The organism is Spirillospora sp. NPDC048819, from assembly GCF_040650055.1.
Lineage (GTDB): Bacteria > Actinomycetota > Actinomycetes > Streptosporangiales > Streptosporangiaceae > Spirillospora.
This window is the reverse complement of sequence record NZ_JBEZGN010000015.1, coordinates 1-55,366: the sequence shown is the minus strand read 5'-3', so window position 1 is coordinate 55,366 and position 55,366 is coordinate 1. Positions and strand designations below refer to the sequence as shown.

The following is a 55,366-nucleotide window of genomic DNA, read 5'->3' as shown; positions in this document are numbered from 1 at the left end:
CGGACGTCGCGAGCGCCGCGTCGAGCGGGCCCTTCAGCGTCAGCGGCAGGATCGTCAGCAGCGCCACCGCGATCCCGCCGATCCACGCGAACGCCCGGACCGGACGCGCCGACGCCGCCAGCAGCAGATGCATCAGCGCGGTCGCCTGGATCGTCCCCGCCATCGCGCACAGCGCGTAACTCGCCGCGGCGGGCTCCGCGGGGGTGTGCTCGCCCGCGAACACCGGAACGTCCACACCGGCCATCGTGCGCAGGCCGAGGGCCGCGGCGAACGCCAGGGCACCGGCCGCCAGCGCGGCGAACCCGCCGGTCCACCACAGCGGACGCAGCGGCGGCCCGGATTTCGCGGAGATCTCCTCGTGCAGCGCGACGAAGTCCTCGTAGCGTTTCGGCGGGGCCTCCAGGGGGCGCCGGCGCGCCGTGGAGGGACACCGGAACGATCGTTCCCAGGGCCGTGGCGCAGGGCGGCCGACGTGCCTGCCGGGCAGGCCGCCGGAGTACCGCCCGAATGACGAATCGGGCATGTTCCCTCCCCCGGTGCGAACGTAGGTGTGCTACCCGGTGCGGAACGGTGGAACTCCCCCAAGCTCACATTTTGCCGATGTTTGGCCGGGTTGCCCCGGCCTGGCCGCCGGGGCGGCGGGGCCCGGTGATCGGGCGATCACGCCCGCCCGGGAGGGCCCGCGGCCGGAACGCGGAGATCCCCGGGGAGACGGGCTCCCCGGGGATCGTTGACCGGACGGACCGTCGCCGGCCGGTCCGGTCAGACCTGGCCGGCCTTCTCCAGCGCCGCGCAGCAGGTGCCCGTGATCAGGCGGGCCACCACATACGGGTCGATGTTGGCGTTCGGGCGGCGGTCCTCGATGTAGCCCTGCTTGTCGACCTCGACCTGCCACGGGATCCGCACCGACGCCCCGCGGTCGGACACGCCGTAGCTGAACTCGCTCCACGGCGCGGTCTCGTGCATGCCGGTCAGCCGCCGCTCGATGTCGGCGCCGTAGCCCGCCACGTGCTCCTGCGCCTTCTCGGCGAGCGCCTCGCATGCCGTGATGATCGCGTCGTACCCCTCGCGCATCGCCTTGGTCGAGAAGTTCGTGTGCGCCCCCGCGCCGTTCCAGTCGCCCTCGACGGGCTTCGGGTCGAGGGTCGCGGAGACGTCGTGGTCCTCGGCGATGCGGTAGAGCAGCCACCGCGCGACCCACATGTGGTCGCCGACCTCCAGCGGCCCCGCCGGGCCGATCTGGAACTCCCACTGGCCCGGCATGACCTCGGCGTTGATGCCCGAGAGCTTCAGCCCGGCGGCCAGGCACGCGTCCATGTGCGCCTCGACGATGTCGCGCCCGAACACCTCGTCGGCGCCCACGCCGCAGTAGTAGAAGCCCTGCGGGGCCGGGTAGCCGCGCTCGGGGAAGCCCAGCGGCCGGCCGTCCTTGAAGAACGTGTACTCCTGCTCGATCCCGTACCAGGAGTCCTGCGCCTCGTACTGCTCGGCGACCGGACGCAGCGTGGCCCGCATGTTGGTCTCGTGCGGCGTGCCGTCCACGAGGAACACCTCGCAGAGCACCAGCCTGTTGTCCCCGCCGCGGATGGGGTCGGGGCAGGAGAACACCGGCTTGAGCACACAGTCGGAACGGTCACCGGGCGCCTGGTTGGTGCTGGACCCGTCGAAGCTCCAGTCCGGGAGTTCGGCGCCGTCGGCCAGGATCCTCGTCTTCGACCGCAGCCGCGCGGTCGGCTCGGTGCCGTCGATCCAGATGTACTCGGCCTTGTAGCTCAAGGTGGGTCCCTTCGAGACGTATCTCAGCACGCTCAAACTGCCAATCGGGCATTTCGGACCTGTTGCCCGTTTGTGAACGCCGTGTAAACGCCCAGACCGGCGACGCGAACTCCCGTTGCGGTCCGGTCCGGCGGGCCGGTCAGCCCTGGCCGGATGCGGGCTGGTCGCCGAGGAGCTGCGCGCGGACGCCGGCGAAGAACGCGACGAGGACGTCCACGCACTCCTCGATGTCGGGATAGCGGCCGTCGAGGTGGCCGATCGCCATCGCCTCGGTCATCGACGTGACGCCGTCGGCGACCATCTCCAGCCGCAGCGCGCGCTCGGGCGTGTCCGCCGGGAGACCGGCGGCGACGAGATCCTCGACCAGGTGGGCGCGGGTGGCGGCGGCGCGGCGGCGGGCGGCCTCGCCGAGCGGGGTGGCGCGGTCGAACCTGGCGCGGACGCTCAGCCGGAAGAACTCAGGGTGCGCGCACATCTTCTCGAGCGGGACGCGGAACGCGGCACGGAGCCGCTCGGCGCTGCGGGGCTCGTCGCTGGACCGCTGCCGGGCCTCCCGGATCACCGGGCCGACCTGCCGCGCGGCCTCCTCGCCGAGCGCCTCGAGCAGGTCCTGCATGTTGCGGAAGTGCACGTAGAACGTGGACTGGGCGATGCCCGCACTGCGGCAGACGTTCCCCGTCGACAGCCCCGCCTCGCCCTCGGTGTCGAGGATGCGCAGCGCGGACCCGAGCAGCCGGCGCCGGGTGAGGTCCTTGGCCTCGCGCCGGCTCAGTGTCACATCGGGCATCGATCCCCCTGAACGGTCAATCCAACAATAGCCATACCGGCCACTGAATCCACCATGCCCCCTGTACAGGAGGCATGAATCGACTGACGCCAACCCATTGAAATCTTATTCGGTGATAGTACTATCGGCGAAAAGTCTGTGACCCCGGTCACGGAGAGGGGTTGTCGTGGGACTTGTGACGACACAGCGGCGGCACCGGCGGCGCGCGGCCGCGGCCGCGCTGGCACTCGCCGCGTGCGCCGCGCTGGCGACGGCGTGCTCGGGCGGCGGAACGTCCGGCACCGGCTCCGGCCCTGAGGGAACACCCGTACGGGGCGGAAACCTGGTCTACGGAATCGGCGCGGACGCCAACGGCTTCAACCCGATCACCGACTCGTTCGCCACGCAGACCTACGCGATGGCCGGCACGATCATCGAGACGCTCACCACCGTCGACGCCACCGGCGCATGGCGCCCGCTGCTGGCCGAGTCCGTCGAGCCGAGCAAGAACGCCGCCCAATGGACGATCAAGCTGCGCGAGGGCATCACGTTCTCCAACGAGCAGCCCCTCGACGCCGAGATCGTCAAGGCCAACCTGGACGCACAGAAGGCCTCACCGCTCACGGCGGCGGTCCTCGCCCCGGTCAGCGCCATCAAGCTCGTCGACGCCAGGACCGTCCAGATCGATCTCGTCAGCCCGTGGGTGAGCTTTCCCTACACGCTGGCCAGCCAGATCGGCATGATCGTCCCGCAACTGTCGCTCACCGACCCCGACCGGGCCAGCCGGCAGCCCATCGGCACCGGTCCGTTCATGTTCCAGAGCTACACCCCCGACAACCGCTTCATCGTGAAGAAGAACCCGAAGTACTGGCGCGAAGGGCTGCCCTACCTCGACCGCGTCGAGTTCCGGATCCTGCCGGACTTCCAGACCAGGGCCCAGACCCTGGAGTCGGGCGGCCTCACCGCCATGGCCACCCAGCGCGACAACGACATCGTCAAGTTCGGGAAGCTCGCCGAGCAGGGCGCGTACCGGCTGTACCGGGCCGCCGGCATGTCGGTCCCCGAGATGGCCTTCATGCTCAACACCGCCGCCGGGCCGACGAAGGACCTGCGGGTCCGGCAGGCCATGGCCCACGCCACCGACCGCGACGCGTTCATCAAGACGCTGCGCTCCGGCCTGACCAAGCCCGCCGACGGCCCCTGGTCACCGGACTCCGAGTGGTACGTCCCCGGCGGCTACCCCGCGTTCGACCTGAACAAGGCCAAGGCGCTGATCTCCGAGTACGAGCGGGAGAAGGGCCCCGTCCAGATCGAACTGCTGAGCATCCCCGACCAGTCGTCGATGCAGAACGCCGAACTCGTCCAGGACATGTGGAAGAAGGCCGGCATGGACGTCACCGTCCGCCAGGCCGACCAGGCCGACCTCATCCAGCGGGCCCTCATGGGGAACTACAGCGCGATCGTCTGGGAGCAGTTCAACCGGCCCGACCCCGACAGCTCGTACTCCTGGCTGCACTCCAGGTTCGCCCAGCCGGTCGGCTCCATCTCCATCAACATGAGCCGGATCGACGACGAGCAGCTGAGCGCCGCCCTGGACGCCGGGCGCGCCGGCTCCGACGAGGCGGCGCGCAAGAAGGCGTACGCGACCGTGCAGAAGCGCCTCCGGGCGGAGCTGCCGTTCATCTGGGTCGACCACCTCTCCACCAGCGCGGTGGTCACCAAGTCCAACGTGCACGGCCTGGCGCAGTACAAGCTGCCGGACGGGTCGACCGCCAAGCCGCTCATCGGCTCGCCGACGCACGCGTTCGGCCAGATCTGGATCGGAAGGTGAGCGCCGGTGGCCGCGATCCTGCTCCGGCGGGGCGCGCAGCTGCTGTTCGTCCTGCTCGTCGTGTCCCTGCTCGCCTTCTGGATGATCACCCTGCTGCCCGGCGACCCGGCCACGCAGATCCTCGGCTACTCCGGGGACCAGGCCGCGCTGGCCGCAGTACGGCACGACCTCGGCCTGGACGAGCCGTTCTGGCGGCGCTACCTCGCCTGGCTGGGCGGCGTGGTCACCGGTGACCTCGGCACCTCCTACATCACCAGCACCCCCGTGTCCGAATCCCTCGCCCAGCGGCTGCCGGTCACGCTGGAGCTGCTGGTCCTGTCCCAGGTGATCTCGCTGGGCCTCGCGGTTCCCGCCGGGGCGGCCGCCGCCCGCCGCGCCGGCGGCCTCCTCGACCGGACGCTCACCACGGTGAGCTTCGGGCTGCTGTCCACCCCCGTGTTCGTGTCCGGCGTCGTGCTGATCATGGTCTTCGCGGTGCGGTGGCCGCTGCTCCCGGCCACCGGGTACACGCCCTTCACCGCCGACCCGGCCGGGAACCTGCGGTCGATGCTGCTCCCGGCGGTGACGCTCGCCGCCGCGCAACTCGCCGTCTACGCCCGGCTCCTGCGCTCCGACCTGATCGCGACCCTGCGGGAGGACTACATCACCCTGGCCCGCGCCCGGGGCCTGTCGCCCCGGCGCATCCTGTGGCGGCACGCCCTGCGCCCGTCGGCGATCTCACTGGTCACCGTAGTCGGGCTCAACCTGGGAGCACTGATCGGAGGCGCGGTCATCATCGAGACCCTGTTCGGGCTGCCCGGCGTCGGCCGGCTCATCGTCGACTCGATCCTGTCCCGCGATTACCTGGTCGTCCAGGGCGGGGTGCTCGTCGTCGCGGTCGGCTACGTCCTGGTCAACTTCGGCATCGACCTGCTCTACGGAGCTCTCGACCCGAGGATCCGCCATGCATCCTGAAACCGTCCCGGGCGGCGCGGCCGAACCCGCCTCCCAGGCGAAGCGGCGCAGGCGGCTCGGCTGGGGCTTCCGGCTCGCCGCCCTGTGGATCATCCTCGTCGTCGCCGCGGCCCTCACCGCCGACCTGCTCCCCCTGCCGGACTACGACGCCACGCTCAGCGGCGACCCCCGGGCCGCGCCCGGCCCGGATCATCCGCTCGGCACCGACGGGCTCGGCCGCGACATGCTCAGCCGCGTCGTCCACGGCGCCCGGGTATCGCTCGGCGTCGGCGTCGGCGCCGTCGTCCTCGGACTGCTGATCGGCGGCCCGCTCGGCCTCCTCGCCGGCTACCGCCGCGGCCTGGCCGACCGGATCATCATGACGGGCAACGACATCCTGCTCGCCTTCCCTGCGCTGGTCCTCGCGCTGGCGGTGGTGGCCTTCGCCGGACCCAGCGTCCGCAACGTCCTGATCGTGCTCGGGCTGCTCGGAGTGCCCGCCTGGGTCCGGCTGATCCGCGGCGTGACGCTCTCGTTCGCCCGGCGCGAGTTCGTCACCGCCGCGCGGGCCCTGGGCGCCCGCGGCGCCACCGTGATGTGGCGGGAGATCGCCCCGAACGTCGTCCTGCCCGCCCTGTCCTACGCGTTCACCGTGATGGCCGTCGTCGTGATCGCCGAGGGCAGCCTGGCGTTCCTGGGGCTGTCGGTGCGCCCGCCGACGCCCACCTGGGGCGGCATGATCAACGAGGGCCGCAGCACGCTGGACACGGCCGTGCACATCGTCCTCGTGCCGTCCGCGGTGATGTTCCTGACCGTCCTCGCGTTCAACCTCGTCGGCGACCGGCTCCAGGAACTCACCGGCTACCGGGAGAGCGGCCTGGAACCCGCACGCGCCCGGCGCCGGACGACAGCGCCGTCCACCCCGCCCCCTCCCCGGCCGGACGGCCCGGTACCTCTGCTCGAAGTGGCCGGCCTGCACACCGCCTTCCCCACCCCGCGCGGAACGCTCCGGGCCGTCGACGGCGTGTCGTTCACCCTCGAACGCGGACGCACGCTCGCCATCGTCGGGGAGTCCGGCAGCGGGAAGTCCGTGCTCATCCGCACCGTCCTCGGGCTCCTCCCCGAGGCGGCCGAACGGTCCGGCCGGGTGCACCTCGGCGACCGGGACCTCACCGGCGCCGGACCGGACGGCATGCGCGACGTCCTCGGCACCCGCATGGCCACCGTCTTCCAGGACCCCATGACCGCGCTCAACCCCGTCCGCACCATCGGCACCCAGGTGACCGAACCCCTGCGCGTCCACCTGGGGATGACCCGACGGCAGGCGCGCGAGACCGCCGAGCGGCTGCTCGCCTCCGTCGGCATCCCGGAGCCGCGCCGCGTGCTGCGCGGCTACCCGCACCAGCTCTCCGGCGGCATGCGGCAGCGGGTCACGATCGCCATGGCGCTGTCGTGCGACCCCGAGGTGCTGTTCGCCGACGAGCCCACCACCGCGCTCGACGTCACCGTCCAGAAGCAGATCATGCGGCTGCTGCACCGGCAGCGCGACGAACGCGACATGGCGATGGTGCTGGTCAGCCACGACCTCACCGTGGTCGCCGAACACGCCGACGACGTGATCGTCATGTACGCGGGCAAGATCGTCGAACAGGGCCCCGCCGAGGCCGTGTTCACCGCCCCGCGCATGCGCTACACCGAGGCGCTCCTGCGCGCCGCCCCCGACCTCACCGCCCCGAGCCACACCCGGCTCACCGTCATCGACGGCCGCCCGCCCGACCTCGCCGCCCCGCCGACCGGCTGCCGGTTCCACCCCCGCTGCCCGTTCGCCCGGAAGCGCTGCACGACAGACGAACCGCCGCTGCTGCCCGGCGGGGACGGCCGGTCCCACGCCTGCTGGTACCCGGCGGACGGAGACGAGCCGCGGCCGGCCGCCGCGGAAAGGAGCGTGCGGCATGGCGGGTAACGGAACAGCCCACCTGCGCGACGACGCGATCCTGCGCGTCCAGGACCTCACGGTCACCTACCCCGCCGGGCGCCGCACCGTGCACGCCGTGTCGGGCGTGAGCTTCGACGTGGCCAAGGGCGAGACGCTCGGCATCGTCGGCGAATCCGGCTGCGGCAAGTCCTCCGCCGCCCGGGCGATCATGCAGTTGCCCCGCCCCGCCTCCGGATCGGTCCGCCTGGCCGGGCTGGAACTCACCGCCCTGCGCGGCGAGGCCCTGCGCCGCACCCGGCAGCGGCTCCAGATGATCTTCCAGGACCCGATCTCCTCCCTCAACCCCCGCCGCCGCGTACGCGACATCGTCGCCGAAGGCCCCCGCGTCTGGGGCACGCTGAACGGCGACGCGTCCCGGATCGACGAGGCCCTCGCAGCGGTCGGCCTCGACCCGGCCACCACCGCCGGCCGCCGCCCGCACGAGTTCTCCGGCGGGCAGTGCCAGCGCATCAGCATCGCCCGCGCCCTGGCCCTCGAACCCGAAGTGATCATCTGTGACGAGCCCGTCTCCGCCCTCGACGTCTCGGTGCAGGCGCAGATCCTCAACCTCCTCGAAGACCTCAAGGCCCGCTACGGGCTCACCCTCGTGTTCATCGCGCACGACCTCGCGGTGATCAAGAACGTCAGCGACCGCGTCCTGGTCATGTACCTCGGCAAGACCTGCGAACTGGCGACCGGCGCGGACCTCGTCGAACGTCCGGCCCACCCGTACACCCGCGCGCTCCTGGCGTCCGTCCCCCGCGGCCCGCTCCACCTCGCCCCGGACGAGGAGACCGGCGAACCCCCCTCGCCCATGGCGCCCCCCAGCGGCTGCCGCTTCCGCACCCGCTGCCCCCTCGCCGACGCCCGCTGCGCATCCGAGGAACCCCTCATGCGCCCGCTCGCCCCCGGCCACTGGGTCGCCTGCCACCACCCGCAAAAGGACCCCGCATACACACTGCAAAAGCACTGAATGGGTGCCGGCACCAATTCGGATCGGCGCGTCCATCGCCGAGAATGGAGCAAAGTCCACGGCAACGGAGACCCGCTGACTTGCAGATAACTCACTCGACCGTACCCGGCAACGGCACCTTGCACCACATCGTCACCCGAAGCGGCCACCGCTTCGCCGTTCTCGTCGACGCCGCGGAACGCCGCCATTTCTACGTCTACGAATCCGCCCACGACGACGAGCCGTCGGAACGCTTCGTCCTCGACCCCGACGAGGCCGACCGGCTCGCCGGCATCCTGCACCACCGCTCCACCGACGACCGCCTCACCGCCCTCGAAAAACGTCTCCAGAAACTGACCCAGCCGGCCTAGCGGCAATTTCACCCGGTCGTCACGACGTGGGAATGGGCACCTCGACGTCCGGCAGGTGGACCGGCTCGGGCTCACGCCAGGCGCCGGACAGCAGGACGCCCAGGGTGAGCAGGTTCCAGCTCTGCCCGGGACGCCGCGGCGGCACCTCGGCCAGCCGCCGCTCCACCGCACCGCGGTCGAGGATGGAGAACAGCTCGGACGGCCCGTCCAGGATGTGCTCGCGGAACACCCCGGCCAGCTCCGAGCCGTACGACTTGCGCCAGTTGAACCCGGCGGCGCCCGTACTCGGCGGCGTGGCCCGCCGCCGGCCCCGCCAGTGGCGCAGCGAGCGGTCCCGTTCGAACCGCCAGCGCCTTCCGTCGAACGGCACGTCGCGCAGCTGCGGCGCGAACGCCTCCATGACCAGCGCGACCGGCTCCTCGCTCAGCCGCCACTGCACGGGCAGCGCCAGCGCCTCGCGGACCACCCGATTGTCGAGGAACGGGTGATAGTAGGCCCAGTTCATGAGGGTCGCGGTGTGCGAGCCCGCCAGCCAGCGTCCGGTCTTGTAGAACATGTGCAGCTTGTCGAGCACGTCAATGCCGTCGCGCTCATAACGCGCGACCCACTCGTCGTAGTAGCGCTCGGCGTAGGCGTTCGCGTCCTCACTGAGAAACTCACGCTGAGCCAGGAAGATCGTCTTGAGCCGCCGATGGACGCCGTCGCGCGTCAGGTCGAGCTGATCGGTCAGGAAGCCGCCGCGCAGCCGCTCCCCGCCGGACCCGGAGCTGCGCGGCTCGGGATCGTAGTCCGCCCACCGGTTGACGCCCTCGTACGCCGAGTTCATGCCCTCGCACACGCGGACCAGGGCATGAGCGCGCCGCAGCGGATGCGCGACGACGACCGCACCGGACTTCTGCCTGTCGACCGTGACCCGGCACTCCACACCCAGCACCTCGGCCACGCGCTGCGCCAGCACCACGTCGGGGCTGTCGGCGAGGCCGTGGGTGGCGCCGAAGAACGGCACCCCCGCGGCGTGGCAGGCGGCGGCGATCAGGCGGCTGTCACGTCCACCGGACAGCGCCAGCCGCATCGGCCGAACGTGCCGCCTGAACGGCTCCACGGCGTCCAGCAGCGCCTCGGCCAGCGGCTCCACCCGCTCGCGGGCCTCCTTGCGCCTGCGCGGCACGGGCCCCTGCTCGGGCAGCGACCGCGCGACGACGGCGACGCCGCGGCCGCGCCGCGCGACGAGAGTGGCCGCGTTCGGGACCGCCCGCACACCCTCGAACGGCGTCTCGTCGGAGACGAAGAACCCGTGCCGCACCATCGACTGCAACGCCATCACGTCGTAGACGGGCGACGGACGGCCCGACCCGGTCGCCGCGGCCCGGGCGGCCAGATGCGCCAGCAGGGCGCGGGACGCGGCGAAACGCAGACCGCCCGCCTCAGCGTGGTAGACGGGGCAGGCACGCGTGATGGACGTGGCGGCCTCGAAACCGTCCGGCCCGGCGCGGAACACCGAGAAGCAGCCCCCCAGGTCGTCCACGTCGCCGCCGCCCAGCAACACGTCGGCGTCACCCTTGTCGCCCAGGTACCCGCAGTAGCTCAGGGCGCGGTCACCGGAGGTCAGGACCGGCTCCGGGAACGGCGCCTCGCAGGGCTCATTGGACCAGGCCAGCAACGCCGTACCGCCGTCAGGCGAGATCCACTCCGCGGTACGCCAGCGGTCGGCGGGCGCGGGCACCGCCTCCACGATGGCCCGCCGGGCCGCCGTCAGCACCGCGGGTGGGATCTGCTCTCTGGACTGCCGCACGGAGACGGCCAGGCAAACACGCATGCGCGGCACCCAACCACCGCCCGGCGAACACCCCATGAACACCGGACGGCATGAACGCGCGCCCAACACCGAACGACCGAATCCGGCCACTCCGCGGACCGCCGGTCTCGCGGCCCGATGAGTTTCGCGTCCGGCCATGGTCCATACGTTCGAACCACAATCCGCGAACTCTGGAGGAGCCCATGACCGCGCTACCACCCGTCGTCGACACCGAGACCTGGCAACGCCACCTCGACGAGCTGCGCGTCCGGGAGAAGGCCGCGACCCGCGAACTCGACGCGATCGCCGCCCAGCGCCGCCGAATGCCGATGGTCGAGATGCCCGAATACACCCTGGAAGGCGAGGAAGGGCCGGTCACACTGGCCGACGTCTTCGGCGGCAAGTCCCAGCTGATCGTCTACAACCACATGTGGTTCCCCGGCGAGGAGTGGCAGTGCCCGGGCTGCACCGGGTTCACCTCGCAGTTCACGCGCCTGGAGTTCCTGGAGGCCTACGACGCCAGGTTCGTCATCGTCACCCAGGGCCCGATCGACGAGGCACTCGCGTACAAACGCCGAGTCGGAAACAAAATGGCCTGGTACTCCACCGCGAACAGCTCGTTCGGCGCCGACGTGGGCGCACCGCCCAACGCCGGCTTCGCGGTCAACGTGTTCCTGCGCGACGGCGACACCGTCTATCGCACCTGGCACACCAACGGCCGAGGTACCGAACAGCTCAGCCACACCTTCGCCCTGATCGACCTCCTGCCGTACGGACGACAGGAGGAGTGGCAGGACTCGCCCAAGGACTGGCCGCAGTCCCCCACCTACAGCCGCTGGCCCGCCTCCGAGGACATAGCCACCCTCTACGGCCCAAAGGCGTGACACGGAGGTTTCAGCAGATCGATAGCCCGGAACCGCCCACATCCCCGCCAGAGGAGCGTGGTCGTCAGCACGCACGTTCTTGGTAGACCGAGCTCGTCACCGGTCGATGGGCGTTGATGACATCCCATTCCGGCCGACGTCCGATCTCGTCCAACAACGCCACCAGGGGAGGTTCGTCATCCGCCCCAGACCACCAGCGGTTGTACGTTCCCAGGGCCTCAAGGGCGAGCGTGGGCTCGTACTCGATCTCACAACGAAGCTGGATGAGGACAGGCGCTCCGTCCTGATCGATGTCGAACTGACGGCAGAAGGCCAGGATGAAGCGGCGCGGCCCGCTGAACGAGTAGGTGCCGTACTCATACAACAAGGCGTCTTCCTCGGCCTGGACTGGATGCTGCATGAAGGAGCCGAAGGCCCTCCACGCTGAGCATGGTTCGAGCCGCTGAGGTTCTTGCCCTGCTTCCTGCAGGACCCCAAGCAGCCGTTCCAGCGCGTCTTCGACTCGCATGACACTCCGCTGCCGCGATAAAGGCTGCGAGCCTACCCGCCGGCGCAGCGCCCCGTGGCGGGCGACGCATGGACCTGAGCGGTCCCCACCGTCCCAGTCACGGGCCCCAGAGAGGCCCTCGCCGAAGACACGACGGGTGTTGAGCAAGGAGACCGCCATGGGCATGCTGACCTGATGCCACGTCTCACCGAAGCCGATTTCAAGGCCACGATGGGTGATCACCCCGAGAAAGTGGACCTGGAGACGCCACCCCCGGTCGAGTTCTGGGCGTACTTCGACGCGATACCGCTTGAGGACTTCGGCGGCTTCGACTTCACCGCCGGTGAGGTCTCTCACGCCTGGAACATGCCCGGCGGTAGACACCAGCACGTGCTGGTGCGGTGCCCGGATCCGGATGTCTTCCTGGTCCTGGTGCTGGACCTGATCGAACGCCAGGTCTACGGCCATCATCTACTCGACCTGCCTCGCCTCTATGGAAGGCGGTAGGCGGCACGTACCCGTGCCCCCCACGACCGTCACCACGCTGGCTGAGCTTCCAGAGTCAGAGGCCCCTACCAGAGGCGTCTCCTTTTCCGAATGGGACAACCTCGACGCGGCAATCTTCATCGTCAACGGATCCGAAGCGTAGTTCGGCGTCTGTCGGAGGGAAGTCGGCCGTTCGAAGCACGGGCTCAATGGCCCTGAGCAGGGCTTCGGCGTCTGGCCCGTAGAGGTAGATCGTTGCAGTGCCGGCACCGAACTCGTGGCCGTCGCACTCGCCGCTTCCCGCGGCTTCGAGGACTGCTTCAAGCTGGTCTTCCAGGACGTAGATCGCTTCTCGTTCCGCCTCGTGGCCGAAGCTGTCGCCAGTGAGGACGAAGTTTAAGAAGACCGCATGCTCATCGGACAACAACGACTCCTCTGTATCGGGGCGCAAGACCTCCGTGCACGATAGAGGCACCAGCGTGCGGGCGGCGCTGATCCACCAACATTGGACGGCGGCGTAAACCGGGCGATCGCCCAAGCCATGGACAACAAGACCAACACCACCAACCCAGTTGACGACGATGGAGCCGCCGGGACACCCCGCGCTCGTCGGCTAATGGCATGAACCCCCCGTTCCCGTGATGGGGGAACAGGGGGTTTCGGCTGGTGGGCGCGGACGGTTCCGAACCGCCGACAAGAAGCCGTGATCACCCGCCCGCCACCCCCGGCCTGCGCCCGGCCACCCTCCCGGACGCCTCATCCTCCACAGGCGACCCGACCTAATGGCACGCGAATGGCACGGAAGCCCTTGCCCGTGTGGCACACACCGCTCCCCCCGCCTCAGCTTCCCGGGAGTCGGAGGCCCAGTCGGAGGCGCATTTAGCCCAGCTGTGTGTCGGCGACCAATTCCAGGTGAGAGCATCGGGGACAGCGGAGCGCTGTCACACCGAATACCCTGCGGCCTTTAGGATCGGCGACGCCAGCCCAGTTGCGCTTAATAGGGCCTTCGATCCACCTGGAATCCCCGGCTGAAAGCTGCCCGGCGTCATACAGGTAGCCCTGTACTAGGTCGCCCGCCCCGCAACGTAGACAGTTGAGATCATTTTCCATCATGGGATGGTATCGGCCTGGCGAGCCGACTGGCGTGGCCCGGAAGCAAGTGCATCACGACCGGTAAGCGGCGGCGCGGCCCCTGCGGCGGGCGGTCGGGGTGGGCCGCGGACGCGTTGCGATGCGTTGCCCGGCGCGGCCGTCCGGTGTGTCAACGGCGGCCGAATTCTGGCTCTGGCACACATTCCGTGATCGGGTCGTCAGTCGTTCAGCAGGATGCGTTTGCGGAGCAGGTCGAAGCTCGCGCGGCCGTACATCTGTCTCTTGATCGTTTTGATGCGGTTGACGTGTCCCTCGACGGGCCCGGAGCTGTAGGGCAGGGTGAGGCCGGCGGTGACGGCGTCCTGGTCGCGGCGCAGGCCGGTGACGAACGAGTGCAGCTCGGGAAGGTCATCGGCGAGCACGCTGGTCATCCAGGCTTGGAGTTGTTGGCCGGTGCGGTCCATCATGATCTCGGCGAAAAGGCGGACATGCGTGCGCAGGGCGTTCAACTGGGGGCAGGCGGCGCAGAGCGCGTCGAGCCGGCGTTGGTCGTCGGGGTCGAGGTGAGCGGGGTGACGCAGGAACCAGCCGGTGGCCTGCCGGACCGTCGGCGGTCGGCGCCGGGCGGGCCCGGCGGGGGGCGTGGGTGGGGCGGTCCGCCATGGCTGGAGGTACTGGCGCAGGGTGGTTGCGGCGCCGCGGTATCCCTGGCTGCGTAGTTCCTGGAAGAGTTGTGCGGCGTTGGTGCAGCCCTGGTTCCAGCGGTGCCGCAGGTAGGAGTCGTAGGCGGCGAGTTCTTTCGGGCGCTGACCGGTTCCGGCGTGGACCAGGAGGTCGTCAGGGTCGTCGGTTCGGGCGAATCGGCGGACGGTGTTACGGCTCAACTCCAGCTCGCACGCGATCTGCAGGTGGCTGCGGCCTTGGTCGATCAGGGTGTGGACGGCGGCGTGCCGCTCGCGGGTGCGGACCGCGACCCGGTCCCGCCTGGCCCCCAGTAACTGAGCCGGTGGCGACACCGGCACCGGCGGCGGGGTGCAGGCCGCCGGGGCACCGTCGGCCTGGCCGGGCGAAACAGGTGTGAGAGCATGCAGGGCCCGGCGGTGCCGGGTGACCGTTCGTTCGACGGCGTCACCGATATTGCGCCACAGATGCCACCTGTCAGCGACCTGGATCGCCTCGGGCGCGCCGCGGCTGATGCCGTCGGCGTAGGCGCCGGCGCGGTCTCGGCACACGATCTCGACGCCAGGGTGGGCGTGCAGCCAGTTCGCCAGGGTGTCGGCGGTGCGGTCGGCCAAGACGTCCACGGGCTTGCCGGTGGTGATGTCGATCAGGATGGTTCCGTAGTTCCTGCCGCGGCGCAGGGCGAAGTCGTCCACGCCCAGCACGCGGGGTCCGGCCTGGTGAGCGGGGTCATGTGTGGGGTCGGGCAGGCGGCGGATCAACCGAAGCAGCGTCATCCGGCTCACGGCGGTCACCAGCCGTTCGGCCAGGCGGGCACCCGGGCGGCCGGCCAGCGCCAGCGCGATCGCTCGCAGGGCTTCACCGGCCGCCACCGACCGGCGGCCATAGCGCACGGTCAGCCCGGGGACCTGCTCGGCGAAGGTCCTCTTGCCACAGCCGTCGTTGCGGCACAAGAACCGGTGCACCTGCAGGTGGATCAGCAGCTCCTGGTCGCCGACCGCGGTATCGGACAGCCGCCGCTCATAGCGGCTATGCCTGTGTCGTGACGGCGTCCCGCAACTCGGGCACGCCGCCTCGGCCGTCGCGGTCCTGGCCTTGAGCCGCACCGAAGCACCGGAACGGAACACCTGGTCAACACGCACACGGTCCAGGTGAGGGAAGAAGACGGTGAGCAGTTCCTTGATCGACACACCGGCCGATACTCATGATCGCTGGCGCGGCTACCGGCAAGAACACCCGAACCGTGACCTACCCGCCCAGCCCGATCACGGAATGTGTGCCAGAGCCAGTTTTCACCCGTCGCCGACACGGTGACCTGTGCCCGTGCCGCACGCTCCGGGCGGCCTGGCGCCGGGGCCGCGCAGCAGCCTGAGTGCCCCTCGCCTCGACACGGGCGAACTGATCATCGGGCCGCCCAAGTCACGGGCGGGTCTCCGCACCGTGGCGTCAACGCACTCCAGCGGCTCTTGGGACACCGGACGATAACTCCGGCGACACCTCGTCCGAGGCTGGTCTGGTCTTCTGCACCCACTCCAGCCTCCCCCTTGCTGGCATCCTCGTCCGACGCTGACTCCGTAAGGTGCTCGACAAGGCTGCCTGGTCGCAGTTCCGGGAGGTGCGCCGCCTGCAGATCCGGCCGGCGGCGCTACCGCCGTTGGCGGCATCTTCGCCGTCGGCGACTCAACGGCTCGGGACCTCTAAGTCACTCAGTTGGTCGCTCGCAAGATCAAAGGCCATGGTCCGCGACGGCGGACCATGGCCTTCGCCTGGGTGGGCGCGGACGGTTTTGAACCGCCGACCCCTCGCTTGTATGGAGCCGTGATCATCCAAAGAGCGGCGCTGACCTGGGCCTCGGCAACGCGTCCGGGGCGGCGCGCACTCTCTGTCCACAGACCTAATGGCACGTTAATGACACGTGCGCGCGTCATGATCACACAGGCTGATCAAGGCTGTGAGCCGCCGCGCCTCACAACTCCCATGCTTCCAAGTGGCACACAATGGCACGGGGCCGTCCTCCCGCGTGGCACGCACACCGCTCCCCCGCCTGAGCTTCCCGTCTGCCGACACGGACACGCCACGTGCTTCCCGGAGTCGGAGTGCCCCGCCAAGGCACTCCTGTGTGCCAAGTGTCCTAGGCCGTGTCCGGTGGATCTTGGGTGAGGTCGCGGAGCCAGATCTTGATGGAGGCGACATCGATGGTGCCGTGGTTGACGAAGGCTCTTTTGCCGTAGCGGGTTGCGACCGCCCGGAACTGCTGAGCTTGCTGATGCAGCGTTCGACAACGTTTCGGTGCTTGTGGACTTGGGCGGTCGAACGCGACCGGGCGACCGCCTGCCGCGCCACGGCGCGTGGCCGCGTCGGCCTGCGCGATAGCGACCGGGACGAGGGGGCAGCGCGCCCCAGCGGCGAACACGGGCGGTCGAGGGGCCGATGGCGTTCCAGACGGCTTCTGGCGAGGCATCACACTTCAAAGGGCTACTTCGTCATAGGAGGTGGGAAGCAGAGGCTCCTCACTGATCGAAGGAGTGTTCATGCCCGCGCAGCACGAGGTCGACGAAGCCAAGATCCGGCAGCAGGTCGATAAGCTCGTCGAAGGGATCCGGGGCAAGGATCTGAAGGCCCTGGAGCAAGTCTACGCAGCGGACGTCGTGTCCTTCGACATCGAGCCGCCGCTGCAGCACGTGGGGATCGCGGCGAAGCTGAAGAACTGGACGCACGCCTTCACGCTCTTCCGAGAGCCGTCTTACGAGGTCCGCGACCTGACGCTCACCGTGGGCGCCGATGTCGCCTACGGGCACTGTTTCGGCCGGTTCAGCGGCACGCTGGCCGACGGAACGGCGACGAGCGGCATGTGGGTCCGGGCCACCTACGGTTTTCGCAAAATCGACGATGCCTGGCTGATCGCACACGACCAGGTCTCCGTACCGATTGACATGCCGAGCGGCAAGGGCGTGGCCGACCTGGAACCCTGACGAGGCACTGGCCGGAGCGTCCAGGGCCCGACCGCCCGCCGAGCCACTGACCCTGGTCTCACAGGTCAGTGGCTCGGCGGTGCCGCCTTCAGTGACGTCCTGCTTGGTACCGGCCGGGCCCCGCAGTCGGCGAGAACGCGGCCGCCGCTAGGGCGTGTCCGATAGATCTTGATCTATCGGTTCGGTAGTTGTTGGTCGGTGACGCGGCGGTTCGAGCTGACTGCTACGGAGTGGGAGCGGCTTGCGCCGCTGTTGCCGTCTTCTGGTGGTCGTGGTGGTCAGTGGCCGATCACCGGCGGGTGGTGTCGGGCATCTTGTGCCGGGTTCGGACGGGGGTGCCGTGGCGGGACCTGCCGGAGCGGTTCGGGCCGTGGAAGACCTGCTACGAGCGACATCGCCGCTGGTCAGCGGACGGAACCTGGCGCCGGATCCTGGACGAGCTACGGATCGGGGCCGATCTGGCCGAGGGCGATGACTGGACGGTCGGGATCGACTCCACCGCGGTGCGTGCGCACCAGCACGCGGCCGGAGCCCGGCATCGCCGACCGCGTCGGCTCCGCAAAAGGGGGACCTGAGAAGGGACGAATCCGACGGCCGGGAGGCCCCGGGCCGGTCCCGCGGTGGGCTCAGCACCAAGATCCACCTGGCGGCCGACCGGCGCTGCCGGCCGATCGCCCGGCTGACCTCACCGGGCCAGCGATTCGACGGCACGATGTTGCTGCCAGTGCTCGGCCAGGTCCGCATCAAACGCTGCGGCATCGGCCGCGATCGGGTCCGGCCCCGCCGTGTGCTGGCCGACAAGGCCTACTCCAGCCGGGCCATCCGCGCCCATCTGCGCCGCCGGGGCATCAAGGCGGTCATCCCGGAGAAGACCGACCAGCAGAAATGGCGTAAGCGCCGTGGCGCGGCAGGCGGCCGCCCGGTCGCGTTCGACTCCCACGCCTACAAGGACCGCAACGTCGTCGAACGCTGCATCAGCAAGCTCAAGCAGTTCCGGGCGATCGCAACCCGCTACGACAGAAGAGCCTTCACCTACAACGGCACCATCGACGTCGCCTCCATCAAGATCTGGCTCCGCGACCTCACCCAAGATCCACCGGACACGGCCTAGGCTCGCGGCATGCCGAGCCCACCAGAGCCAACGGATCCCGAACATGAGGCGAACCTGGGTCGGATGGCCGTGTGGTTGAGTCCCGAGGATCTGGAGTGGTTGGCCGCTCGCTGCGTGTGCACCGATGCCACTCCCGATGACGAGCGGCGCCGGTGCGCTCGCATTCGGTTTCGTGCCCATACCGCCCTTCATAAGGCGGGTGTGAAGCGCGACAACTCCTTCGGTCAATGACTGGATGATGCGGCGGCGCGACCCGGCGACCGGCGACCCCCGGCGGACAGGGCGGAGGCGGCAGGACGCGCGGCCCGGCGCGGCCGTCCGGTGATCGGCGCCCACGCCGCACGCTCCGGGCGGCCTGCCGCGGGGCCGCGCAGCGGCCTGAGCGCCGCCGCCCCTCGACCTCGACGTCGGGACGGTACACGAAGACCCTGTTCCCATGATCGGGAACAGGGTCTTTTCGCTGGTGGGCGCGGACGGTTTTGAACCGCCGACCCCTCGCTTGTAAGGCGAGTGCTCTACCCCTGAGCTACGCGCCCGCGTGCTCGTTGCCGGGAAAGCGTACCTGGTCGGCGGGGGCGATCGCGAAACGGTGCGGGCGGCTGCGGAGTAGGGTCGGGACGGTCAGGCGGCGACGCGGAACCGGCCGGGCGGGCGGGCAGTGGCAGGCAGGGAGCGGGCGGCGGAGATCCGGGCGGCGATCGACGACCTGGCCCGGGTGGACGGGGCGTCACCGCCCTTGATCGGCCATGTTTGCCGGACTTGCCTGAGGCTGGCGAAGGCGGCTGGGGTGTGCGCTGCTGTGCGGGGCGAGGCGGGCTTGTACGAGCCGTTGTGCGCGGTCGGCCCGGTCGGTGGGGCGATGGCCGAGTTGCAGGTCACCGTTGGCGAGGGGCCTGGGATGGAGACCGTGAACGGGGACCGGCCCGTGATGGTGGGCGACCTGGAGACGGCCGACGTCCAGCGGCGGTGGCCGCTGTTCGCGCCGGCGGCGTCGGGGCTGGGGGCGGTGACGGTGTTCGCGTTCCCGCTGCTGGTCGGCGCCGTGGCGGTCGGCACCCTGGAGATCTACTGGACGCGGCGTCCGCTGGGAGGCGCGGCGCTGGTCGACGGGCTGCTGTTCGCGGACGCGGCGCTGATGACGCTGATGACCGGGTTGGCGCCGGGCGGAGGCGCGGACGATTCGTACCTGGATCGGTGGCCCCAGGTGCATCAGGCGGCGGGGATGGTGTCGGTGCAGTTGGAGACCGGCCCGGCCGAGGCGTACGCACGGTTGCGCGCCTACGCCTATGCCAACGATCAAAGCCTGCGCGAGGTGGCCCGCCGGGTCGTCGAGAAAGAGTTGAGGTTCTCTCCGGGCATGGACTCATAGTGACCCCCTTTGCCCTCACAGTTGGAGGTGGTGGCCGCAATGTTGGAACGACGACTGGGCGAGATGTTCGTTGAACTGGCCGACACGCTGGTCGCCGGGTTCGATGTCATCGAGTTGTTGCACACGCTGTGCGAACGCTGCGTGGAACTGCTGGACGTGGACGCCGCGGCGGTGCTGCTGGCCGACCCGCGCGGCGCCTTGGCCTTCGCGGCCGCGTCCACCGAGCAGGCCAGAATGCTGGAGCTGTTCCAGGTGCAGGACGAGGAGGGCCCGTGCCTGGACTGCTTCCGCACCGGCGTCCAGGTGACGTGCGGTGATCTGGGTTTGGAGCCTCAGCGCTGGCCGCGTTTCAGCGCCGTCGCCCGTGACTGCGGGTTCACCGGGGTGACGGCGCTGCCCCTGCGTTTGCGCGAGGAGCGGCTGGGTGCGATGAACCTGTTGCGCGGCCGCGCCGGGGACCTGGATGAGGAGGCCGTGATGGTCGCGCAGGTGCTGGCGGACGTGGCCGCGATCGGTCTCGTGCACGAGCGGGCCTTCGGCCGCAGCGAGCTGATCGTGGAGCAGTTGCAGAGTGCCCTCACCAGCCGCATCGTCATCGAACAGGCCAAGGGCGTCCTGGCCGAGCGGGGGCAGATCTCCATCGGCGAGGCGTTCACCCTGATGCGCCGGTACGCCCGCGACCACAACCGGCTTCTGTCCCAGGTCGCCCGTGCGGTCGTGGAGCAGGCCCCCGAGGTCGCCGACATGCTCGCCACGGGGACGCGGCGCGACGCCTGACCTTGTCAGGTGCGACGGCGGGACTTATGTTGAACGCGACGGACCCGTTCGGCCCTGCCCGGCCGGCGGGTCGGCCGCCCCAGACCCTGGTGGCACGTCGTCGTTTCCGACGCGCACCAGGAGTCATGATGAGGACCGTCCCAGGCCGCCCATCCGCCGCCCCGGACGCGTCCGAGGAGCTGGCCGTTCTGATGCTGCGTTCGCAGCTCCGGTCCGATGAGCGGGCCGCGGCCCTGCTGGAGCAGATGGCCGTCACCGACCCGCAGATGTGCGGCTACCACCTGGCGGCGGCGGCGCGCTTCCGGGAACGCGCCGAACTCTGCCGTGACCTGCTGTACGGCAAGGACGACGGTGGCCGCCACAGGGTCAGGAGGCGGGGGTGAGCCTGGTGAGGGCGGCGGCCAGGTGGTCGGTGGCGGTGCGGGTGGCGGGGGCCGGGAGGCCGCCGAGGAGTTTGAGGGCGAAGCGCATGAGGGACGGGTGGGAGAGGCCGTGGCGGGTGGCCAGGCGCATGATGCGGGGGTCGTCGAGGGCGCGGGTGAAGGCGCGGCCGAGGGTGAAGGTGCTGCCGTTGGCGTGTTTGAGGGCGGATGGGTAGGTCTGCAGGACTCGTTCGGGGACCGGGGACGAGAAGGCCGTGGTGATGACGTCGGCGGCGATGCGGGCGGCCTCCAGGGCGTAGGCGATGCCCTCCCCGTTGGACGGGTTGATCATGCCTCCGGAGTCGCCGACGAGGAGGAGGCCTGGGAGGTGATGGGGGCGGCGGCTGAAGCCCATGGGGAGGGCGGCGCCGCGGAGGGGCCCTACAGCGTTCTCTTCGGTGAGGCCCCAGTCGGGCGGCAGAGGTGACAGCCAGCGGGTGAGGAGGCGGCGGTAGTCGGGGTGGTCGGTGCGCAGGAGGGCGACGCCGACGTTGCAGGTTCCGTCGCCCATGCCGAAGACCCAGCCGTAGCCGGCGGGGGCCAGGTCGAGCCAGGCCTCCAGGTAGGGGTCGTCGTGGCGTGGGCTGCGGTAGTAGCGGCGGCCGGCGATGCCGATGGGGCGGTCGCGGGACGGGTGCAGGCCCAGGGCGACGGAGAGGCGGGACGAGGCGCCGTCCGCGGCGATGACCAGGCGGGCCTCGTGGGCGCCGTTCTGGGTGCGGACGCCGGTTATCCGGCCGTTCGCCTGGAGGGGGGCGGTGACCTTGGTGTTCTCCTGGAGGGTCGCTCCGGCGGAGACGGCCTGGCGGGCCAGGAGTTCGTCGAAGTCGGCGCGGGTGCGGGTGAGTCCGTGGCCGTCCGGCCAGTCGAGTTCGAGGGTGCGGCCGGCGCCGATGAGGCGGATGCCCTTGTTGGGGAACCAGCCCGGGGTGGTGAGGTCGACGCCGAGGGTCTGGAGTTCACGGACGGCGTGGGGGGTGAGGCCGTCGCCGCAGATCTTCTCGCGGGGGAAGGACGTCTTCTCCAGGACGAGGACGTCCAGGCCGGCGCGGGCCAGGTGGCAGGCGGCGGCGGATCCGGCGGGGCCGGCGCCGACGACGATGATGTCGCGCATCACAGGTACCGATTGAACCAGTCGGCGGCCTGGGTGGTGACCTCTTCGAGGGCTCCGGGCTCCTCGAAGAGGTGGGTGGCGCCTGAGATGACGTGGACTTCCGAAATGTCGAGGCTCCTGCTCGCCTGCTCGTTGAGGTGCAGGACTTCCGTGTCGCGGCCGCCGACGATCAGGAGGGCGGGTGCGCGGACGCGGGGCAGGGACGGGCCCGCCAGGTCGGGGCGTCCTCCGCGGGAGACGACCGCGGCGATGCGGGGGCGGGCCGCGGCGGCGGCCAGGGCGGCGGCGGCACCGGTGCTGGCGCCGAACAGGCCGATGGGGAGGCCCGCCGTGTGCGGGGCGGATTCGAGGCCCTCCGTCAGCCGGTCGATCGCGCCGATGAGGCGGAGCGTCAGGAGTTCGATGTCGAAGCGGAGGGCGGCGGTCACGCGGTCGATCTGACCCTCGTGCTCGGTGAGCAGGTCGATGAGGAGCGTCCCGATTCCGGCGGCGTTGAGGCCGTCGGCCACGGAGCGGTTGCGGGGGCTTAGCCGGGAGCTGCCGCTGCCGTGCGCGAAGAGGACGACGCCGGTGGCGCCGTCCGGTATCGCGAGGTCGCCGGGCAGCTCGGCGTCCTCCAGCTTCAGTGTGATCACGTGTTCGGCGGTTCGGCGCTGATGTCGGCGAGGGCCGAGCGCTCGTCGCGCTGGACGGCCAGGTCGCCGATGGACACCATGCCGATCGGGCGGTCGCCGTCCACGACGGGGATGCGGCGGACGGCGTGCCGCCGCATCAGGCGGACGGCGGCGTCGGCGTCCTCCCCCGGCGTGATGGTGATCATGTTGGTGCTGCAGATGTCGGCGACGGTCGTGCCGGCCATGTCCTTCTGGACGGCGACGGCGCGGACGACGATGTCGCGGTCGGTGACCAGGCCGCGGAGCCGCCCCTCGTGGACGACCAGGACGTCGCCGATGCCGTGCTGCCGCATGAGGTCCCCGACCTGCGCCAGGGACGTGTCCGGGGACACCGCCACGGGCACCGGCGTCATCACTTCGTTCACCTTCTGGGCCATGAGCGAGCCTCCCCTCTCGGGGCCTCGCCTACCCAGCGCCCGCCGGGATATGTCTAGGACGGCGTGTCGGGCCCGTCCTGTTCGGCGAGGAAGCGTTCGAACTGGGCGCCGAGCTCGTCGGCGGTGGGCATGTCCGCCGATTCGGCGAGGAGGCTGTCGCGTTCGGCGGCCCCGGCGAACGCGTCGTACTGCTGCTCCAGGGCCCGGACGACCTTCTCCACCTCGTCGTTGCCCTCGACCTGCTCGGCGATGTCGGCGTCGGTGGCGGCGGCCGCCTCGCGGAGCCGTTCGACGGGCAGCGCGAGCCCGGTGGCGTCGGCGACCGCGTCGAGCGCGGCGACGGCGGCGGCCGGGTAGGCGGACTGGGCGAGGTAGTGCGGGACGTGCACGGCGAACCCGACGGCGTCGTGGCCGGCCTCGCCGAGCCGCAGTTCGAGGAGCCCGGCGGCGCTGCCGGGGACCTGGACCTTGTCGAACCAGGAGTTGCGGGTGATCAGCTCGGGCCGGGTGGCGTGCGAGGTGATGCCGACGGGACGGGTGTGCGGGACGCCCATCGGGATGCCGTGGAAGCCGACGACGAGCCCGACGCCGAGGCGCTTGACGAGGTCCAGGACGGCGGCGGTGAAGCCCTCCCAGAGCCGGTCGGGTTCGGGCCCGGACAGCAGCAGGAACGGGCTGCCGGCGTCGTCGCGGAGCAGCCGGACGACGAGTTCGGGCGTGTCGTAGGAGGCCCAGTGGTCGCGGTCGAACGTCATCGGCGGGCGCCGGGCGCGGTAGTCGATCAGCGAGTCGACGTCGAAGCGGGCGATGACGCGGTGTTCCAGGTCCTCCAGGAGGTGCTCGCGCACGAGCTGCCCGGTGGATCCGGCGTCCACGAAGCCGTCGAGGCTGTGCAGCAGCACCGGACCCGTCATTTCCGGCAGGTCGGCGTCGAGCTCGTACAGATCCTCAGGGTTAAGCAACTTCTCCCCCACCTCTACATGTCGTCCGTCCCAACATTAGGACATGCGGAGGCCCATCCCCGGATCAGACGTGACACCGGTCACCTGAAGACGCGGCTGGACAGGAAGTCTTCGGGGTGAAGGGTGGTGAGATCGTCGCGGCCGACGTCGCCGCCCCGGGCGAGGAGGCGGTTGGCGTGGCGGAGGCGGGCGCGTTCGATGGCGTTGCGGACGGATCGCGCGTTGGCGAAGCGGGGCTGGGCGCGGCGGCGCGACAGGTAGTCGCGGAAGACCGGCTCGGTCTCGGGGGCCAGGCCGTAGCCCTCGCGCTCCATCATCAGGCGGCCGATGGCCTCCAGTTCGTCCGGCTCGTAGTCGGGGAAGTCGATGTGGTGGGCGATGCGGGAGCTCATGCCGGGATTGGACGCGAAGAAGGAGTCCATGCGGTCCTTGTAGCCGGCGAGGACGACGACGAGGTCGTCCCGCTGGTTCTCCATGACCTGGAGGAGGATCTCGATGGCCTCCTGCCCGTAGTCGCGCTCGTTCTCGGCGCGGTACAGGTAGTACGCCTCGTCGATGAACAGGACGCCGCCCATGGCCCTTTTGAGGACGTCCTTGGTCTTGGGGGCGGTGTGGCCGACGTACTGGCCGACGAGGTCGTCGCGGGTGACGGAGACGAGGTGGCCGCGGCGGATGTAGCCGAGTCGGTGCAGGAGTTCGGCGAGCCGCAGCGCGACGGACGTCTTGCCCGTCCCGGGGCTGCCGGTGAAGCACATGTGGAGGCTGGGGCGCCCGGAGTCGATGCCGAAGCGGGCGCGGACGCGGTCGACGAGGAGCAGCGCGGCGATCTCCCGGATGCGGGTCTTGACGGGGGCGAGGCCGACGAGTTCGCGGTCGAGGGCGTCCAGGACGTCGTCGGCGTGGGAGTCGGCGCGTTCCCTGGCGAGGTCGACGCGGGCGCCGGGAGGAAGCGGCTCCCCGGCGGCGGGGGCGGGGGAAGGGGCCGCCGGGGAGCCGTTCTGGCGCATCCCGAATCCGGGGCGTTCGCTCAACGTCCCGCCCCGTACCGGTCGCCCTCGGGGCGGTCGAGGGCGTAGGGGTGCAGGGTGTAGCGGACGCGCCGGTCGGACGTCTCTTCGCGGTCGAGCCGGAAGCCGGGTTCGTCGGCGGGGCGCTGGATGATGAACTGGAGCGCCGTCGTCTGGCGTCCGTAGGAGGCGTCGTAGGCGTTCAGCCGGATGTAGTGGTCCGGGTGCGCCCTGCGGCATTCGTTGATCTCGTACAGGACGCCGGCCGGGTCGGTGAGGTCGAACATCGGCAGGCCCCACATCTCCCAGTAGGAGTTGCGCGGGTGCGGGTCGTCGGTGAACTCGACCGAGCAGGGCCAGCCCTGGTCGAGGGCGTAGGCGATCTGCTTGGTGATCTCCTCGTCGGTGAGGTCGGGCAGGTACGAGAAGGTTCCTTGGGTGATCCGCATCAGATGCTCACAGGGGTTTCGACGACGTCCGGGGTGTCGGTGGATTCGTAGGTGAAGGTGATGTCGCCCCAGGTGGACAGGGCGATGTCCAGTTCGCGGCTCTTCTTGGCGGCGGCGCGCAGGATGTCGGGGCCTTCGGCGAGGTAGTCGCGGCCCTCGTTCCGCGCCTTGATCATGGCTTCGAGCGCGACCCGGTTGGCGGTGGCGCCGGCGGCGATGCCCATCGGGTGGCCGATCGTCCCGCCGCCGAACTGTAGGATGGAGTCCTCGCCGAGGTAGTGCAGGAGCTGGTGCATCTGCCCGGCATGGATGCCGCCGGACGCGACGGGCATGGTCCCCGGCATCGACGCCCATTCCTGGTCGAAGTACAGGCCCTTCACCGGGTCGGCGGCGATCTTGTCCAGGCGCAGCGTGTCGTAGTACCCGCGGACGCTGTTCGGGTCGCCCTCCAGCTTGCCGACGACCGTCCCCGCGTGGATGTGGTCGACGCCCGCGAGCCGCATCCACTTGGCGATGACGCGGAAGTTGACGCCGTGGGACTTCTGCCGCGTGTAGGTGGAGTGCCCCGCGCGGTGCAGGTGCAGCAGGACGCCGTTGGCGCGCGCCCATCTGGCCATCGACTGGATCGCCGTGTAGCCGATGGTGAGGTCGATCATCACGATGACGCTGCCGAGTTCCTTGGCGAACTCGGCGCGCTCGTACATGTCCTCCATCGTCCCGGCGGTGACGTTGAGGTAGTGGCCCTTCACCTCGCCGGTCGCGGCCTGCGCCCGGTTCACGCCCTCCATGCAGTAGAGGAAGCGGTCGCGCCAGCGCATGAACGGCTGGGAGTTGATGTTCTCGTCGTCCTTGGTGAAGTCCAGGCCGCCGCGGCAGGCCTCGTACACGACGCGGCCGTAGTTGCGCGCCGACAGCCCGAGCTTCGGTTTGACGGTCGCGCCCAGCAGCGGACGGCCGAACTTGCCGAGGTACTCGCGTTCCATGACGATGCCGTGCGCGGGCCCCTGGAACGTCTTCACGTAGTGGGTGGGGATGCGCATGTCCTCAAGGCGGAGGGCCTTCAGCGCCTTGAACCCGAAGACGTTCCCGATGATGGACGACGTCAGGTTCGCGATCGACCCCTCCTCGAACAGGTCGAGGTCGTAGGCGATGTAGGCGATGAACTGCCCCTCCTGGCCGGGGACGGGCTCCACCCTGTAGCACTTGGCCTGGTAGTTCTCGTAGGACGTGAGCCTGTCGGTCCACACGACCGTCCAGGTGGCGGTGGACGACTCGCCCGCGACGGCCGCGCCGGCCTCCTCCGGCGGCACGCCCTTCTGGGGCGTGATCCGGAAGGCGGCGAGGATGTCGCTGTCCTTCGGCTGGTAGTCCGGGCGCCAGTAGCCCATCTCCGCGTAGGGGATCACGCCCGCCGACCATCTGCCCGAGCTCATCGCCGCTCTCCTTCAGCCTGAAGCCTGGATGCGGGACGCGGCGACTCACCCCGGTGGAGGACGGCATGTCCCAGGGGATCGGGGTGAGGCGCCGCGTCCCGGCCACGTGGAACCGTGAACGGGTCGAGCTTCACCCCTCGACAGTTGCGATGTCCATCAAGTGTTCTACGGTGACCATCAACCATTCACTTGAACAAGGAGGCCGGGCGTGACGGAGGCGCGGCTGCGGACGTTCGCCGTCCTCGCCGACACGGGGTCCGTGCGGGCGGCGGCGCGCCGGCTGTACGTGACCGAGTCGGCGGTGTCGGCCGCGGTCGCGGCCCTGACCCGCGATCTCGGCGTGCCGCTCGTCCGCAGGGAGGGGCGCGGGCTCGCGCTGACCGCCGCCGGGATCGTCTACGCCGGCTACGCGCGGCAGGTGCTCGGGCTGCTGGAGGAGGGGCGGGCGGCCGCCCGCGGCGCGGCGGATCCGGGGCGCGGCCCGCTGCGGCTGGCGGCGGTGACGACGGCCGCCGACCAGATCCTCCCTGAGCTGCTCGCCTCGTTCCGGGCGCGCTGGCCCGACGTGGAGCTGGCGCTGGAGGTCGGCCCGCGCCGCCAGGTGTGGAGCAGCCTCGCCGCACACGAGGCGGATCTGGTGCTGGCCGGCCGCCCGCCCGGCGATGTCGCGGCGACCGTGCTGGCACGGCGTCCGAACGAGCTGGTCGTCGTCGGCGCACCCGGCCTCGCGGACGGGTTCGCGCTCGCCGTTACGCCGTGGGTGATGCGGGAGCCGGGCTCCGGGACGCGGGCGACCGCCGACGCCTACCTGGCCGAGCGGGAGGTGTCGCCGCCCCGCCTCGTCCTCGGTTCGAACGGCGCGGTGATCGCGGGCGCGGCGGCGGGGCTCGGGGTCGCGCTGGTGTCGAGGGACGCCGTCGGAGCCGAGCTCGACGCGGGCCGCCTCGTCGTCGTCGACGCGCCGGGGATGCCGCTCGACCGGCCGTGGCACGCGGTCGCCGGGACCGCGCCGACCCCGACGACGCTGCTGTTCGTCCGGCACCTGCTGGACGCCCCCGGCTGGAGCGGCCCGGACCGGAGCGGTGCGGACCGGAGCGGTGCGGACCGGAGCGGCGCGGACGTCAGGGCAGGCTCCACAGCGACACCGACAGCAGGCCGAGACTGACGGCGATCAGGATCATCGCGACGCTCCGCCCGCCTTCGTCGGCCGGCACGGTCGTCCTGCGGGTGACGAGCGACAGGAAGAAGACGAAGAAGCCCACGGCGACGACGTCCATCGCCACGGCGAGCCCGGTCATGACCCTGTCCACCTCATCCCGGCGTCTCCCTCATCCTCATCCCGGCAACACTAGACGAGTGCGGTCGCTCACATCGGCGTACCCGCGTGCATGATCGGCCGCGGACGCGACAGAATCAGGTTCGGAAACCGTGAGAGGGGCTTCGATGACCGCCGACCGCCAGCACGACCCGGGCCGCCAGCACGACCCGGCCCGCCCGTACGACGTCGTGCTGTTCGGCGCCACCGGCTTCACCGGCGCCCTGACCGCCGAGTATCTGGCCGAGCACGCCGGGCCCGGCACGCGCTGGGCCCTCGCCGGGCGCAACCAGGCCAAGCTGAGGGCCGTCCGCGACCGCCTGGTGAAGCTGAATCCGGCGTGCGCCGATCTGCCGCTGCTGCACGCGGACACCAACGACATCGCCTCGATCGAGGACGTCGCGAACGCGGCGCGAGTCGTCATCACCACGGTCGGCCCCTACGTGAAGTACGGCGAGCCGCTGGTCGCGGCGTGCGCGCGCGCCGGGACCGACTACGTCGACCTCACCGGCGAACCGACCTTCGTCGACCGCATGTACGTGAAGTACCACGACGAGGCCGTGCGCAGCGGCGCCAGGATCGTGCACGCCTGCGGGTTCGACTCGATCCCCCACGACCTCGGTGCCTACTTCACGGTGAAGCAGCTTCCGGAGGGCGTCCCGATTCACGTCGAGGGATTCCTGCGCATCCGCGGGGACGCGTCCGGCGGCACCCTGCACTCGGCGATCGGCATCTTCGGCGACCCCGCCGGCATGATCCGCGCCGAACGCGAGCGGCGGCGGCTGGAGGACCGGCCCGCCGGCCGCAGGGTGCGCGTCTCGCGCCGCCCCGCGCCGAGGGCCCGTGTCGGGGACGGCTGGACGCTTCCGCTGCCCACGATCGACCCCCAGATCGTCGTCCGTTCGGCGGCGGCGCTCGACCGCTACGGCCCGGACTTCTCCTACGGCCACTACGTCGCCGTCAAGCGGCTGGCCACCGCCGCCGGTATGGCGGCGGGCTCCGGCGCCCTGCTCGCCCTGTCCGCGCTCCCGCCAACCCGCAGCCTGCTGCTGCGGCTCCGCGCGCCGGGCGAAGGCCCGTCCGAAGAGGAGCGCGCCAAGCACTGGTTCAGCATGAAGTTCGCCGGGGAGGGCGGCGGCGAGCGCGTCGTCACCGAGGTCGCGGGCGGCGACCCCGGCTACGGCGAGACCGCCAAGATGCTCGCCGAGTCGGCGCTGTGCCTGGCCCACGACGACCTGCCGGAGACCGCCGGGCAGGTCACGACCGCGACCGCGATGGGCGACGCCCTGATCGACCGGCTGACCAGGGCGGGGATCGTCTTCCGGGTTCTCAGGACGGGCTGACCGCACCCCGGTGGCGGCCCGGGATGGGGATGACGGCCTCCACGGTCGTCCCGGCCCCGGGCCTGCTCGTCACCGACACCCGCCCGCCGAGCAGCTCGGCGCGTTCCCGCATGCCGCGCAGCCCGTAGGAGTCAGGACGGCGGCCGCGGCCCCCCTGCCCCAGGACGTCCCGGACCGGGAACCCGGCCCCGTCGTCGGTGACCTTGAGCCGGACGCGGTCATGGGAGTGCTCCAGCAGAAGGTCCACGCACGTCGCGGACGCGTGCCGCAGGCAGTTGCCGACCGCCTCCTGCGCGATCCGGTACAGCGCGGTCTGCACATGGTCGGGCAGCGCGTCCTCCAGTTCGCCCTCGACGGTCACCGTCACGTCGAGCGGGCCGGACGGGCCGGGCCCGTCCCCGGCCTCACGCGCGAGGGTGGCCAGCGCCGCCGACAGGCCCAGGTCGTCGAGGACGGGCGGCCGCAGCCCCCCGATCGCGGCGCGGGTCTCGGCCGCCGCCAGCTCGCACAGCCGCCGCGCCATCATGATCTGCGCCAGCCCCTCGGGATGGTGCTCGGGAAGCGCCCGCTCGGCCGCCGACAGGTGGAAGCCGAGGCTGGCGAGGCGCTGTGCGATGCCGTCGTGGATCTCCCGGCTCAGCCGTGACCGCTCGGCCTCCTGCGCCTCCACCGCCCGTTCGGCGAACCGCTCGGCGGCGTGCTCGCGCTCGCGGGCGGTGCGCAGCCGGCGGCACGAGGACAGCACCGGCGCGAACAGCCCGGCGAGCGCGGTGACGAGGACCAGGTCCTCGGCCGGGGCCGGGCCCGCGGACCGGACGTCCATGACCGCGATCACGGTTCCCTCGCTGTGCACGGGGATCGCGGCGCCCCGCCCGTCCGGATGCGAACGCGCCCGGCCGTGCGCGGCGGCGCGGCCGACGTCGCCGTCCCCCAGCGGGACCGGCGGGCCCGACCATTCCAGGACGCGCTCGTCCTCGGCCAGGACGTACACGTCGCAGAACGTCAGCGCCCGCGCCGACCGGACGACGAGCCCGGCCAGATCCTCGGCCATCCGCGGCAGCTCGCGGTCGGAGCAGGCCACCGCCACGATGCGGACGAGCAGGTCGTTCCCGCGTCCGGCGAGCAGCTCCAGCGGCCCGGCGGCGGTCACCGGAACAGTCCCTCGCGCAGCGCGACCGCTATCGCGGCGGACCGGTCGGTCACCTCCAGCTTGCGGTAGAGGGCGCGCAGGTGGCTCTTGACCGTCTCCTCGCTCAGCACGAGCCGCGCCGCGATCGCCTTGTTGGACAGGCCGCCCACCAGCAGCGACAGCACCTCGCTCTCGCGCTGCGTGAGCCCGCGGTTGGCGCCCGGCCAGAACTCGCCGCGGGTCAGCCGGGCCGCGGTGACCGCCATCCGGCCGGCGAGCGTCGGGTCCACGACCGTCTCGCCCTGCGCGACCTCCTCCAGGCGGCGGACGAGTTCCGGGCCGTCCACCCGCTTCAGCAGGTACCCGCCCGCCCCGGCCCGCAGCGCCTCGAAGACGTACTGCTCGTCGTCGTAGACCGACAGGAACACCACCCGCGCCTCCGGGACCCGCCCGGTCAGCAGGCGGCACAGGTCGAGGCCGCTCTCCGGGCCGAGCCGCACGTCCAGCAGGACGACGTCCGGGCGCAGCGTGGTGACCAGCCGGGCCGCCTCGTCTCCCGTCCCCGCCTGCCCCACGACGCGCACGCGCCCGGAGAACCCGGCCAGCATCGCCTGCAGTCCGGCGAGGATCATTTCGTGGTCGTCGACCAGGACGACACGTACGGGGACACCCATTCCGGCACGATAACAACCTGAAGCTACTCATCAGTAGCCCAGGGTCGGAGGCAGCCTCCGCGGTTTCACCCCCGCTCTCCCCTGATTGGGGGACGAACCGCCGGCCGCACCGCCGTACTCTCCTATACGAAAACTGAATTCCGCAGGACGGAGGAGCAGAAGGTGCCCCATCGGATCGTGCATATGCTCCGGGCGCGCGGGTCGGGCCGCCGCCCCGTCATGCTCGCCATCGCCGGGGACAGCGCGGCGGGCAAGACCACACTGACCAGGGGGCTTGTGCAGTGTCTGGGGGCCGACCGGATGACGGCGGTCTGCGTGGACGACTACCACCGCTACGACCGCGCCGAACGCGCCGGCAAGCCGTTCACGGCGCTGCACCCCGACTGCAACCACATCGACGTCATGGAGCAGCACCTGCAGCTGCTGTCGATGGGCGAACCCATCCTCAAACCCGTCTACGACCACGCCACCGGCGAGCTCGTCCGGCCCGAGCTGGTCGAACCCCGCGACTTCGTGATCGTCGAGGGCCTGCTCCCCCTCCACACCCGGATGGCGCGCGCTTGCTTCGACATCACCGTCTACCTCGACCCGCCCGAGCCGCTGCGGCACTCCTGGAAGGTCCGCCGCGACTGCGACAAGCGCGGCTACACCCCCGAGCAGGTCATGGCGGAACTGGACCGCCGCGAACCCGAGAGCGCCGCCTACATCCGCCCCCAGCGCAAGCACGCCGACATCGTCGTCCGCTTCGCGCCCGTCGCCGGACGGCTCGACCCGCCCGGCACCCCGCTGTCCGCCGAGCTGCTGCTCCGCCCCACGATCGATCATCCCGATCTGGCGGACGTCCTCGACAGCGGCACCGGCGACCCCGGCAACACGGGTTCGGGCGGCGCGGGTTCGGGCGGCACGGAGACGGCCATGCACCTGCGCCTGCACCGCGACACCGACGGACGCCCCGTCGACGCCCTGCACGTCCACGGATACGTCTCCCCCGAGGAATCACAGGTCGTCAAGAAGGCCATCCTGGAACGCCTCGGCCCCCGCGCCGGCACCGCGATCCCCGACCCCGGAGTCCTCGGCCGGCTCGGCGACGCCGGCACCAGCGACCCCCTGGCGATCACACAGCTGCTCCTGCTCTACCACCTGCTGGACGCCGACCACCGGCAGGCCGCCTAGAGACTCCGCGGGCGCGCGGGGAGGCCCCGGGGCTCTTGGACCTGTAGCCCCGGGCCGCGCGCCGGCGGCTGCCGGGAGGGCGCCCTCAGCGGGCGCGAGGGGCGCCCTCCCGGCCTTTGCTCACAGCTCGTGCCAGGGGATCTCCGGGCGGGCCGGCGCCACCACGGCGAGCGACTGGCCGCCTCGGATCTTTCTCGTCCGGGGCGGCGGTGAGGCGGAACTCCGCGCTGGGGCGGTGCGACTCGCCGACGGCCAGGAGTGTGCTGCCCCGGCGCAGAAGGAAGATCGCGACATCGACGCGGGACCACTCGCCTGCGTCGTCCGGGACGTTCACGCGGTAGAGGGTGCCGTCCGTGTCGAGTGTGCTGGCGAGATTGTGGTAGATCGCGGCGATGCCGGGGTTGCGGATCGCGGCCGCGACCACGGCGGAGTCGTCGATGTCGACCGGCTCGATGTTCGTGCCGATCAGCCTGAGCGCCTCGGTGATCTCCGCGCGGCGGCCGCCCTCGTGCACCCCGGCCAGCAGGTGGACGGGCGGATCACCGTTGCGCCGCAGGTAGGCCTCCACGCCCAGCATCACCCGGACGGTCTCGTCGTCGTTGCGGCCGACGACCACGACGGTCCTCGCGGTCTCCAGGCACGCCCGCTCGTAGGCGGTCTCGTCGAACGCGACCACGTCGTACAGGCCGGGATCGGGGTTCTGGCCGGTCAGCTCGTCCGGCCAGAAGATCGTGACGACGGGCGTCTTGGCGAACTCCGGGTCGGCGCGGAGCTGGCCGACTATCTCGCGCAGCCCGCCGCGGTGGTAGCCGATCATCACGATGTGCCGCCGCCTGTGCAGCTGCGCCTGGCCGTTGGCCCTCATGGTCCTTCCCTTCCCCATCCAGAGCGTCAGCTCGGCGAACATCACGAGCCCCGCGGTGAGCCCCGCCACGATGACGATCATTCCGCCGATCCGCCCGCCGACCGTGGTCGGGGACAGATCGCCGTAACCCGTGGTGGTGCCGCTGACGAGGAAGTACCAGAAGTACTCGTCCGGACGTTTGATGTCGGCGCCGGGCTCCTCGAACACGGCGATCAGCAGCCAGCCCGCAAGAAAGGCCGCGAGGAGCACCAGCGCGGGTACGCGCCAGGACCGCCCGGTGATCCGGTTGACCAGGCGCATCAGCACGATCGGCATCCGCGAAGCGTTGCAGGACGCGAAATACCGCGTCAAGCCCGAAAGCCGTGGTCAACGCACTGCCGCGGAAGATCGGCCGCCGTGGCCGGAGGCGGCCACGCGGTGCTCAGATCGCCGGGCCCCCTCTGAGGACGCGGGTGAGCGCCGCGGCCACCTCCGCGGAGAGGTCGCCGTCGCCGGAACCGCCCGGCGGAGCACCCGAATGCACAAGGTCGGCCGGAGCGGCTTCGCGGGTGTGGCCGCAGTCGCGGCACTCGACCTCGCCGAGGCGGCACACCAGCGCGGCCGACGCGCAGGCCGAGCAGCGGTCGAGATCGTCCGCCCAGCCGCGGGCGGTCTGGCACCCGGGGCAGATCAGCACCTGGCGGTCCGCCCGGACCCCGCGCTTCCACGGGCTCGCGCCCCGGACGGGGTCGGTCTGCCGCGCCCCGCAACGGAAGCAGGGCATCACACCTCCAGAGGTGCGGGGACCGGATCCGGCCACATGGCCGGAGCCGGTCCGGTTCGCTCAGAGACCGGCGAGCGCCTTGCGGTACTCGTCGATGTCGCGTGCGTCCGGGATCGCGTTCACGACCTTCCAGCGGACCACGCCCTCGGTGTCGATGATGAAGGTCCCGCGCACGGCGAGCCCCTTACCCTCGTCGAACACGCCGTAACGCTGTGCCGTCCCGCCGTGCGGCCAGAAGTCCGAAAGCAGCGGGAACGTGTACTTCTCCTGCTCGGCCCAGGCGCGCAGCGCGAACATCGAGTCGACCGACACCGCGAGCACCTGCACGTCGTCGCCGCCCAGGGTGGGCAGCTCGTCCCGGATCTGGCACAGCTCGCCGGTGCAGACGCCGCTGAACGCCAGGGGATAGAACACCAGGACGACGTTCTTCTCACCACGGAAGTCCGACAGCTTCACCGGTGTGCCGTGCTGGTCCTTCAGCTCGAAGTCCGGTGCGCCGTCGCCTACCTCAACCGCCAAAGCCACTCCCGCGATTCGTCCCCGCCCGTGGCGGGGTCATGCCCCGTCCCCCACGGGCGTGTGGGGGACGGGACCAGTCTGTCACCCCGTACGGCCCGCGGACCGGGCACCGGGGCTACTTGCGGACCTTGGGCGCGACCAGCCGCGTACCCGACCATTCCTTGGCGGCGCTGACACTGCTGGTCTGCGACAGCCCGGCCGTCTGCGCGGCCTCGCCGATGTCGCTCGGCTCCACGTGGCCGTCCCTGCCCGCCTTCGGCGTCAGCAGCCAGATGTTGCCGCCGCCGGTGAGCGGGATCATCGCGTCGGTCAGGCCCTCGAACAGGTCGCCGTCCTCCTCGCGCCACCACAGCAGCACGACGTCGACCACGTCCTCGTAGTCCTCGTCGACCAGCTCGTTCCCCGTGACGGCCTCGACGGATTCGCGGAGCTCCTCGTCAACGTCGTCGTCGTAGCCGATCTCCTGCACCACCTGGCCCGCCTTCAGGCCGAGCCGTTCGGCCAGGCTGCGCTCAGACTGCGCCTGACCCGCGGTCGCGCTCACGAAAGTCCTCCCATTGTCGTCAGTCCGCACGATGCCGTGCTCATGTCTTCCGGCCCCCTGGACGGGTGGCCCGCCCGCACCTGTGCGGTGTTTGCGGGACAGTCCACACAAGTGAGGGCCCCTAGCGCAAGTGTCTTCCCGGCTTTTGGTGGCCTCATTGGTCCGATTACGTAGATCGGCGTAACAAGGAGCCCACGGAGTGTGACGGCCGGCGTCATCGCTTCACGGTCATCCCTTGAGGAAGGACAACCGGATCTGCCGGTCCGGGTTGTCCACATTGAGGTCGACCAGGGCCACCGACTGCCACGTCCCCAGCGCGAGCCGCCCGCCGACGACCGGAAGGGTCGCGAACGGCGGGACGAGCGCGGGCATCACGTGCGAGCGCCCGTGGCCCGGTGACCCGTGGGCGTGCCGCCAGCGGTCGTCCGCGGGCAGCAGGTCGCCGAGGGCCGCCAGGAGGTCGTCGTCGCTGCCGGCCCCCAATTCGATGATCGCCACGCCGGCGGTGGCGTGCGGGACGAAGACGTGCAGCAACCCGTCACCCCCCGCCGACGCGGCGAACCGCTCGCATTCCGCGGTGATGTCGTGCACGGCCTCGCGCGCACCGGTCGCCACCCGGACCACGGTGCTCTCCATGATCCCGGGTGTACCCCGTACGCCGCCCAGGACGCCTCCGAGGCCGCATGGATCCGCGGGCTAACGGGATATCTGCTCCTTGGGCTCGATGACCGCGTCCGGCCCCGGGTAGACGAGGGTCTCGTGGCCGTCGTCGAACCGGACCAGGAACGGCGGGCCGCCGTCCCGGCCGCGCACCTCGATGATCTCGCCCTGCCGGTCCGCCTGCCCCACGATGTTGCCGTGGACAAGCAGCCGGTCTCCTACTCGCCCGTACATGGCTCCTCCGATCTCGTCGGAAAAAACGCCTCTCTCAGGGTGCCTACCCCGGTTGACCGGGGAGAATGGTTACCGGTTGGTAGAGATGCGTTAGTCGTCATAAACGGCGACGATGGATCTCGAGACGAGCGACGAACAGTCTGCCGGGGACCGGTGGCCACCCGCGGGCGGCCACCGGTCTCACCCGCAAAGACGTAAGGACAGAGGGGACCCCGTGGCTTCCGGACGTCAACGCTTTTCGATCATCAGCGACGGGCTGCCGAGCCAGCTGCCCGACATCAACCCGGACGAGACCCGGGAGTGGTTGGAGTCGCTGGACACGGTCATCAAGACCGCGGGCCGCGGCAGGGCGCGGTACGTGATGCTCCGGCTCCTGGAGAGGGCGCGGGAGCTGCAGGTGGGAGTGCCCAGCCTGCGCAGCACCGACTTCATCAACACGATCCCGCCGGAGTCCGAGCCCTGGTTCCCCGGCGACGAGCACGTGGAACGGCGCATCCGCGCCTACATCCGCTGGAACGCCGCGATCATGGTGTCGCGCGCGAACCGGCCCGAGATCGGCGTCGGCGGCCACATCGCCACCTACGCCTCCGCCGCCTCGCTCTACGAGGTCGGCTTCAACCACTTCTTCCGCGGCAAGGACCACGGCGAGTCGGGCGACCAGGTCTTCATCCAGGGGCACGCGTCGCCGGGCATCTACGCCCGCGCCTACCTGGAGGGGCGGCTCCCCGAGGACAAGCTCGACGGGTTCCGCCAGGAGCACTCCCACCCGGGCGGCGGCCTCTCGTCCTACCCGCACCCGCGGCTCATGCCGGACTTCTGGGAGTTCCCCACGGTGTCCATGGGCCTGACCGGGATCAACTCGGTGTACCAGGCCCGGTTCAACCGCTACCTGTACAACCGGAAGATCAAGGACACGTCCCGCTCGCACGTGTGGGCGTTCCTCGGCGACGGCGAGATGGCCGAGCCCGAGTCGCTCGGCGCGATCGGCCTGGCCGCCCGCGAGGAGCTCGACAACCTCACCTTCGTCGTCAACTGCAACCTCCAGCAGCTGGACGGCCCGGTCCGCGGCAACGGCAAGATCATCCAGGAGCTGGAGTCGTTCTTCCGCGGCGCCGGCTGGAACGTCATCAAGGTCATCTGGGGCCGCGACTGGGACCCGCTGCTCGCGCAGGACGTCGACGGCGTGCTGGTCAACCAGATGAACACCACCCCCGACGGGCAGTTCCAGACGTTCACCGTCGAGTCCGGCGAGTACATCCGGGAGAAGTTCTTCGGAGCCGACCCGCGGCTGCGCCGGATCGTCCAGCACCTGTCGGACGACGAGCTGCGCAAGCTGTCGCGCGGCGGGCACGACTACCGCAAGGTGTACGCCGCGTTCAAGGCGGCCCGCGAGCACGTCGGGCAGCCGACCGTGATCCTCGCGCACACCATCAAGGGCTGGACGCTCGGCTCCGACTTCGAGGCCCGCAACGCCACCCACCAGATGAAGAAGCTCACCAAGGCCGAGCTGAAGGAGTTCCGGGACCGCCTCTACCTGGACATCCCCGACTCGGCCCTGGAGGCGCCGCTGCCGCCCTACTACCACCCGGGCGAGGACTCCGACGAGATCCAGTACATGCGCGAGCGCCGCGCCGCCCTCGGCGGGTTCCTGCCGAAACGCGTCGTGCGGGCCAAGCCGCTCAAGCTGCCCGGCGACCCCGTCTACAGCGAGCTGAAGAAGGGCTCGGGCAAGCAGAACGTCGCGACGACGATGGCGTTCGTCCGGCTGCTCAAGGACCTCATCAAGGACGAGAACATCGGCGCCCGCTTCGTGCCGATCGCGCCGGACGAGTACCGCACGTTCGGCATGGACTCGCTGTTCCCCACGTCCAAGATCTACTCCCCGCACGGGCAGACCTACGACGCGGTGGACCGCAAGCTCCTGCTGTCGTACAAGGAGTCCGAGAGCGGCCAGATGCTGCACGAGGGCATCAGCGAGGCCGGGTCGATGGCGTCCGCGATCGCCGCGGGAACCACGTACGCCACGCACGGCGAGCACATGATCCCGGTGTACATCTTCTACTCGATGTTCGGGTTCCAGCGGACCGGCGACCAGATGTGGGCGCTCGGCGACCAGATGGGCCGCGGGTTCCTCCTCGGCGCCACCGCCGGCCGCACCACCCTCACCGGTGAGGGCCTCCAGCACGCCGACGGCCACTCCCCGCTGCTCGCCGCGTCGAACCCCGCGTGCGTCCACTACGACCCGACGTGGTCGTTCGAGCTGGCCCACATCGTCCAGGACGCGCTGCGCCGCATGTACGGCTCGTCCGAGGAGCACCCGTCCGGCGAGAACGTCTTCTACTACCTGACCGTCTACAACGAGCCGTACCAGCAGCCCGTCGAGCCCGACGAGGTTGACGTCGACGGCCTCCTCAAGGGCCTGTACCGGTTCAAGGCCGCCCCGGAGGTCACGTCCGGGAACGGCGGGGCCCCGCGGGCGCAGATCCTGGCGTCCGGCGTCGGCGGCCGGTGGGCCCTGGAGGCGCAGCGGCTCCTCGCCGAGGACTGGGGCGTCGCCGCCGACGTGTGGTCGGCGACCTCGTGGAACGAGCTGGCCCGCGAGGCCCGCGAGTGCGACGAGTGGAACCTGCTGAACCCCGACGCCGAGCAGCGCGTCCCGTACGTCACCCGGACGCTCGACAACGTCGCCGGGCCGATCGTCGCGGTATCGGACTTCACCCGCGCCGTACCCGACCAGATCGCCCCGTGGGTGCACACGGACTTCAGCTCCCTCGGCACCGACGGTTTCGGTTTCTCCGACACCCGCGCCGCCGCCCGCCGGTTCTTCCACGTGGACGCCGCGTCGCTCGTCCTCGCGGTGCTGACCCGGCTCGCCCGCCACGGCGAGGTCAAGCCGGAGACACTGCAACAGGCGATCCAGCGCTACCGCCTAGACGCCGACGTCAGCGAGGTGTTCGCCAACGGCGTCGGCAGCTCCGAGAGCAACACCGGCGGAGACGCGTGATCTCCCATGGGGGCGACCCCCTGGCACCCCCGTCCGCGAGCCGGTCGATCCTCACGCCGCCGTACCGGTGACTGAGGCAGCAGTAGCGGTGATCGCGGAGGTGTAGGCCGCGATGACCGGAAGGGCCCCGAGGTTCGCCTCGGGGCCCTTCGTGCTCTCGGGTCAGCCGGCCGCGGGCGTGAACACGCCGAACGTGTTGCCGGACGGGTCCTGAAGGTAGGCGAACTTGAGGCCGGTGTTCGCGGTCACCGCGGGAAGGGCCACCTTGCCGCCGTGCTCTTCGGTCTCCGTGCAGATGGCGTCGACGTCCTCGACCATGACCAGGAACATCGCGTGCCTGCCGGACGCGTCGGCCTCGTGCGAGATGCCGCCCGTCGGGATGTCGGCACCCGGGTAGCGGACCAGGTCGTAGCCGTCGCCGTCGGGGTCGGCCTCGATCCTCCAGCCGAACAGGTCGCCGTAGAAGCGGCGGGCCTCCTCCGGCGCGTCGGTGCCGACCTGGAACCACGTAACGGTGTTGAACGCGGGAACGCTCATCGATCTCCTCCTTCGAACGCTGCGGGCACCAGCGTCCGGGAGCGTTGCGACAGCCCCCTGTCGGTGTTTCCGATCAGGATTCCGCAGGGCGAGCGGAACCGCGCCCACACGATGGTGCGGTCCCCGTCCGTCCGGAATCCCCAGCTTTCCGTCAGCGCCTCCACGATCCGGAGCCCGCGCCCGTTCTCGGCACCGGTCTCGGCCTCGACGCGCGGACGCCCGCCACCCGCACCGTCGTCCGCGACTTCGAGGGTGTAGAAGTCCTCTCCGCCCAGCAGGCTGACCGTCACCCGGCCGCCCTCACCCGACGCCGTATGGGCGATGGCGTTGGAGACGGTCTCGCTTCCGACCGTCACCAGGTCGTCTAGCGCGGGGTGCCCCGGCGGCAGCAGGTCCCGCAGGAACCGCCGCGCGTACCCCACGGACCTCCGGACGCCCGGAAGCGTGAGCGTGCCGAGCACGACCAGCCCGCCGCTCACCGTCCCGCCACCCACGACACACCGCGCCGGGCGACCGGCATTCTCCCCGTCTCGGGCGCTCCCATTCGTGCGCCTCCTTTCGATTCGCAGTCGCCCGCCACATTCGCCGCCCGATGCGCTCGTGTCCCCCGCCCTGAATGTTTCCGGATTGAACGTTCAATGCGCCGCCGTTCCGTGTACGCACAACCACACTCGGTGACACGCTGGAGAGATGCCTTCCGGGAACGCCCCCACCGTTCGCCAGCGCCGGATCGGCTCGGCGCTCCGCAAAGCCCGCGACCACCACAACCTGACCGTCGCCACGGTCGCCCGCCGCTTCGGCCGCTCCCAGGGCTGGCTGAGCATGGTCGAGAACGGCCTCCAGGTGATCGCCCCTGAAGAACTGAGTGACCTTCTCGACTTCTACGGCATCGAGGACGGCCCCCTCCGCGAGTCCCTCCTCCACCTCGCCACCCACACGCCCGGCAAATGGGTACGAGAGCGAGTGGGCCGGATATCGGCCGCTGCCCTGGACCTGGCCAGCCTCGAAGAAGACGCCGCCGAAATCCGCACCTTCCAGTCCAACATCATCCCGGGACTCCTTCAGATCCCGGCCTACACATGGAAGCTCATGGCTATCGGCCCTGCCGGGAACTCACGCGCCGCCAGCACGCTCGTGGAATTTCGCCTCTCCCGGCAACAAGTGCTGAGCCGTCCTAATCCACCCCACTACGTACCGATCATCGCGGAGACGGTCCTCAGCAACCAGGTCGGCGGCGACCCTGCGATCCTGCACGCTCAGATACGGCGGCTCGCAGAAGTCGCCCGGCTCGATCACGTGGACTTGCGTATTCTTCCCAGCTCAGCCAGCGAATACCTCTCGCTGATCACCCCGTGTCATCTCATTTCCTTGCGCCCGCCCGGGCGTCTAACCGTGACCGTGGGCGACCACTACAACAAGAGCATCTTCGTGGAGGACGAGGACGAAGTCGCATCACACGAGGAAATCTTCGACCTGCTGCTCTCGGCAACACTGAGCAGAACCGCTTCAATGGAACTCATCGACGAGATAGCGTCGAAAGCATGAGCACCCCCGGACCTTCCCAAGCCCACTGGCGTAAGAGCACGTACAGCGGCGGCGACGAAGGCGAGTGCGTTGAGATCGCCGACCTCGACCAACACATCGCTGTCCGCGACAGCAAGAACCCCGGCAACGGACACCTCACCCTCACCCGCCGACACTTCAGCGTCCTCCTGGCCCGTCTGGCATCGCAGCCGTGATCGTGGGCCTGGACAGGTCAGCTGATCACTGAAGGCGTTCGCTTCCTAAGGATGGCCAAGCTCCGTTTCAGAACAAGCGAACGGAGTGATCAGTAGGCTTCTCCGCTGTGGGATTTTTGCGGAGAAAATCGGCCAAGGCGGGGCAGGGCGCGGTCACGGTTGGGCGGGCTTGGCGGGACGACGCTCTCGATGCGGCCGTGGACGCCGTCGGTCGCGGGGACGTTGCCGCCGGGGCGCGGCTGCTGGCGCAGACGCGGAATGACTCCGAGCGACGAACGCTGTGCGTGACGGGTCTCGCGCAGGCGGCCGAGGGCCGAAGCGCCGACATCCGCGCCCTGGCGAGTGCGGACCCGCAGAATCCGGACCTGGGCTTGTGGCTGGGGAACACGATCGTCCTGGAAGCGTGGGGCATCCGCTCGATGGCGTTGGCCCGCTATGTGTCGCAACAGCAGTTCGCCGATTTTCACGCCACCCTGCGAACCGCCCACCATCCGTTGTTGACGGCTGCGCAGTTGCTCCCGTCCGATCCGGTTCCGTGGGTCTGCCTGCTGAGGTTCGCCAGGGGCCTTGAGCTTCCACGAAGCGATGCGGACGCGATCTGGCGCAACCTCGGCGAACGGTGGCCGACCTCGTATCACGGCACCTACCAGCGGATCCAGAGCGTGGCGAAGAAGTGGGGCGGTTCGCACGAGGAGATGCTGGAGTGCGCGCGGCAGGCCGCGGCGGCCGCCCCTCCGGGCGATCCGGTCACCGCGATGACCGCCATGGCCCACATCGAGGTCGCTTCCAGGAACATCGATGACGGGCTGGACAACGATTTCAACAGTCACCTCAGGAAACCGGACGTACAGGTGGAGATTCGCGCCGCAGCGGAGAAATGGCTCGCGTCCGCACGGCCGCATCCCTACGACGTCGACGCCCATCATGTCTTCGGCTTCGCCTACTACCAGGCCGGTGATCGCGAGCGTGCACGCTTCCAACTGACAGCGGGCGGCCCACGGATCCCCGTCATTCCATGGGGCTACGTAACCGGCGATGAAGTGGCCGATTTCATCGCCGCCTGCCGGCATCTGAAGATTCCGCTTTGAGGAAGGCCGGCAGTGGAACTGCGGGAAACGGAGGTTGACGGCGTCCCGACCTTCTGGCTCGAATCTGAGGAGAAACTTCGGGGTGAACTGCGGGCGTGCCTGATGTTCCGCGTCGGGCGGGCCGACGAGACGCTGGCCTACAGCGGCATCACCTACATGCTCCCCGCTAGACCCAGGTGGGCAGGGAGCCGTCGGCGTAGCGGGCGCCGAAGCCGCCGGTCGGCAGGATGGCGGCGATGGCGTCCAGGTCGGACTCGGTCAGGGTCAGCTCGGCGGCGGCCGTGTTCTCCTCGACCCGCTTCGGGCTTCGGGTGCCGGGGATGGGGACGATGTCGTCGCCCTGGGCCAGCACCCAGGCCAGTGCGAGCTGGGAGACCGTCGCGTCCTTCGCGGCGGCCAGCTCGGCGAGCCGCTCGACGGCCGCCAGGTTCTTCTCGAAGTTGCCCGGCTGCCAGCGGGGATCGTGGTTGCGCATGTCGGTCGGGTCGTAGGACCCGGCGGGCTTGGCGGTGCCGGTGATGAAGCCGCGTCCCAGCGGGGAGTACGACACGAACCCGATGCCCAGCTCGCGCAGCACCGGGAGCAGCTCCTCCACGTCCCGCTCGAACAGCGAGTACTCGGTCTGGAGGACGGACACGGGCTGGACGGCGTGCGCGCGGCGGATGGTCTGCGGGCCCGCCTCGCTCAGCCCGAAGTACTTCACCTTGCCCGCCTCGATCAGCTCCTTGACCGTGCCGGCGACGTCCTCGATCGGGACGTCCGGGTCGACGCGGTGCTGGTAGAGCACGTCGATGTGGTCGACGTCCAGGTAGCGGAGGCTGTTGTCGGCGACCTTGCGGATGTTGTCCGGGCGGCTGTTGAGGCCGGAGATCCTCCCGGACGACAGGTCGAACCCGAACTTGGTCGCCAGGACGACCTCGTCGCGGAAGTCCTTGACCGCCCTGCCGACGAGGATCTCGTTGGAGCCGGTGCCCAGGCCGTAGAGCTCGGCGGTGTCGAAGAAGGTGATGCCCAGCTCGTACGCGCGCCTGATGGCGGCGATGCCCTCCTGCTCGTCAGCAGGACCGTAGGCGATCGTCAGGCCCATCGTGCCGTAGCCGATCGCCGAGGCCACCAGGCCCTGGCGGCCCAGAGTGCGCTGTTCCATGACCGATCCTCCCTAGCAACGCATTTGCCTCCACCCTCGCAGCAAGGCGGCGGGGCGGTGCAACCCGGCGTCCGTGTTCACCCCGGGGCGCGGGGCAGTCGCAAGGTGAACGTGGCGCCTCGGCCCGGCTCGCTGCGTACTGCCGAGGATCCGCCGTGCGCCTCGGCGAGCTGGCGGACGATGGCCAGGCCCAGGCCGCTGCCGCCGGTCTGCCGGCTGCGCGACTTCTCGGCCCGCCAGAACCGGTCGAAGACGTGCGGCAGGTGCTCGGGCGCAATGCCCGGACCGGTGTCGGCCACCTCGATCAGCACGTCGTCGCCGTCGCCGTACGCGCGCAGGCTCACCCGCCCGCCGGCCGGGGTGTAGCGGACCGCGTTGGCGAGCAGGTTGCCGACCGCCTGCCGCAGCCGAACCGGGTCGGCGTCCAGGTGGGGACGGCCGGTCACCTCGACGGCCAGCGCGACCTCGGCGGCCTCGGCGGCGACGCGGTAGACGGTCGCGATCTGCTCGACCAGGGCGGCCACGTCGACCGGCTCGGGGTGCAGCCGGAGCTTGCCCACGTCGGCGAGCGCGAGCTGCTGCAGGTCGTCGACGATGTGCTGCAGCAGCGTGGCCTCCTCGACCAGCGAGGCGGTCAGCGCCGGGTCCAGGTCGGCCACGCCGTCCTGGGCGGCCTCCAGCCAGCCGCGGATATTGCTCAGCGGCGTCCGCAACTCGTGCGACACGTCGCTGACCATCGCCTTGCGCTGCCGCTCCATGCGGTCCAGGTGCTCGGACATCTCGTTGAACGCGGCGCCCAGCTCGCCCACCTCGCCCTTGGCGCGGACCATGACCCGCGCCGAGCCGTCGCCGGCCCGCATCCGCCGGACCGCCGCGGTGACCGCACGCACCGGCCGCACCAGCCGGGTGGCGACGAGCACGCTGACCCCGACCGCCAGGAAGAGGATCACCGCGGTGACTCCCGCGATGCGATACGGGTCGATGGCCGGTGCGCGGTCCTCCGGCGAGCCGATGTAGAGCAGCGCGGCCGGTGCGACGTACGGCTTCAGCTGGGTGCGACGGGCGGTCGCCAGGCACTCGGCGGCCGCGGCCGGAGCTGCGGGCGTGCCGGTCTCGTCCAGCCAGACGTCGACCTGGCTCCGCTGGCACTGCCGGACCAGCGCGGTGAGCTGGTCGAGCGCGCGTCTCTCGGTGGCGGTCGGCCCGGGTGCGTCCGGCGAGCACGACGCGGGCTGCGGCGCGAGGTCCGGTGTCCCGGTGGGCCGGGGCACCGGTCTCTCGACGGGCGGGCCGGTCGGCGCGCCGGGCATGTTCGCCGGCGGCGACGTCTCCGGCGGGTCGGCCGGTGCGGCGGGTTCCGGCGTCGTCGCGACCACGACCGGCCGCGCGCCGGTGAGCCGGACCGCTTCGCCACCGGACGGTCGCGCGAGCGCCGCCCGCGGTGGGGAGGAGCCGCGTCCGGGCGGCGCGCCGACGGGCACGCGCGGGCGGGTCGCGGCCGGGGCCGTGGCGGTCTGACCGCCCTCGCGGCGCAGGTAGGGGCGGCCGCCGGGCCCGACGACGACCGTGGCGCGCTGCCCCTCGCGGCGCAGGCACGCCGCCTGCGCGCCGACCTCCTCGCGCAGCCGCAACCGCTCGGACTCCGGCAGCTGGAACGGCCCGGCCGCACGCGCGTCGATCCGGTCGGTGGCCGCGCCCGGCACCAGCGAGACGTCAACGGCGAGCGGGTCGACGACGGCCGAGGCGCGTGCCGGCAGCGGCGGCCGGCCGGCCGCCGAGTCCGCAATGCGGGCGCCGCCCTCGGTCGCCAGCGCGACCCGCTGGTCGCTCTGCCGGGCCAGCTCGCGCACGGTCTCCCCGACGCCGTCCCAGCGCGGGTGGCTCGCCGCGTAGCCGAGCAGCGCGTCGTTGATGCGGGCGTCACGCGCGAGCGTCTGGCCCTGCTGATCCCGGATCTCGCCGGACGTGCTGCGCGCCGCCAGCCACGCGGTCGCCACGATCGAGCACACCGCGATCAGCACCGAGCTGGCGACCAGTCGTACGAGCAGGCTATGGCGCACGGTCGCCGACCAGCTTGTACCCGACGCCGTACACGGTGCACAACCGGACCGGCCGCCCCGGCCGCGGCTCGATCTTCTTCCGCAGGTTCTTCACGTGCACGTCGACCGTGCGCTCGGTGATGAAGCGGTCGAAGCCGTGCAGGTGCGCCAGGAGCTGTGCCCGGGTGAGGACCCGCTCCGGCCGCGCGGCCAAAGCCTCCAGGATGCGGAACTCCGCGGGCGTGCACTCGACCTCGCGTCCGTCCACGAGCACCGTGTGCCGCTCGAGGTCCACCGTGATGCCGCCGACCCGGTACACCCGCTCGCCGCCCCCGGCCCGCCGCAGCAGCGTGCGCACCCTCGCCATCAGCTCGCGCGGGCTGTACGGCTTGGTGACGTAGTCGTCGGCGCCGAGGTCGAGGCCGAGCAGCAGGTCGTCCTCCGTCGAGCGGGCGGTCAGCATCAGCACCGGCACATCGGACTCGGCGCGCAGCCCGCGGCAGACGTCGAGGCCGTCGATGCCCGGCATCATCACGTCGAGCAGCACGAGGTCGGGGCGATGGGCGCGGGCCTCGTCGATCGCGGCCCGCCCGTCGTGGACGACGACCACGCGGTGCCCCTCGCGCTGGAGATAGCGGCGCAGCAGCTCCGCCTGCTTGATGTCGTCCTCCGCGACCAGGACATTCGCGCACATGGCTCCCGAGCGTAAGCGACCCATGATCGGCACCACGGGATCATCACACCGGCCTCACAGGTTCTTCACACTCCTCCGCCAGCATCTCGCGGCATGCGCCAAGTCAGAATGCACACCGGCGCCCTGGTCGTCGCCGCCCTGATCGTCCTGTCGGCCGGCTGCGGTTCGCCGGGCGACGGCACGTCAGGTGACGGCCCGCCCGAGGCGGACCGCCCGGCGGCCACCGGGCCCCGGCAGGCGGGGCAGGGGCGGGGCGGTGCCGAAATAGCGACCGTGCGCGGGCGCCGGATCGCCGTGTACAAGCGGAAGGGCGACGGCGCGGCTTGGAAGACGCTGTCCAGCCCCAACGAGATGGGCGCCACCCGGGTCTTCCTCGTCGACGCCAAGGACGGCGACTGGCTCAAGGTGCTGCTGCCGGTCCGGCCGAACGGCAGCACCGGCTGGGTCAAGGCGTCCGGCGTCGAGCTGTCGACGACGTCCCACCGCGTGGAGATCGACCCGAAGGCGTTCACGTTCACCGTCTTCGACGGCGACAAGGTACTGCGCACCGGCAAGGTCGCCACCGGCGAGGGCGGGACGCCGACCCCGGCCGGCCGCTTCTACTTCACCGAGCTGATCCAGCCGCCGGACCCCGACGGCGACTACGGCGCGTACGCCTTCGGGCTCAGCGGCTTCTCGCCGACGCTGACGACGTTCGCCGGCGGCCCCGGGCAGCTGGCGGTCCACGGCACGAACAAGGCGTCGGCGCTGGGCGGCAAGGTCAGCCACGGCTGCGTGCGGGTCAGCAACGACGACATCACCTGGATGGCCCAGAACCTGGCGATCGGCACGCCTGTCGTCGTCCGGAAATGAAACAGCGAGGAAAGGAACACCAGTGCAGTTGAAGTCCCTTATCGCAGCCGTCGCGCTGGGCGTCGGCCTGGCCGGCACCGGCCTCGCCGCCGGTACGGCCGCCGCCGACTCCGCCCCGCCCGCCCCGACCGCCACACCCCGCGAACCGACCCCGGCCAGCCGTCCCACCGCCCCTCCCTCGACCCGGCGACCCGGTGAGCCGAGCCCCACCCACCCCGAGCCCGCCCCGTCGCGGCCACCGGTCGCCAAGCCCATCCCCAAGATGCCGAACTACACCGGCTGACCGTCATCGCGGGCCCGCACGTCTCCCGTCGTGCGGGCCTGCAGCGTCTCCGGCGGGTGTGCTCAGACGAACTCCAGGGGGCGGACGACGTAGTCGGGTGGGATGTCGCCGTGCATGGACTCGGTGGAGCGTTCCGGGGCGGTCTCCTCCAGGAGGGCGGCGCGGCGGACGCGGTCGGTGCGGAACACGCGGCGGCCGCCGCGCAGGCGGCACCAGGCGTTCAGATACCAGCCCTTGCCGGACGCGGTGAACGTGACGGGCTCGACGTCGCGTTCGGTCTCGGTGCCCGCCCCGTCGACGTAGGTGAGGCGGACGACCCGGCGGGCCAGGACGGCCTCCTCCAGCACGGCCGGCACGGACGCCTGGTCGGCGTCCCCGGCGGGGCAGAGGATGCGGATGCGGGCGGCCAGTGCGCGGGCCGAGGCGCCGTCGTCCGCCGACATCGCGGCGACGATCTTGTGCAGGGCGGTGCGGGCGGAGCGGGAGTACGGTGAGCCGCCCGCGCGGGACAGGGTGATCGCGACGGCGACGGCCTCGGCGGGGGTGAAGTTCAGCGGCGGGAGCGTGCGGCTCTTGTCGAGGGTGTAGCCGCCGCCCCGGCCGACGTCCGCGAAGATCGGCACCCCGGCCTGCTGGAGTGCGCCGATGTCCCGCTCGATAGTGCGGACGCTCACCTCGTACCGCGCGGCCAGCTCCCGCGCGGCGAGGCGGCGGGGCGCGCAGGCGCGCAGCTCCTCCACCAGGGCGTACAAGCGGTCGGTGCGGTTCACCCGACGACCGTACGGGCCGCCTCCGACAATCCCGGGCCGCGGGCGCGCTCACAGGCCGCGGAGGAAGCCGATCACGGCCTCGTTGACCTCCGCCGGGCGTTCCTGCTGCGTCCAGTGGCCGCAACCGGACAGCCAGACGGTGTCGCGGAGGTTCGGCACAAAGTCGGTCATGGAGTCGATCGCGCCGCGCGCCCCGACGGCGACGATGTCGCGGTCACCGGCGATGTACAGCGCGGGCGGGCCGATCGGGGCGCGGTGCCAGGCCGCGGTCAGCTCCCAGTTGCGGTCGAGGTTGCGGTACCAGTTGACCGGCCCGGTGAAGCCGCTGACGGCGTACTCCTCCACGTAGGCGGCGATGTCGGCGTCGGTGAGCCAGCCGGGCAGCTTCTCCGGGTCCGGGAGGACGTCGAGGATGCCGCCGCCGTCGGGCGCGATCAGCGGCGGGGACGGGCCGTCGCCGGACATTCCGTAGAGCATCCGGCGGAACGTGCCGGCGCGGTCGAGGTCGAACGCCGCCTCCGGGACGTCCGGCTCCTGGAAGCGGACCATGTAGAAGCCGTCGCCGAACAGGCGGCGCATGGACTCGACAGGCGGCCGGCTGCTACGCGGACGGTGCGGGACCGACATCCCGATCACGCCGCGCACCTTGTCCGGGCGCATCTGCGCGGTGGCCCAGGCGACGGGTGCGCCCCAGTCGTGGCCGGCGACGACGGCACGGTCGGCGCCGAGGGCGTCGATGAGCCCGACCGCGTCCCCGGCCAGGTGCAGGAGCGTGTACCGGCCGGGTTCTGCGGGGCCGCCCGTCCGGGCGTAGCCGCGCTGGTCGGGGGCGACGGCGTGGTAGCCGGCCTCGGCGAGCGCGGTGAGCTGGTGGCGCCAGGAGTACCAGCACTCCGGGAAGCCGTGCAGGAGCAGCACGAGCGGGCCTTCGCCCGCTTCGGCGATGTGCATGCGCAACTCGCCGGCCTGGACGAAGCGATGCGTGATCTCGGTCATCGGTACCCCTCGCGGCGTGGGCGGACCGTGCGTGCCCAACCGTAGCCCCACGGATTTCCGTCCGGGACGTGGGAGGGGGAACTCGGAGTGAATACCTGCGGGCCATACCGGCCGCCATCGGATTGTGTGGTCGCGCCACATGGGACCCTGGGGCCGCGCTTCATAGGTTCTGCGCATGACGAGCGTGACGCCGCGGCCGGCCGCGGGCACTTCGGGGACGCTGGATCTGTCGGGCCGGCGCGCCCTGGTCACCGGCGGCGCGGGCGGCATCGGCCGCGCGTGCGCGCGGCGGCTGGCGGCGGCGGGCGCCAGGGTGGTGGTGGCCGACATCGACGGGGAGGCCGCGGAGCGGACGGCGGCCGAGATCGGCGGGATCCCGCTGCTCGCCGACCTGGCCGACACCGACGCGCTCGGCGGGCTGGCCGCCGGCGTCGACATCCTGGTCAACAACGCGGGCATCCAGCACGTGGCCCCGGTCCACGAATTCCCGCCCGAGACGTTCGCGCGGATCATGCGGCTGATGGTGGAGGCCCCGTTCCGTCTCGCCCGGGACGCGCTGCCCGGCATGTACGAGCGGGGCTGGGGACGCGTCGTCAACATCTCGTCCGTCCATGGGCTGCGCGCGTCGCCGTTCAAGGTCGCGTATGTGACCGCCAAACACGGCCTGGAAGGGCTGTCCAAGGTGATCGCATTGGAAGGCGCCCCGCACGGTGTGACGTCCAACTGCGTCAACCCGGCGTATGTCCGGACCCCACTGGTGGAACGGCAGATCGCCGACCAGGCGCGCGCGCACGGCATGCCCCCGGACGAGGTCATCGAGCGCATCATGCTTGAACATGCGGCGGTGAAACGGCTGATCGAACCGGACGAAGTGGCGGAGCTCGTCGCGTATCTGTGCTCACCGCCCGCGTCGATGGTGACCGGCGTGTCCCTCGGCCTCGACGGCGGCTGGACGGCGCATTGACAATGGCCCGTATGACCTGCGGCGTCTTCCTCGAACTCCTGGCCCGTGAGGCCTCACCCGTCGAGTTCGAGGGTCCCCTCGTCCAGGCGCGGGCGGAGGGCGCGCCGCCCGCCGTGCTGGCGGAGCTGGAGTCGGCCAAGGTGGCGGCGCTGCGGGTCCGGGCGGTGATGCGGCGGCACGCCCGGCGGGAGGCGGAGCTGGAGGCGCTTTTCGACACCGCCGGCGACCTGGCGGGGCTGCGCGACCTCGACGCCGTGCTGGAGGCGATCACCCGCCGCGCCCGGCGGCTCCTGAACGCCGACATCGCCTACCTGACGCTGAACGACGACGAGCGCGGCGAGACCTACATGCGGGTCACGGACGGCTCGGTGTCGGCCGCGTTCCGGCGGCTGCGGCTGCCGATGGGCACCGGGCTCGTGGGCCTGGTCGCGCAGACGGCGATGCCCTACACCAGCGCGCACTATCTCGGGGACGAGCAGTTCCAGCACCGCGGTTTCATCGACGACGCGGTCGCCGAGGAGGGCATCGTCGCGATCCTGGGCGTGCCCATGCGGCTGGGCAGCCGCGTGATCGGCGTTCTGACCGCCGCGCACCGCAGCGAGCGTCCGTTCGAGCCGGAGGAGGTGGCGCTGCTCGGGTCGCTGGCCGCGCACGCCGCGGTGGCGATCGACAACGCCCGGCTGCTGGAGGAGACCCGCACCGCGTTGGAGGAGCTGAGCTCCGCCAACGAGGAGGTCAAGGCGCGCAGCGCGGCCGTAGAGAGGGCGGCGCGCGCGCACGACCGCATGACCGCCGTCGTCGTTCGCGGCGGCGGCGTGGAGGACGTCGGCGCCGTCGTGACCGAGTTGCTGGGCGGCACCCTGCACGTCCTTGACGCCGACGGCCGCCAGCTCGCGACGACGGGCGCCGCGTCGGCTCCCCTGACCGCCGACGAACTCGTCGGGGTCTCGGCGTCGGCGCACTCCGCGCGCGCGCAAGGCCGGACGGTCAGGCGCGGCGATCTGTGGATCGCGTCGGTGTCCACGGGCGACGAGATGCTGGGGACGCTGGTGCTGCGCACCGCGGACGAGTTGTCGGACGCCGACCAGCGGATCCTCGAACCGGCCGCGCTCGTCACCGCGCTGCTGCTGCTGTTCCAGCGCAGCGTGACCGAGGCGGAGGGCCGGGTGCGCGGCGAGCTGCTGGACGACCTGCTCTCCGGCCGCCAGACCGGGGCGGAGGCGCTCATGTCCCGCGCGCGGCGCGTGAACGTCGACCTGAGCGCCCCGCATGTGGTGCTGTGCGCGAAGTACGGGTCGCAGGAGTTCAGGCAGCGGGCCGCGTTCTGGGCGTCGTCCTACGCGGCGGTGGAGCGCGGTCTGGCCGCCTCCCGCGCCGAGGAGATCGTTCTGCTGCTGCCCGGCGACCGCCCGGGAGAGGCGGCCCGCTGGGTCGCCAAGGAGCTGGGCGCCTCCCTCGGCGGCCCCGCCACGATCGGCGCCGCGGGCCCGGTGCGCGGGCCGGCCGATGTCGCGTCCGCCCACCGGGAGGCGCAGCGCTGCGCGGACGCCCTGCGGTCCCTCGGACGCCTCGGCGACGGGGCCGACGCCAGCGAACTCGGCTTCGTCGGCCTGCTGATCGGCGACGACCGGGACGTCCCCGGCTTCCTCTCCAGTGCGCTCGGCCCCGTCCTCGGCTACGACGAGCGGCGCGGCACGGCGCTCGTCCAGACGCTGGAGGCCTACTTCGGGACGGGTGGCAGCCTGTCGAGGACGGCCGGGCTCCTGCACATCCACGTCAACACCGTCAGCCAGCGCCTGGACCGCATCGGCCACCTCCTCGGCGAGGACTGGCAGACCCCGGAACGCGCCCTGGAACTCCAGCTGGCCCTCCGCCTCCACCGCCTCTCCCGCTGACGCGATGAGGGAGCGGGGACCTGGTCCCGCTCCCTCATCGCGTCGGCGTGTCCAGACGGACACCGTTCATACGGGGGCGCCGACCTTGGTGTCGCTGTTCTCGGGGGCGGCGGGATCGCGGTTCTTGCGGGCGGCGATCAGGTCGCGGGCGGTGCCCCAGACGCCGCGGCGGAACAGCAGGACGACGAGGATGAAGATGGCGCCGGTGATGATCCCGGTCTCCTCGAACCCGGCCGTGGCCAGGTAGTCGTGCAGTTCCACGATCAGGGCCGCGCCGATGGCGCCGCCCCACAGGGTGCCGATGCCGCCGAGGACGACCATCATCACGGCCTGCCCGGAGGTCGTCCAGTAGACGCCCTGCAGCGACGCGAACCCGTGGCTGATGGTGAACACGCCGCCGGCGAGGCCGGACAGCCCCGCGGACAGGACGAACGCGAGCAGCTTGTACCGGTCGATGCTGTATCCGAGTGCCCGCGCCCTGGCGGGGTTGTCACGGATGGACATCAGCACTCGTCCGAACGGGGACCGGACGATGCGCCAGGCGGCGAACAGTCCGGCCAGGATGAAGGGAAGCCCCGCGTAGTAGAAGAAGAACGGGTCGGACAGGTCCAGCCCGAACAGTTCCTTGGGGATGCCTTGCAGGCCGTTCTCCCCGCCGGTCGCGTCCCGCCACTGGTTGGCGACGAAGTAGACCATCTGGGCGAAGGCGAGGGTGACCATCGCGAAGTAGATGCCGCGCAGCCGGACGGACAGGAACCCGATCGGAACGGCGAGGACGGCCGAGAAGACCGCCCCGCCCAGTACGGCGACGGGGAACGGCAGACCGGAGTGAAGCGCGATCAGTCCCGTGACGTACGCGGAACCGCCCCAGAAGGCGGCGTGCCCGAACGACAGCAGCCCGGTGAAGCCGAGGAGCAGGTCGACGGCGGCCGCGAACAGCGCCCAGCAGACGATGTCCATGGCGACCGGCGGGTAGACGAACCAGGGCAGGCCGAGCGCCACCAGCAGCCCCGCGGTCAGCAGGAACGGCCGTCCGGCCAGTTTGGAGAGGATCACTGCGTCTCCTCGACGATCACGGCGCCGGTGGCCGCGGTGCTGGTCATCACGGTGCCGGTCATCACGATGGGGGTCATATCGTCGCCTCCTCGCGGCCGAACAGCCCGGCGGGGCGCCACAGCAGCACGGCGGCCATCAGGATGAACACCAGGGTCTGCGAGAGCGACGGGACGTAGTAGTTGCCGAGCGCCGACACGAGCCCGACCGCGAAGCCCGCGGCGACCGACCCGAACACCGAGCCGAGGCCGCCGATCACCACCACGGCGAACACCGTGATGATCAGGTCGGCGCCCATCAGCGGGTTGACCGCCCGCATCGGCGCGGCGAGAACGCCGGCGAAGCCCGCCAGCGCGACGCCGAACCCGAAGACGGGCGTCACCCAGCGGGCGACGTCGATGCCGAGCGCGCGGGTCAGCTCGGGCCGCTCGGTCGACGCCCGGACGATCATGCCGATGCGGGTCCGGGTGAGGACCACCCACACCGTCCCGCACACCAGCAGCGACAACGCGAGCACGAACACCTGGTAGGCCGGGTAGGTGAACAACCCCAGGTCGAGCGAGCCGCGCAGCGCGGACGGACGCGGGTACGGCTGCGACTGCACGCCGTACTGCCGCTTGACGAGATCCTGCAGGATCAGCGCGAGGCCGAAGGTGAACAGGAAGTTGTAGAGCGGGTCCAGGGGCGTCAGACGGCGGATGAACAGCCGTTCCAGCACCACGCCCACCACGCCCAGCACGACGGGGACGAGCGGCAGCGCCACCCAGAAGCTCACGCCGAACGAGTCGAGCAGCACGTACGAGCCGAACGCCCCGAGCATGTAGAACGCGCCGTGGGCGAAGTTGACCACGTGCAGCATCCCGAAGATGACGGACAGGCCGAGGGCGAGCAGGGCGTAGAACGCCCCGCCCACCAGGCCGTTGAACGCCTGCTGAAGCACGTCGCGACCCGCCTCAGAGCTTGCAGGCCGGGTCGGGCTGCTGGAACGCCTCGGCCGCCGGGATCGTCTTGACGATCTTCTCGTAGTCCCACGGCTCCTTGACCTCGCTCGACGGCTTCACCTCCGCGATGTAGGAGTCGTGGACGAGCAGATGGTCCGCGGCCCGGATGGTCCCGGTGGAGGTGAACATGTCGTCGACCTTGTGGCCTTCGAGCTGCTTGACCACCTCGTCGGACTTGTCGGTGCCGCCGCGCTGCACGGCCTCCAGGTACTGCAGCGCCGCCGAGTAGTCGGCCGCGTGGACGGCCGTCGGACGCGTCCCCGTCTTGGCCTTGAACTTGTCGGCCCAGGCGCGGTTGCCCTCGTCGGCGTTCCAGTACCAGAAGTCGGTGAAGCGCGTCCCGGCCAGGGCGTCCGGCGTGAGGGAGTGGATGTCGGTCAGGAACATCAGCCCCACCGCGAGGCTCACGCCCTTGTCGCGCAGCTTGTACTCGTTGTACTGCTTCACCAGGTTGACCAGGTCACCGCCCGCCTGCATGGCGCCGAGCACGTCCGGCTTGGGGTCGAGGTTCGGCGCCTTCAGCAGGAACGTGGAGAAGTTGTCGTTGGGGAACGGCGTCGGGTCGCTCTTCACCACCGTGCCGCCGGCCGCCTTGACGGCCTCCCCGAACGTCTTCTCCATGTCCTGCCCGAACGCGTAGTCCGGGTAGACGATGTACCAGTTCTTGGCGCCGTCCTGGGTCACTCCGGTGCCGGTGCCGTGGGCGAGCATGTAGCTGTTGTAGCCGTAGTGGAAGGTGTACTTGTTGCACTGCTTGCCTTCCAGCTCCGTCGTCGCGGCGCCGGTGTCGATGAACACCTTCTTCTTGGTCTTGGCGATGTTGGCGACGGCGAGCGCGGCCGAGGAGGTCGGCACGTCCACGATCATGTCGGCCTGCCGCCGGTCGTAGAGCTCCTGCGCCTTGGAGTTGGCGATCTCGGGCTTGTTCTGGTGGTCGGCGGAGATGACCTCGATCTTGTCGGTCACCGCCTTGTCGCCGTGCTTGGCCTTGAAGTCGGCCACGGCCATCTTCACCGCCTCGACGGCGTTCTTGCCCGACAGGTCGGCGTACACGCCCGACTGGTCGGTCAGCACCGCGAGGACGAGCTTGTCGTCGCTGATCTTGCCGCCGCCCCCGCCGGGACCGCCCCCGCAGGCGGCCAGCATCATTCCGGCGGTCGCGAGCGCGGCCGAACGTCCGAGAAGTCTCATCAGGGCTCTCCTAGATTCCGAGGTACTGCAGGAGTTCGTTCTCGCGGGCGAGGACCTCGTCGTTGTCCATGGACTCGACGATCCGGCCCTCGGCGAGCAGGTGGTGGCGGTCGGCGACGGTGGCGGCGAAGTGCACGTTCTGCTCGATGAGCAGGACGGTGACCCCGGCGGCCTTGACCTCGCGGAGGATCTCGCCGA

At 70.9% G+C, this 55,366-nt stretch carries 56 protein-coding genes, 1 tRNA gene and 2 pseudogenes (1 of these 59 cut by a window edge); 23 read left to right on the top strand and 36 right to left on the bottom strand.

All coding sequences use genetic code 11. The annotated features are described in order from the left end of the window. The 3 genes from AB0C35_RS21085 to AB0C35_RS21075 form a co-directional block, all read right to left on the bottom strand. Positions 1-523, bottom strand: the 5' portion of a protein-coding gene (locus AB0C35_RS21085; RefSeq protein ID WP_358458281.1) for a hypothetical protein. It extends 107 nt beyond the left edge of the window; 523 of the gene's 630 nt are visible here — the first part of the coding sequence; its start codon is at positions 521-523; the stop codon falls past the left edge of the window. Between the two features lie 239 nt (positions 524-762). Beyond that, positions 763-1,806, bottom strand: coding sequence for a glutamine synthetase GlnII (gene glnII / locus AB0C35_RS21080; RefSeq protein WP_358458458.1), 1,044 nt, complete (start codon positions 1,804-1,806; stop codon positions 763-765). A gap of 109 nt (positions 1,807-1,915) precedes the next feature. Further along, entirely contained in the window at positions 1,916-2,563 is a 648-nt protein-coding gene (locus AB0C35_RS21075) for a TetR/AcrR family transcriptional regulator (RefSeq protein WP_358458279.1), read from the bottom strand. Between the two features lie 166 nt (positions 2,564-2,729). On the opposite strand from AB0C35_RS21075, the gene AB0C35_RS21070 reads away from it, so the two are divergent. The 5 genes from AB0C35_RS21070 to AB0C35_RS21050 all read left to right on the top strand — a co-directional run bounded on the left by AB0C35_RS21070 (position 2,730) and on the right by AB0C35_RS21050 (position 8,604). Continuing rightward, positions 2,730-4,373 (top strand): ABC transporter substrate-binding protein, encoded by a 1,644-nt coding sequence (locus AB0C35_RS21070; protein ID WP_358458277.1) that lies wholly within the window; start codon positions 2,730-2,732, stop codon positions 4,371-4,373. Between the two features lie 6 nt (positions 4,374-4,379). Next, entirely contained in the window at positions 4,380-5,327 is a 948-nt protein-coding gene (locus AB0C35_RS21065) for an ABC transporter permease (protein ID WP_358458275.1), read from the top strand. Beyond that, a complete protein-coding gene (locus AB0C35_RS21060; RefSeq protein WP_358458273.1) occupies positions 5,317-7,269 on the top strand; it encodes a dipeptide/oligopeptide/nickel ABC transporter permease/ATP-binding protein in 1,953 nt (650 codons plus the stop codon). Before AB0C35_RS21065 ends, AB0C35_RS21060 begins: the two co-directional genes overlap by 11 nt. Continuing rightward, positions 7,259-8,254, top strand: a complete 996-nt coding sequence (locus AB0C35_RS21055) for an oligopeptide/dipeptide ABC transporter ATP-binding protein (RefSeq protein WP_358458271.1) — start codon at positions 7,259-7,261, stop codon at positions 8,252-8,254. Before AB0C35_RS21060 ends, AB0C35_RS21055 begins: the two co-directional genes overlap by 11 nt. A gap of 80 nt (positions 8,255-8,334) precedes the next feature. Beyond that, positions 8,335-8,604 (top strand): hypothetical protein, encoded by a 270-nt coding sequence (locus AB0C35_RS21050; RefSeq protein ID WP_358458270.1) that lies wholly within the window; start codon positions 8,335-8,337, stop codon positions 8,602-8,604. Positions 8,605-8,623: 19 nt separating this feature from the next. Here the strand turns inward: AB0C35_RS21050 and AB0C35_RS21045 are convergent, their stop codons facing one another. Then, a complete protein-coding gene (locus tag AB0C35_RS21045) occupies positions 8,624-10,420 on the bottom strand; it encodes a hypothetical protein (RefSeq protein ID WP_358458269.1) in 1,797 nt (598 codons plus the stop codon). Positions 10,421-10,602: 182 nt separating this feature from the next. Between AB0C35_RS21045 and AB0C35_RS21040 the strand changes: the two genes are divergently transcribed. Beyond that, on the top strand, positions 10,603-11,283 hold the full coding sequence (locus AB0C35_RS21040; RefSeq protein ID WP_358458267.1) for a DUF899 family protein: 681 nt from the start codon (positions 10,603-10,605) through the stop codon (positions 11,281-11,283). 64 nt (positions 11,284-11,347) lie between these two features. On the opposite strand, the gene AB0C35_RS21035 is transcribed toward AB0C35_RS21040, so the two are convergent. Continuing rightward, positions 11,348-11,791: a hypothetical protein gene (locus AB0C35_RS21035; RefSeq protein ID WP_358458266.1), complete on the bottom strand. Its 444-nt coding sequence runs from the start codon at positions 11,789-11,791 to the stop codon at positions 11,348-11,350. Between the two features lie 174 nt (positions 11,792-11,965). On the opposite strand from AB0C35_RS21035, the gene AB0C35_RS21030 reads away from it, so the two are divergent. Beyond that, a complete protein-coding gene (locus AB0C35_RS21030; RefSeq protein ID WP_358458265.1) occupies positions 11,966-12,277 on the top strand; it encodes a hypothetical protein in 312 nt (103 codons plus the stop codon). Between the two features lie 55 nt (positions 12,278-12,332). Here AB0C35_RS21030 and AB0C35_RS21025 read toward each other — a convergent pair whose 3' ends face one another. After that, the gene (locus AB0C35_RS21025; protein ID WP_358458263.1) at positions 12,333-12,680 is read right to left on the bottom strand and encodes a hypothetical protein; all 348 of its coding nucleotides are present in this window, start codon (positions 12,678-12,680) and stop codon (positions 12,333-12,335) included. 886 nt (positions 12,681-13,566) lie between these two features. Then, positions 13,567-15,219, bottom strand: a complete 1,653-nt coding sequence (locus AB0C35_RS21020; protein ID WP_358458261.1) for an ISL3 family transposase — start codon at positions 15,217-15,219, stop codon at positions 13,567-13,569. A 1,341-nt stretch (positions 15,220-16,560) separates the two neighbouring features. On the opposite strand from AB0C35_RS21020, the gene AB0C35_RS21015 reads away from it, so the two are divergent. Together AB0C35_RS21015 and AB0C35_RS21010 are read left to right on the top strand one after the other, a co-directional pair. Further along, positions 16,561-17,001 carry a nuclear transport factor 2 family protein gene (locus AB0C35_RS21015; protein WP_358458259.1) on the top strand — a complete coding sequence of 147 codons (441 nt, stop codon included), beginning with the start codon at positions 16,561-16,563 and terminating at the stop codon, positions 16,999-17,001. Between the two features lie 198 nt (positions 17,002-17,199). Beyond that, a pseudogene (locus AB0C35_RS21010) lies at positions 17,200-18,112 on the top strand (IS5 family transposase). Between the two features lie 461 nt (positions 18,113-18,573). On the opposite strand, the gene AB0C35_RS21005 reads toward AB0C35_RS21010, so the two are convergent. Continuing rightward, a tRNA-Val gene (locus AB0C35_RS21005) sits at positions 18,574-18,648 on the bottom strand. Positions 18,649-18,733: 85 nt separating this feature from the next. Then, positions 18,734-18,991, bottom strand: a complete 258-nt coding sequence (locus AB0C35_RS21000) for a hypothetical protein (RefSeq protein ID WP_358458257.1) — start codon at positions 18,989-18,991, stop codon at positions 18,734-18,736. Positions 18,992-19,010: 19 nt separating this feature from the next. Here AB0C35_RS21000 and AB0C35_RS20995 point away from each other — a divergent pair, with 19 nt between their 5' ends. The 3 genes from AB0C35_RS20995 (at position 19,011) to AB0C35_RS20985 (ending at position 20,641) form a co-directional block, all read left to right on the top strand. Further along, the gene (locus AB0C35_RS20995; protein ID WP_358458255.1) at positions 19,011-19,481 is read left to right on the top strand and encodes an ANTAR domain-containing protein; all 471 of its coding nucleotides are present in this window, start codon (positions 19,011-19,013) and stop codon (positions 19,479-19,481) included. A 39-nt stretch (positions 19,482-19,520) separates the two neighbouring features. Beyond that, positions 19,521-20,258 carry a GAF and ANTAR domain-containing protein gene (locus AB0C35_RS20990; RefSeq protein WP_358458253.1) on the top strand — a complete coding sequence of 246 codons (738 nt, stop codon included), beginning with the start codon at positions 19,521-19,523 and terminating at the stop codon, positions 20,256-20,258. Positions 20,259-20,386: 128 nt separating this feature from the next. Then, positions 20,387-20,641 carry a hypothetical protein gene (locus tag AB0C35_RS20985; protein ID WP_358458251.1) on the top strand — a complete coding sequence of 85 codons (255 nt, stop codon included), beginning with the start codon at positions 20,387-20,389 and terminating at the stop codon, positions 20,639-20,641. Here the strand turns inward: AB0C35_RS20985 and AB0C35_RS20980 are convergent. The 7 genes from AB0C35_RS20980 to AB0C35_RS20950 form a co-directional block, all read right to left on the bottom strand. Continuing rightward, positions 20,625-21,794 (bottom strand): geranylgeranyl reductase family protein, encoded by a 1,170-nt coding sequence (locus AB0C35_RS20980; RefSeq protein ID WP_358458250.1) that lies wholly within the window; start codon positions 21,792-21,794, stop codon positions 20,625-20,627. The genes AB0C35_RS20985 and AB0C35_RS20980 overlap by 17 nt on opposite strands. Next, positions 21,794-22,420, bottom strand: coding sequence for a dienelactone hydrolase family protein (locus AB0C35_RS20975; RefSeq protein ID WP_358458457.1), 627 nt, complete (start codon positions 22,418-22,420; stop codon positions 21,794-21,796). Before AB0C35_RS20975 ends, AB0C35_RS20980 begins: the two co-directional genes overlap by 1 nt. A 5-nt stretch (positions 22,421-22,425) precedes the next feature. After that, on the bottom strand, positions 22,426-22,845 hold the full coding sequence (locus AB0C35_RS20970; protein WP_358458248.1) for a CBS domain-containing protein: 420 nt from the start codon (positions 22,843-22,845) through the stop codon (positions 22,426-22,428). Between the two features lie 53 nt (positions 22,846-22,898). Further along, positions 22,899-23,807 carry a PAC2 family protein gene (locus tag AB0C35_RS20965; protein WP_358458246.1) on the bottom strand — a complete coding sequence of 303 codons (909 nt, stop codon included), beginning with the start codon at positions 23,805-23,807 and terminating at the stop codon, positions 22,899-22,901. Between the two features lie 80 nt (positions 23,808-23,887). After that, positions 23,888-24,838: a CbbX protein gene (gene cbbX / locus AB0C35_RS20960; protein ID WP_358458244.1), complete on the bottom strand. Its 951-nt coding sequence runs from the start codon at positions 24,836-24,838 to the stop codon at positions 23,888-23,890. Further along, positions 24,835-25,263 carry a ribulose bisphosphate carboxylase small subunit gene (locus AB0C35_RS20955; protein WP_358458242.1) on the bottom strand — a complete coding sequence of 143 codons (429 nt, stop codon included), beginning with the start codon at positions 25,261-25,263 and terminating at the stop codon, positions 24,835-24,837. Before AB0C35_RS20955 ends, cbbX begins: the two co-directional genes overlap by 4 nt. Further along, positions 25,263-26,696: a form I ribulose bisphosphate carboxylase large subunit gene (locus tag AB0C35_RS20950; RefSeq protein WP_358458240.1), complete on the bottom strand. Its 1,434-nt coding sequence runs from the start codon at positions 26,694-26,696 to the stop codon at positions 25,263-25,265. Before AB0C35_RS20950 ends, AB0C35_RS20955 begins: the two co-directional genes overlap by 1 nt. Positions 26,697-26,904: 208 nt before the next feature. On the opposite strand from AB0C35_RS20950, the gene AB0C35_RS20945 reads away from it, so the two are divergent. Next, positions 26,905-27,861, top strand: a complete 957-nt coding sequence (locus tag AB0C35_RS20945; RefSeq protein ID WP_358458238.1) for a LysR substrate-binding domain-containing protein — start codon at positions 26,905-26,907, stop codon at positions 27,859-27,861. Here AB0C35_RS20945 and AB0C35_RS20940 read toward each other — a convergent pair. Beyond that, positions 27,818-27,994: a hypothetical protein gene (locus AB0C35_RS20940; RefSeq protein ID WP_358458236.1), complete on the bottom strand. Its 177-nt coding sequence runs from the start codon at positions 27,992-27,994 to the stop codon at positions 27,818-27,820. The two genes, AB0C35_RS20945 and AB0C35_RS20940, sit on opposite strands and share 44 nt — an antisense overlap. A gap of 145 nt (positions 27,995-28,139) precedes the next feature. On the opposite strand from AB0C35_RS20940, the gene AB0C35_RS20935 reads away from it, so the two are divergent. Then, on the top strand, positions 28,140-29,354 hold the full coding sequence (locus tag AB0C35_RS20935; protein ID WP_358458234.1) for a saccharopine dehydrogenase NADP-binding domain-containing protein: 1,215 nt from the start codon (positions 28,140-28,142) through the stop codon (positions 29,352-29,354). Here the strand turns inward: AB0C35_RS20935 and AB0C35_RS20930 are convergent. Both AB0C35_RS20930 and AB0C35_RS20925 read right to left on the bottom strand, forming a co-directional pair. Then, a complete protein-coding gene (locus AB0C35_RS20930) occupies positions 29,341-30,504 on the bottom strand; it encodes a GAF domain-containing sensor histidine kinase (RefSeq protein WP_358458232.1) in 1,164 nt (387 codons plus the stop codon). The two genes, AB0C35_RS20935 and AB0C35_RS20930, sit on opposite strands and share 14 nt — an antisense overlap. Next, the gene (locus tag AB0C35_RS20925) at positions 30,501-31,157 is read right to left on the bottom strand and encodes a response regulator transcription factor (protein ID WP_358458230.1); all 657 of its coding nucleotides are present in this window, start codon (positions 31,155-31,157) and stop codon (positions 30,501-30,503) included. The genes AB0C35_RS20930 and AB0C35_RS20925 overlap by 4 nt, the downstream gene beginning before the upstream one ends. Before the next feature lie 162 nt (positions 31,158-31,319). Between AB0C35_RS20925 and AB0C35_RS20920 the strand changes: the two genes are divergently transcribed. Beyond that, positions 31,320-32,330 (top strand): phosphoribulokinase, encoded by a 1,011-nt coding sequence (locus tag AB0C35_RS20920; protein WP_358458228.1) that lies wholly within the window; start codon positions 31,320-31,322, stop codon positions 32,328-32,330. Between the two features lie 85 nt (positions 32,331-32,415). Here the strand turns inward: AB0C35_RS20920 and AB0C35_RS20915 are convergent, their stop codons facing one another. From AB0C35_RS20915 to AB0C35_RS20890, 6 genes are all read right to left on the bottom strand, one after another. After that, complete coding sequence (locus AB0C35_RS20915) at positions 32,416-33,510, bottom strand: potassium channel family protein (protein ID WP_358458226.1); 1,095 nt, start codon at positions 33,508-33,510, stop codon at positions 32,416-32,418. Positions 33,511-33,616: 106 nt separating this feature from the next. After that, complete coding sequence (locus AB0C35_RS20910) at positions 33,617-33,958, bottom strand: hypothetical protein (protein WP_358458224.1); 342 nt, start codon at positions 33,956-33,958, stop codon at positions 33,617-33,619. 60 nt (positions 33,959-34,018) lie between these two features. Then, positions 34,019-34,477 (bottom strand): peroxiredoxin, encoded by a 459-nt coding sequence (locus AB0C35_RS20905; protein WP_358458222.1) that lies wholly within the window; start codon positions 34,475-34,477, stop codon positions 34,019-34,021. Positions 34,478-34,592: 115 nt separating this feature from the next. Beyond that, positions 34,593-35,021, bottom strand: a complete 429-nt coding sequence (locus tag AB0C35_RS20900; RefSeq protein WP_131954932.1) for a DUF3052 domain-containing protein — start codon at positions 35,019-35,021, stop codon at positions 34,593-34,595. 228 nt (positions 35,022-35,249) lie between these two features. Beyond that, a complete protein-coding gene (locus tag AB0C35_RS20895; RefSeq protein ID WP_358458220.1) occupies positions 35,250-35,657 on the bottom strand; it encodes a YjbQ family protein in 408 nt (135 codons plus the stop codon). Between the two features lie 60 nt (positions 35,658-35,717). Further along, positions 35,718-35,915 carry a DUF1918 domain-containing protein gene (locus AB0C35_RS20890; protein WP_358458218.1) on the bottom strand — a complete coding sequence of 66 codons (198 nt, stop codon included), beginning with the start codon at positions 35,913-35,915 and terminating at the stop codon, positions 35,718-35,720. A 214-nt stretch (positions 35,916-36,129) separates the two neighbouring features. Here AB0C35_RS20890 and aceE point away from each other — a divergent pair, with 214 nt between their 5' ends. Continuing rightward, on the top strand, positions 36,130-38,919 hold the full coding sequence (aceE, locus tag AB0C35_RS20885) for a pyruvate dehydrogenase (acetyl-transferring), homodimeric type (RefSeq protein WP_358458216.1): 2,790 nt from the start codon (positions 36,130-36,132) through the stop codon (positions 38,917-38,919). 162 nt (positions 38,920-39,081) lie between these two features. Here the strand turns inward: aceE and AB0C35_RS20880 are convergent, their stop codons facing one another. Further along, a complete protein-coding gene (locus AB0C35_RS20880; protein ID WP_358458214.1) occupies positions 39,082-39,456 on the bottom strand; it encodes a VOC family protein in 375 nt (124 codons plus the stop codon). Further along, positions 39,453-39,935, bottom strand: coding sequence for an ATP-binding protein (locus AB0C35_RS20875; RefSeq protein WP_358458212.1), 483 nt, complete (start codon positions 39,933-39,935; stop codon positions 39,453-39,455). The genes AB0C35_RS20880 and AB0C35_RS20875 overlap by 4 nt, the downstream gene beginning before the upstream one ends. Positions 39,936-40,146: 211 nt before the next feature. Between AB0C35_RS20875 and AB0C35_RS20870 the strand changes: the two genes are divergently transcribed. The 3 genes from AB0C35_RS20870 to AB0C35_RS20860 all read left to right on the top strand — a co-directional run bounded on the left by AB0C35_RS20870 (position 40,147) and on the right by AB0C35_RS20860 (position 42,283). Then, complete coding sequence (locus tag AB0C35_RS20870; protein ID WP_358458210.1) at positions 40,147-41,001, top strand: helix-turn-helix transcriptional regulator; 855 nt, start codon at positions 40,147-40,149, stop codon at positions 40,999-41,001. Continuing rightward, entirely contained in the window at positions 40,998-41,195 is a 198-nt protein-coding gene (locus AB0C35_RS20865) for a DUF397 domain-containing protein (RefSeq protein WP_358458208.1), read from the top strand. Before AB0C35_RS20870 ends, AB0C35_RS20865 begins: the two co-directional genes overlap by 4 nt. 107 nt (positions 41,196-41,302) lie before the next feature. After that, positions 41,303-42,283, top strand: a complete 981-nt coding sequence (locus AB0C35_RS20860) for a hypothetical protein (protein WP_358458206.1) — start codon at positions 41,303-41,305, stop codon at positions 42,281-42,283. A 166-nt stretch (positions 42,284-42,449) separates the two neighbouring features. Here AB0C35_RS20860 and AB0C35_RS20855 read toward each other — a convergent pair whose 3' ends face one another. From AB0C35_RS20855 to AB0C35_RS20845, 3 genes are all read right to left on the bottom strand, one after another. Beyond that, on the bottom strand, positions 42,450-43,430 hold the full coding sequence (locus AB0C35_RS20855; RefSeq protein WP_358458204.1) for an aldo/keto reductase: 981 nt from the start codon (positions 43,428-43,430) through the stop codon (positions 42,450-42,452). A 77-nt stretch (positions 43,431-43,507) separates the two neighbouring features. After that, positions 43,508-45,490 (bottom strand): ATP-binding protein, encoded by a 1,983-nt coding sequence (locus AB0C35_RS20850; RefSeq protein ID WP_358458202.1) that lies wholly within the window; start codon positions 45,488-45,490, stop codon positions 43,508-43,510. Then, the gene (locus tag AB0C35_RS20845; RefSeq protein WP_358458201.1) at positions 45,480-46,163 is read right to left on the bottom strand and encodes a response regulator transcription factor; all 684 of its coding nucleotides are present in this window, start codon (positions 46,161-46,163) and stop codon (positions 45,480-45,482) included. The genes AB0C35_RS20850 and AB0C35_RS20845 overlap by 11 nt, the downstream gene beginning before the upstream one ends. 93 nt (positions 46,164-46,256) lie before the next feature. On the opposite strand from AB0C35_RS20845, the gene AB0C35_RS20840 reads away from it, so the two are divergent. Together AB0C35_RS20840 and AB0C35_RS20835 are read left to right on the top strand one after the other, a co-directional pair. After that, positions 46,257-47,015, top strand: coding sequence for a L,D-transpeptidase (locus AB0C35_RS20840; RefSeq protein WP_358458199.1), 759 nt, complete (start codon positions 46,257-46,259; stop codon positions 47,013-47,015). Between the two features lie 22 nt (positions 47,016-47,037). Beyond that, complete coding sequence (locus AB0C35_RS20835) at positions 47,038-47,298, top strand: hypothetical protein (RefSeq protein ID WP_358458197.1); 261 nt, start codon at positions 47,038-47,040, stop codon at positions 47,296-47,298. Between the two features lie 62 nt (positions 47,299-47,360). Here AB0C35_RS20835 and AB0C35_RS20830 read toward each other — a convergent pair whose 3' ends face one another. Together AB0C35_RS20830 and AB0C35_RS20825 are read right to left on the bottom strand one after the other, a co-directional pair. Then, positions 47,361-48,068 (bottom strand): YafY family protein, encoded by a 708-nt coding sequence (locus tag AB0C35_RS20830; protein WP_358458195.1) that lies wholly within the window; start codon positions 48,066-48,068, stop codon positions 47,361-47,363. 48 nt (positions 48,069-48,116) lie between these two features. After that, on the bottom strand, positions 48,117-49,064 hold the full coding sequence (locus tag AB0C35_RS20825; protein WP_358458193.1) for an alpha/beta hydrolase: 948 nt from the start codon (positions 49,062-49,064) through the stop codon (positions 48,117-48,119). A 175-nt stretch (positions 49,065-49,239) separates the two neighbouring features. Between AB0C35_RS20825 and AB0C35_RS20820 the strand changes: the two genes are divergently transcribed. Both AB0C35_RS20820 and AB0C35_RS20815 read left to right on the top strand, forming a co-directional pair. After that, positions 49,240-50,028, top strand: a complete 789-nt coding sequence (locus AB0C35_RS20820) for a 3-hydroxybutyrate dehydrogenase (protein WP_358458192.1) — start codon at positions 49,240-49,242, stop codon at positions 50,026-50,028. An 11-nt stretch (positions 50,029-50,039) separates the two neighbouring features. After that, the gene (locus AB0C35_RS20815; protein WP_358458190.1) at positions 50,040-51,923 is read left to right on the top strand and encodes a GAF domain-containing protein; all 1,884 of its coding nucleotides are present in this window, start codon (positions 50,040-50,042) and stop codon (positions 51,921-51,923) included. A 66-nt stretch (positions 51,924-51,989) separates the two neighbouring features. Here AB0C35_RS20815 and AB0C35_RS20810 read toward each other — a convergent pair whose 3' ends face one another. The 4 genes and pseudogenes from AB0C35_RS20810 to AB0C35_RS20795 all read right to left on the bottom strand — a co-directional run. After that, complete coding sequence (locus tag AB0C35_RS20810) at positions 51,990-52,979, bottom strand: branched-chain amino acid ABC transporter permease (RefSeq protein WP_358458188.1); 990 nt, start codon at positions 52,977-52,979, stop codon at positions 51,990-51,992. A 73-nt stretch (positions 52,980-53,052) separates the two neighbouring features. Then, positions 53,053-53,916, bottom strand: coding sequence for a branched-chain amino acid ABC transporter permease (locus tag AB0C35_RS20805; protein ID WP_358458186.1), 864 nt, complete (start codon positions 53,914-53,916; stop codon positions 53,053-53,055). A gap of 13 nt (positions 53,917-53,929) precedes the next feature. Next, complete coding sequence (locus AB0C35_RS20800) at positions 53,930-55,168, bottom strand: ABC transporter substrate-binding protein (protein ID WP_358458184.1); 1,239 nt, start codon at positions 55,166-55,168, stop codon at positions 53,930-53,932. A 10-nt stretch (positions 55,169-55,178) separates the two neighbouring features. After that, positions 55,179-55,366: pseudogene (locus AB0C35_RS20795) on the bottom strand (ABC transporter ATP-binding protein); the annotation flags it as partial.

Excerpts from the sequence above, each read along its gene's own strand:
- AB0C35_RS21075 (WP_358458279.1), bottom strand. The coding sequence starts at position 2,563 with ATGCCCGATGTGACACTGAGCCGGCGCGAGGCCAAGGACCTCACCCGG.
- AB0C35_RS21060 (WP_358458273.1), top strand. The coding sequence starts at position 5,317 with ATGCATCCTGAAACCGTCCCGGGCGGCGCGGCCGAACCCGCCTCCCAG.
- AB0C35_RS21055 (WP_358458271.1), top strand. The coding sequence starts at position 7,259 with ATGGCGGGTAACGGAACAGCCCACCTGCGCGACGACGCGATCCTGCGC.
- AB0C35_RS21045 (WP_358458269.1), bottom strand. The coding sequence starts at position 10,420 with ATGCGTGTTTGCCTGGCCGTCTCCGTGCGGCAGTCCAGAGAGCAGATC.
- AB0C35_RS21040 (WP_358458267.1), top strand. The coding sequence starts at position 10,603 with ATGACCGCGCTACCACCCGTCGTCGACACCGAGACCTGGCAACGCCAC.
- AB0C35_RS21035 (WP_358458266.1), bottom strand. The coding sequence starts at position 11,791 with ATGCGAGTCGAAGACGCGCTGGAACGGCTGCTTGGGGTCCTGCAGGAA.
- AB0C35_RS21030 (WP_358458265.1), top strand. The coding sequence starts at position 11,966 with ATGCCACGTCTCACCGAAGCCGATTTCAAGGCCACGATGGGTGATCAC.
- AB0C35_RS21015 (WP_358458259.1), top strand. The coding sequence starts at position 16,561 with ATGCCCGCGCAGCACGAGGTCGACGAAGCCAAGATCCGGCAGCAGGTC.
- AB0C35_RS20995 (WP_358458255.1), top strand. The coding sequence starts at position 19,011 with ATGGAGACCGTGAACGGGGACCGGCCCGTGATGGTGGGCGACCTGGAG.
- AB0C35_RS20990 (WP_358458253.1), top strand. The coding sequence starts at position 19,521 with ATGTTGGAACGACGACTGGGCGAGATGTTCGTTGAACTGGCCGACACG.
- AB0C35_RS20985 (WP_358458251.1), top strand. The coding sequence starts at position 20,387 with ATGAGGACCGTCCCAGGCCGCCCATCCGCCGCCCCGGACGCGTCCGAG.
- AB0C35_RS20980 (WP_358458250.1), bottom strand. The coding sequence starts at position 21,794 with ATGCGCGACATCATCGTCGTCGGCGCCGGCCCCGCCGGATCCGCCGCC.
- AB0C35_RS20970 (WP_358458248.1), bottom strand. The coding sequence starts at position 22,845 with ATGGCCCAGAAGGTGAACGAAGTGATGACGCCGGTGCCCGTGGCGGTG.
- AB0C35_RS20955 (WP_358458242.1), bottom strand. The coding sequence starts at position 25,263 with ATGCGGATCACCCAAGGAACCTTCTCGTACCTGCCCGACCTCACCGAC.
- AB0C35_RS20950 (WP_358458240.1), bottom strand. The coding sequence starts at position 26,696 with ATGAGCTCGGGCAGATGGTCGGCGGGCGTGATCCCCTACGCGGAGATG.
- AB0C35_RS20940 (WP_358458236.1), bottom strand. The coding sequence starts at position 27,994 with ATGACCGGGCTCGCCGTGGCGATGGACGTCGTCGCCGTGGGCTTCTTC.
- AB0C35_RS20935 (WP_358458234.1), top strand. The coding sequence starts at position 28,140 with ATGACCGCCGACCGCCAGCACGACCCGGGCCGCCAGCACGACCCGGCC.
- AB0C35_RS20925 (WP_358458230.1), bottom strand. The coding sequence starts at position 31,157 with ATGGGTGTCCCCGTACGTGTCGTCCTGGTCGACGACCACGAAATGATC.
- AB0C35_RS20915 (WP_358458226.1), bottom strand. The coding sequence starts at position 33,510 with ATGCCGATCGTGCTGATGCGCCTGGTCAACCGGATCACCGGGCGGTCC.
- AB0C35_RS20910 (WP_358458224.1), bottom strand. The coding sequence starts at position 33,958 with ATGCCCTGCTTCCGTTGCGGGGCGCGGCAGACCGACCCCGTCCGGGGC.
- AB0C35_RS20895 (WP_358458220.1), bottom strand. The coding sequence starts at position 35,657 with ATGGAGAGCACCGTGGTCCGGGTGGCGACCGGTGCGCGCGAGGCCGTG.
- AB0C35_RS20890 (WP_358458218.1), bottom strand. The coding sequence starts at position 35,915 with ATGTACGGGCGAGTAGGAGACCGGCTGCTTGTCCACGGCAACATCGTG.
- AB0C35_RS20880 (WP_358458214.1), bottom strand. The coding sequence starts at position 39,456 with ATGAGCGTTCCCGCGTTCAACACCGTTACGTGGTTCCAGGTCGGCACC.
- AB0C35_RS20870 (WP_358458210.1), top strand. The coding sequence starts at position 40,147 with ATGCCTTCCGGGAACGCCCCCACCGTTCGCCAGCGCCGGATCGGCTCG.
- AB0C35_RS20865 (WP_358458208.1), top strand. The coding sequence starts at position 40,998 with ATGAGCACCCCCGGACCTTCCCAAGCCCACTGGCGTAAGAGCACGTAC.
- AB0C35_RS20855 (WP_358458204.1), bottom strand. The coding sequence starts at position 43,430 with ATGGAACAGCGCACTCTGGGCCGCCAGGGCCTGGTGGCCTCGGCGATC.
- AB0C35_RS20845 (WP_358458201.1), bottom strand. The coding sequence starts at position 46,163 with ATGTGCGCGAATGTCCTGGTCGCGGAGGACGACATCAAGCAGGCGGAG.
- AB0C35_RS20840 (WP_358458199.1), top strand. The coding sequence starts at position 46,257 with ATGCGCCAAGTCAGAATGCACACCGGCGCCCTGGTCGTCGCCGCCCTG.
- AB0C35_RS20825 (WP_358458193.1), bottom strand. The coding sequence starts at position 49,064 with ATGACCGAGATCACGCATCGCTTCGTCCAGGCCGGCGAGTTGCGCATG.
- AB0C35_RS20820 (WP_358458192.1), top strand. The coding sequence starts at position 49,240 with ATGACGAGCGTGACGCCGCGGCCGGCCGCGGGCACTTCGGGGACGCTG.
- AB0C35_RS20815 (WP_358458190.1), top strand. The coding sequence starts at position 50,040 with ATGACCTGCGGCGTCTTCCTCGAACTCCTGGCCCGTGAGGCCTCACCC.
- AB0C35_RS20800 (WP_358458184.1), bottom strand. The coding sequence starts at position 55,168 with ATGAGACTTCTCGGACGTTCGGCCGCGCTCGCGACCGCCGGAATGATG.